We start from the raw sequence: 57,671 nt of genomic DNA, 5'->3' as shown, positions 1-57,671 counted from the left end.
AGATGGCGAGCACGCGGACGTTACGCACCTTGCCGGCGGTCTGCAGGTCGTTGGTGACCTGCTGGCAGAGCTCGCGGGTGGGGACGACGATCAGCGCCTGGGGGGCGTCGGTCAGCTTCTCGGGCTGGGCCCGGCCCGCCTCGACGTCCGCGAGGACGGTGACGCGCTCCAGCAGCGGCAGGCCGAAACCGAGCGTCTTGCCGGTGCCGGTCTTGGCCTGCCCGATGACATCGGAGCCGGAGAGCGCTACGGGGAGCGTCATCTCCTGGATGGGGAAGGGGGACGTGATGCCGACGGCCTCAAGGGCTTCGGCCGTCTCGGAAAGGATCCCGAGGTCTCGGAACGTAGTCAGGGTGCTGCCTCTTCTGTGAAACGCGGTCCGAGGCGAACGAAGGGGGTCGTACCGTGCCGGGGTTGGTCATCCGGCCGTGGATGGGCCGGGTGGCGCGGGACCACTGCCGTCGCTCGAGCGCTCGTGCCGCTGAGGGGGCCCCTCATCTGCGGTCGTACGTGTCGTACGCACCGCGTGGAGGGCTGTCGGGTCGGAGCCGATCGGGCCACCGACCGGGCATCCTCATTCAATTTCGCGCAACGAGCAGTTGCAAAATGCTCAGTAAGCGCAATACCACTGTACCCCGGATTCGCGCATCTGTGTTGGGCGAATTCATCGGAACGGTGTGACGTCAGTCGGCGGCCGGACCCTTCCACCCCCCGGCGGGCGGGCTATTCTGCGGTTCATGGAGACGCCTGACAACGCCACTGAAGCCCCCGCATCCACCAGAATCGCCGACCAGGACTGGGCCACCGCGTCCGCCGAGCCGCAGTACCGGGCTGCCGTCGTCGACCTGCTGGGAGCACTCGCCTACGGGGAACTGGCGGCCTTCGAGCGGCTCGCCGAGGACGCGAAACTCGCACCGACCCTGGCCGACAAGGCGGAGCTGGCGAAGATGGCGTCCGCGGAATTCCACCACTTCGAGCGGCTCACGGACCGGCTGACCGCGATCGAGGTGGAGCCGACCGGCGCCATGGAGCCGTTCGCCAAGGCCCTCGACGACTTCCACCGCCAGACCGCGCCGTCGGACTGGCTGGAGGGCCTGGTCAAGGCCTACGTCGGCGACTCGATCGCCAGTGACTTCTACCGCGAGGTCGCGGCCCGGCTCGACTCGGACACCCGCTCCCTCGTCCTCGCCGTGCTCGACGACACGGGGCACGGCAACTTCGCGGTCGAGAAGGTGCGCGCCGCGATCGAGGCGGACCCGAGGCTCGGCGGCCGGCTCGCGCTGTGGGCGCGCCGGCTGATGGGCGAGGCGCTCTCGCAGGCGCAGCGGGTGGTGGCCGACCGCGACGCGCTGTCGACGATGCTGGTGGGCGGGGTGGCTGACGGATTCGACCTGGCCGAGGTCGGCCGGATGTTCTCCCGGATCACCGAGGCGCACACCAAGCGGATGGCCGCCCTGGGGCTGGCCGCCTAGGGGCCTGTCGCCGAGGTCAGGCCGCCGCCGACCGGATCGGCCGGCGGCTGCGCGGCCTCAGCAGCAGGGACAGCGTCACCGCGGAGATCAGCACCGAGCCCACCAGCGTGGCCGCCGCGTGGCCCGGGCCCAGCACCGAGTGGGTGAGGCCGGCGCCGAACAGCGCTCCCAGCGCACCGGTGCCGAGCACGGCGCGGCGGGACGGGAGGCGGGGCGACAGGGTGCGCAGGGCCGCCCAGGCCAGGGCGAGTCCCAGCACGACGGAGCCCAGGGTTTCCAAGATCACAGACGATCACCTCGCAGGTGGGAGGGCGGGCAAATCGGTCGTAGGCCGTACTACCCCCGGGCGCCGCGAGGCAACCCTCCCGGGGACAGGCTTCGCTCAGCCGACGCACAGGAACGACGGCGGGACGAGCAGGGGTCCGGTGCGGCGGTCCGCCCCGCGCACGACGAAAAGCGGCCCGGCGGGGAGAATCCCCACCGGGCCGCTTCCGCGGTCTGTGCGTCCGGGCGTGCTGCTACAGCGCGCCGAACCCCACCCGTCGTGTGCTGGGCTCGCCGATCTCCACGTAGGCGATCCGGTCGGCCGGCACCAGGACCTTGCGGCCCTTCTCGTCCGTGAGGCTGAGCAGCTGCGCCTTGCCGGCAAGAGCCTCGGAAACCGCGCTCTCGACCTCTTCGGCGGAAAGCCCGCTCTCCAGAACGATCTCCCGGGGCGTGTGCTGCACCCCGATCTTGACCTCCACGGCTATGTCCCTCCGACGGTCAGTCCCTGCGCGGTGAACCGCGCCGTACGCAGCACACATTAGCCCGCTGAGGGGACCGGGCAGGGCGCTGCGGGAAACGCCCGCAGCGAACACCGGAGCCGGCCGCCCCGCTCAGTGCTGATCGAGGCCGTGCAGGGGGAAGCCCGCGATACCCCGCCAGGCCAGCGAGGTGAGGAGCTGCACCGCCGTGTCGCGCGGGATGGCGGAGCGGCTGGAGAGCCAGTAGCGGGCGACCACCTGGGACACCCCGCCCAGCCCGACCGCGAGCAGCATGGACTCGTCCTTGGACAGCCCCGTGTCACCCGCGATCACGTCCGAGATCGCCTCGGCGCACTGGAGCGAGACCCGGTCGACCCGCTCGCGTACAGCGGGCTCATTGGTCAGGTCCGACTCGAAGACCAGCCGGAACGCGCCGCCCTCGTCCTCGACGTACGCGAAGTAGGCGTCCATCGTCGCGGCCACGCGCAGCTTGTTGTCGGTCGTCGACGCCAGCGCCGTGCGCACCGCGAGGAGCAGCGACTCGCAGTGCTGGTCGAGCAGGGCCAGATAGAGCTCCAGCTTGCCCGGGAAGTGCTGGTAGAGCACCGGCTTGCTGACCCCGGCCCGCTCCGCGATGTCGTCCATCGCGGCGGAGTGGTACCCCTGCGCGACGAAGACCTCCTGCGCAGCACCCAGGAGCTGATTGCGTCGGGCGCGGCGGGGCAAACGAGTGCCCCGCGGGCGCGCCGCCTCGGTCTGCTCGATGGCTGTCACGCCGCCTCCCAAAATTGTGATCGGACCCAGCAGTTCCGTGCACGCTGCGCCATACCGACATCGTACTTTTGGGTAACCCTGGTATGCGCGGCGCGGACGCAGAATTTCACGGACCGGACGACTGCGGTAGCCACAGTTTCCGCACCCCCAGCCGCATAGCGGGGCGTATCAGCGGTAATCGTCCTCATCCTGTGGGACAACACGGGCCTGCTCCGCCGCATCCGCCTCGTTCGCGCGGTCGCGGTCGACGTCCGTCAGCGGTTCGTCGTCCTCCGGACGCAGATCCGCGTGCTGCTCGGCGGCGTCCGCGTCGGGTGCCTCATGGTCGGGATCGTCCGGCTGGACGTCCTCGAAGCTCTCCGGGTCACTGGGGTCGACCGTCATGGTGACTCCCTTCCTTGCCTCCGAGCCTAGGAGCTACCCCCCGAAGACGCCATGCGATCTGTGACGGCGAACACATGAACCACGGTGTGATCGTCTCGTAACATTGCCGCATGTCTTCGACCGAGCTGCCGGGAGTCCGTGCCGCCGCCGCAGCGGTGGCCCCCACGGTGAGCGCCGTCAGAGTCGCGGAGGGGGAGAGGCTTCGCTCCGTCACGCTGCCCGGGCTGACGCTGACCGTCCGTTCGCGGCCGCCGGAGCGGACCGGGCTGCCGCCCGCGCTCTTCGTGCACGGACTCGGCGGCTCCTCGCAGAACTGGTCGGCGCTGATGCCGCTGCTCCAGGACGTGCTGGACAGCGAGGCGGTCGACCTGCCGGGCTTCGGGGACTCCCCGCCGCCGGACGACGGCAACTACTCGGTCACCGGCCACGCCCGCGCGGTGATCCGCTTCCTCGACGCCGGGGAGCGCGGCCCCGTGCACCTGTTCGGCAACTCGCTGGGCGGCGCGGTGGCGACCAGGGTCGCGGCGGTCCGCCCCGACCTGGTGCGCACCCTCACCCTGATCTCGCCCGCGCTCCCCGAACTCCGGGTGCAGCTGTCGGCCGCCCCGACGGCACTGCTCGCCGTTCCGGGAGTCGTGTCCCTGTTCGCCCGGATGACCCGGGACTGGAGCGCGGAACAACGCACCCGCGGAGTCATGGCACTCTGTTACGGCGATCCGGCACGTGTCTCCGCCGACGCCTTCCGTCACGCGGTGGCCGAAATGGAGCGGCGGCTGGCGCTGCCGTACTTCTGGGACGCGATGGCGCGCTCGGCACGTGGCATCGTCGACGCGTACACACTGGGCGGGCAGCACGGGCTGTGGCGCCAGGCCGAGCGGGTGCTCGCACCCGTCCAGCTCGTGTACGGCGGACGGGACCGGCTCGTCTCGTACCGGATGGCACGCAGGGCGTCCGCGGCCTTCCGCGATGCGCGACTGCTGACACTGCCCGACGCCGGGCACGTGGCGATGATGGAGTACCCGGAGGCGGTCGCCCAGGCGTTCCGGGAACTGCTCGACGAATGCGGCGGGAGCTGATCCGGGGCGTGGGACGACACAGCCGAAAGGGCCCTGCGCCCAGGGCGCCCGAGAGCGGGCCCTCCGAGGCGAACGCGGAAGCGGGGCGCGAGGACGCCCTGCCCGCAGCCGGCAACGGCCGGCGCAGACGGCCGGGCGAAGCGGCTCCCGGCACCGACGGCCACACCCCGTTCCAGGGCATCCCCCAGGTGCGCGGCGGCCATCCCGAACAGCGTGAACCCGGCGGCGGCTGGGGCACCGGGTCCCTCGGGCGCTACGGCGACCGCCCGGCCCCGCCGCACGGCACGGGACCGGGCCGCATCGGCGGCCAGGCCGCCCGGACCCAGGCGCCCGGACGGCCGCAGAACCCGCAGGGGCCGCGGAGTCCTCAGGCGTCGCGGAACGCGCAGGAGGCCGCTGCCGGGCCGCTGATACCGGGGCCGCGGCGCGAGTTCGTCGAGGCCTTCGACAGCCCGCCCGCCCCGCCCGCGCCCCGCCGTCCGGCCGCGACCCCTTCCGGTCCGGCCGATCCGTACCGCTCCGTCACCGACTGGGACGAGCACCCGCCGGACGCGGACGACCGCGCGGCGGCTCCCGGCGACGAGGCCAAGAGCACCAAGGGCGGCAAGGGCCGCACGTTCACCGGTATCGCCGCGGCCGCCGTGACGACCGTGCTCGCGGTGGTCGTAGCGGGCCAGGTGGCCCACGACAACGGCAGCCGGTCCGCCGCCGCGCAGCCCGCGGGCGTGGACCGGGACGGCGAGAGCGACGCCTCGCGCTCGGACGTACGGACGACGCCCAGGCCCGAGGTGGCGGTCAAGCCTCTTTCGTACGAGCAGAAAATGGCCAAGGCGTATCCGCTGGCTGCGAAGCTCACCGCATCGGGGAAGTTCCGGACGGTCGCCGGGACGGCGAAGGCTCCGGGCAAGGGACAGAAGTACCGGTACCGGATCGATGTCGAGGACGGGCTCGGACTGGACTCGGCGCTCTTCGCCCAGGCGGTCCAGAAAACTCTGAACGACGACCGGAGCTGGGCCCACGACGGCGATATGACCTTCGAACGGATTTCCACCGGGACGCCGGATTTCGTGATCACGCTGGCCAGCCCGGGGACCACGGGTGAATGGTGCGAGAAGTCGGGGCTGGACACGATGGAGGACAACGTCTCCTGTGACTCCGCCGCCACCGAGCGCGTGATGATCAACGCCTACCGCTGGGCCCAGGGTTCGTCCACCTTCGGGCCGGACAAGCTCTTCGCCTACCGCCAGATGCTGATCAACCACGAGGTCGGCCACCGGTTGGGGCACAACCATGTGAGCTGCGGCACGAAGGGTGCCCTCGCTCCGGTGATGCAGCAGCAGACCAAGTCGCTCGACCTCAACGGCATCAAGTGCCTCCCCAACGCCTGGGTGTACCCGAAGGGTTGAGTTCCGTGAGGGGTGCTGCCGGGGCCGGCCCGGCACCCCCGCCACGACCGGCCGGGATGGCGCCCTCCGAAGGTTCCGTCCGAATGGCGAGACGACCGTCTCATATCGCGTTGACATCGGGCAGGCCGTCGCCCATTTTTCTCGGCATGTCACGCACCCCCGTCGCCACCGATCGCGCAGCCATCGAGCTCGCGCTCATCGGCGTGACCGGGCACAGCGTCGCCGACATCGACTGTTGCTGACGCCTGCCCGCGCGCACGTCGGCCCCCCGTCCGAGCCCTGATGGCCCGGACCGCCCTTCCCCGACTGCCGCGCCCGGGCGTACTCCGTCCGCAGGCGCGGCAGTTCCCGTGTTCCGGTCACCTTCACCTGTCCCGACCGGTCGTGTGCACACCTCTCCCGTCGTCGCCTGCGCGGAATCACTTTCTGTTTCCCTCATCCAGGCAGTACTCCGAGAGGTCATCCTCCGATGTTCGGCGGCGCGGTGCTCACCGAGTCCCTCTTCGGGATCCCCGGCGTCGGCCGCGAACTCGTCGAGGCCGTCAAGCAGGTGGACCTCCCGGTCGTCGTCGGTCTGGTGCTCGTCACCGGATTCTTCGTCGTCCTCGCCAATGCCGTCGCGGACGTCCTCCAGGCGATGGCCGACCGACGGGTGGTGCTGTCATGAGTCCGGTCGAGGTCACCGATCTCTCGATCTCGTTCGGCGACGTGCACGCGGTGCGCGGACTGTCCTTCTCGCTGGAGGCGGGCGGCGCGCTCGGCGTCGTCGGCGAGTCCGGCTCGGGCAAGAGCGCCTCCGCGTACGCCCTGCTCGGGCTGCACCGGGGGACCGGGGCGAAGGTCGGCGGCTCGATACGGGTCGCCGGCGTGGACGTCCGGGCGGCCGGTGACGCCGAACTGCGCGCGCTGCGCGGGGCGAAGGCCGCGATGGTGTTCCAGGACCCGCTGTCCTCGCTGGACCCCTACTACGCGGTCGGCGACCAGATCGCCCAGGTGTACCGGGTCCACCACCGCGTCACCCGGCGGGCGGCGCGGGCCCGGGCCGTGGAGGTGCTGGACCGGGTCGGGATCCCCGACGCGGTACGCCGCTCCCGGTCCCGGCCGCACGAGTTCTCCGGCGGGATGCGCCAGCGGGCGCTGATCGCGATGGCGCTCGCCTGCGAACCGGAACTGCTGATCGCCGACGAGCCGACGACCGCGCTCGACGTCACCGTCCAGGCCCAGATCCTCGACCTGCTGCACGATCTGCGCCGCGAGACGGGCATGGGGCTGCTCCTGGTCACCCATGACGTGGGCGTGGCGGCCGAGTCGGTCGACGACGTGCTCGTGCGGTCGGGCCTCGCCGTGGAACGCGGACCGGTGGCCGAGGTGCTCGGCGCGCCCCGCGAGCCGTACACGAAGGCGCTGCTGGCGGCGGTGCCGAGGATCGCTCCGGCGGCGCGGACGGCGGAGCCGGTGGCCGAGGCCCCGAGGCTCGTGCCCGTGGCGCGGACGGCGGAGCCGGAGAGGACCGGCGCGGAGGCCGAGGTGCTGATCGAGGCCGCGGACGTACGCCAGGTCTCCGGCCGCGGGAAGTCCGCCCCGGCCGCGGTCGACGGGGTCTCGCTCACGGTCCGCCGCGGCGAGACGCTCGGCATCGTCGGCGAGAGCGGCAGCGGCAAGACCACCCTCGGACGGATGCTCGTCGGTCTGCTGGAACCCACATCCGGCCGGATCGGCCGGGCGGCACGCGTGCAGATGGTCTTCCAGGACCCGGTCTCCTCGCTCAACCCGCGCCGTTCCGTCGGCGAGTCGGTCGCCGACCCGCTGCGGGCGCGCGGGGAGCGCGACGAGAGCGCGATCAGGGCGCGCGTACGGGATCTGCTGAGGCGTGTCGGGCTCGACCCGGAGCAGTACGGCCGCTATCCGCACGAGTTCAGCGGCGGACAGCGCCAACGGGTCGGGATCGCGCGGGCCCTGGCCGCCGAGCCGGAGCTCATCGTCTGCGACGAGGCGGTCTCCGCGCTCGACGTGACGACCCAGGCCCAGGTGACCGCCCTGCTGGCGGAGCTCCAGCAGGAACTGGGACTCGCCCTCGTCCTCATCGCCCACGACCTCGCCGTGGTACGGCAGGTCAGCGACCGTGTCGCCGTCATGCGGCGGGGCCGGATCGTCGAGGAGGGACCGGTGGAGCGGGTCTACGGCGACCCCGCGGATCCGTACACGAAGCAGTTGCTGGCGGCCGTTCCCGCCCTCGATCCGGCGCTCGCGGCGGTACGCCGCGCAGCCCGCAAGGAGCTGGCCGCAGCCTGACCCTGTGTCACCGACTGCCTCTATAGCGCGACAGAACGCTACCGGGGCGGGAAAGTTACGACGGTTCACCCCTTTCGGTGGTGCGACGGACAACCGTCCGTCGCGCCACCGGCGTATCCGCTTACGGTCGTCCCGCTGCGAGTCGCCGATCCAACGGCGGCCGCTCACAAGGGAGATCGGGGGTGTGCTCGTGCGGATCGGACTGCTCACCGACGGTGGTTATCCGTATGCGTCCGGTGAGTCCAGACTCTGGTGCGACCGTCTGGTGCGCGGGATCGCGCAGCACGAGTTCGATCTCTTCGCGCTCAGCCGCAGCGCCGAGCAGGAGGCGCAGGGCTGGGTCCAGCTCCCGCCCCAGGTCAGCCGGGTGCGGACCGCGCCCCTGTGGACCGCCGACGAGGACGCCCTCGGCCTCCACGCCCCCCGGGGGCTGATCCCGCGCCTGCTGACCGGTGGGGGCGCGCGGACGTACGGGCGGCGCGAACGCCGCCGCTTCATCACCCACTTCACGGCGCTCGCCAACGCGGTGTGCGTGGGGGGCGCCTCCGGAGGCGCGCGGGAGGACGGGGACGCGGGCCCGCGGTCCGCCGACCCGCGGCTCGGGGGCGCGCAGTTCACCGAGGGCCTCTACGGACTCGCCGAACTGGCCTGCGAGCACGGTGGGCTCCCCGCCGCCCTGCGCTCCGAGACCGCGGTACGGATCCTGGAGGCCGCCTGCCGCGCACCCGGCACCGGACGCACCGTCCAGACCGCCACCGTTCCCGATCTCCTCGCCTTCGCGGCCGAGCTCGACCGGGCGCTGCGCCCGCTCTCCCTGGACTGGTACGACGAGGAGAGCCTCGGCGCCGTCGACCTCTGCCACGCCGCGTCCGGCGGCGCCGCCGCGCTGCCGGGACTGCTGGCCAAGCGCTTCTTCGGGGTGCCGCTGCTCGTCACCGAGCACGCCGTGCAGTTGCGCGCGCACTACCTCGCGGACTCCGGTACGCCGGTGAGTGCGCCGGTACGCGCGCTGCTCGCGAACTTCCACGGGCAGCTCGCCACCGAGGTGTACCGGCAGGCCGCGCTCATCACCCCGGGCAACACCCATGCCCGCCGCTGGCAGGAGCGCTGCGGCGCCGAACCCGCCAAGGTGCGCACGGTCTACCCCGGCATGGAGTCCGGCCGCTTCGCGGTGCTCGGTGAGAGCGAGGACGACGGAGGCCCCGACACACTGGTCTGGGTCGGCCGGATCGAGCCGGCCAAGGACCTGATCGCCCTGCTGCACGCCTTCGCCGAGGTGCGCAGGGCCGAACCCGACGCCCGGCTGCGGATCATCGGCGCGGCGGCCCAGGGGCCGGAGGGCGCCTCCTATCTCGCCCACTGCCGGGCGCTCGCCGACCAGCTCTTCCCCGACGAGGCCGTGGACGCGCACGCCGTCGGTGACAGCCCCGTCTCCTTCGAGGACATCGGCGGGGCCGAGGTCCCCGATCTCGCCCAGGCGTACGCGGCGGGCGGCGTGGTGGTGCTCTCCAGCGTGGTCGAGGGCTTCCCGATCAGCCTGGTCGAGGCGATGTTCTGCGGCCGGGCGACGGTGTCTACGGACGTCGGCGCGGTCGTCGAGGTCATCGGCGGAACGGGGCTCGTGGTGCCGCCGCGCAACCCCCGGGCGCTCGCCGACGCCTGCGTGGCGCTGCTACGCGACCCCGAGCGCCGTGCGCGCCTGGGAGCCGCGGCGCGTGCCCGGGCGCTCGAACTCTTCACCGTCGAACAGAACCTCGCGGCATTTCGCGGCATTTACCTGGAGCTGATCTCGCAGGCGCCGGTACGCAGGGCGCCCGCACCGGCCACCGGTGGTCCCCGGCCCTTCGACACTCCGCCGGAGGCCCACGTCCTCGGCCTGTGGCCGGAGCCGGGCGACGAACCTGCTCCGGGTCCGGCCGGGCGGACGCCCAGCTGGGCCGTGCAGGGAGTCGGCGCGGGCGCGTGCGGCGCGGGGGACGGCGATGTGTGACCAGGAGGCGGCCGCGCCGGGCCGTACCGACCGACCGGGACCCGCCGGTGCGTCCGCCGCACCCGGCGACAAGCACGGAGGAACGACGATGGGCCGCCCGACCGAAGTGCCCGAGGCGCTCGGCACACCGACGACCAGCAGCAACGGGGACCACCGCACAGGGGCGGCGGCCTCCGGGACCCTGCTCGCGGACGTCTCCCAACCGGCCTGGGGGCCGTCCACCGCACCACCGGACGGGGCGGTGGACGGACCGGGGGACAGGACCGGGCCCGCGCCGCACCCGGAGCCCGGCCCCGCGCCCGACCCCGCTTCGGCCGCCACCCCCGCACCCCCCGCAGCCGACGACACCCCTTCCGCAGCCGACGACCCGACGCCCCCCGACGCCCCCGCACCGCACCCTGCCCCCCGCGCCCCCGAGCTCGCGTACACCGCTCCGGCGCGCAAGCTCTCCACCGGGCGGCGCGGGCCCGCCGATCCGGTGAAGTCCCTGATGTACCGGCACCGCGAACTCTGCGAGCGCGCCGTCGACCCCCTGGAGATCGCCGCCGGCCTTGAGGCCCACGGCGTCACCGACCGCACCGCCGCCCGCTATCGGCACCGCGACGTGTTCTCGCTCGCCGAGGAACTGTTCGCCCGGGTACCGGGTGTCGCCGGGGAGCCCGTCGGCGCGTCGTTCGCACCGGCGCGCGACATCGAGACGCGCGCCGCGTGGTCGCTGCGGGCCCTGCTGCCGGGCGCCGCCTGCCTCGCGACCTTCGTCGCGCTGCGGCTCACCGAAGGGGTGCTCGACGGCGGGGCGCGGCTCGCCATCGGTTCCGGCGGCGGTCTCCTCGCGTTCGTCGGGCTCGCACTCGCTCTGCGTACCGGACCCCTCTGCGCCGATGGACGGTCGTCGGGCGCCGCCGGTCTGTTCGGCTGCTGGCTGCTGGGCTACGTCCTGTACGGCGACGCGCTGCTCCACCAACTCCTCAGCGGCGGGCCCGAAGGCCCCTGGGACATCACTCCGGCTCCGCTGCTCGGCCTCGCCGTGGCGGTCGCTCCGGCGGCCTGGTGCGCCCACCTCTTCTCCGTACACGCGCACCGCAAACTCAACGGCAGTCGCGCACTGGAGGAGTTCGCCGCAGGAGTGCGCCCCCTGCTGTTCGCGGCCGTGGCCTTCTTCCTCTGCGCCCTCGGCGGGCTGCTGTACCTGGCCGGACTGGGGATCGGCGGGGGCGGCTCCCGGTCCGGGGCCGCCGCACTCGGAGTGCTGCTCCTGCTGGCGCGGCTCCTCACCGTCCACGGTTTCCCCGAACCGGCCGCCACCGGCCTTGCCGCCGCCTGTGCCGTCGAGGTCGCCGCCCCCGCACTCGTCCTGGCCGGCCGGCTGCCCGGCCTCGACGCCGTCGCCCGCCCCGTCGAAGCGCTCATCGAGGCGGCCGGCACCGGGGCCGTACCCGCCGTCGCCTGCGGCGCGGCCGCGCTCGGCCTGCTGACCACCGCCACCGTCGCTCTTTCCCGGGCATCCGCCCACACCGCCGCCTGACGCACCCCACAGCCCCCGCGGAGCCGACGCCGCGGGTCCCGTACCGCACCGTACGCAACTGCCCCAAGGAGACACCGGACATGACCCACCGATCCCCCGCACCGGCAGCCCGCCGTCGGCACTCAAGGGGCGCGCGATGAGGGTGCTGCTGCTCGGAGCCAACGGATTCCTCGGCCGGTTCGTGGCCGACCGGCTGCTCGCCGACCCGGCCGTCCACCTCACGGCGCTCGGCCGCGGCGACGACGCCGACGTACGGTTCGACCTGGCCGGCGGCAGCCCGGGAGCGCTCACCCGCTTCCTGGACGCCGTCCACCCCGGAGTCGTCGTCAACTGCGCCGGCGCCACCCGCGGCGGGGCCCGCGACCTGACCCGTCACAACACCGTCGCCGTCGCCACCGTCTGCGAGGCGATGCGGCGCAGCGGCTGCACAGCCCGCCTGGTCCAGGTCGGCTGCTCCTCGGAGTACGGGCCCTCGCAGCCCGGTTCGTCCACGGCGGAGGACGCCATCCCGCGCCCCGGCGGCCCGTACGGTGTCAGCAAGCTCGCCGCCACCGAACTCGTCCTCGGCTCCGGCCTCGACGCGGTCGTGCTGCGGGTCTTCTCGCCGGTCGGCCCCGGCACCCCGGCCGGCTCCCCGCTCGGCCGGCTCGCCGAGGCGATGCGCCGCGCCATGCAGTCCGGCGACGGTGAGCTGAAGCTCAGCGGCCTCGGCGTGCAGCGCGACTTCGTCGACGTGCGCGACGTCGCGCGCGCCGTGCACGCCGCCTCGCTCTCCGCCGCCCAGGGCGTCGTCAACATCGGCACCGGCCGGGCCGTGCGACTGCGCGACGCGGCGGCCGTCCTCGCCAAGGTCGCCGGGTACGGGGGCGCGCTCCACGAGCTGGACACGCCCCCCGCACGCCTGCCCATCGGCGCCCCCCGCACCTCCGCCGAATCGGTCATGGAGCACCTCTCGGTCACTCCCTCCCCTTACCCGGACGGCTGCGGTGCCTGGCAGCAGGCGGACGTCCGCACCGCCAGGGACCGGCTCGGCTGGCGCCCCCGGATCAATCTGGAGGAGTCCCTCGCCGACATCTGGATGGAGGCGGCATGCCGTATCTGACCAGTACAGGCACCGCCCGCCGGACCAGTGGCGCCGACCAGCTCGGCTTCGGCGTGCCCGGCTGTGCGCACCCGCTGCTCGCCCCGGCCGAATGGGCCGAACTGGCCCGCCCCGGCACCCCGCTGCACTGGGCCGTCCTCGACATCGACGACGGCCCCGGCATCCGCCCCGACCCGCACTGTCTGGAAGCCGCGGGCCGGCTCCGCAACGCCCGCGCGCGGGCGGTCAGCGGCGAGGAGCCGCTCGACTCCGTGCGGGCCTCGGCCGGACGGCTGCTCGGCCGGCTCGACCTGGCGCACGGCAGCCGGCCCTTCGGCGACCTGGTCGCCGACGCGCAGTCCTACCTTGACTGGTACCGCGTCGAAGGCTTCTACCTCGACCGCTGTCCTGCCGGGCGCCAGGACCTCCCCGCCGTCCGCCGTCTCACCGCCACCCTCTCCACCCTCCTGGCGGACAGCGACAGCGCGCAGCACGGCGGACACCTCGTGCTCGGCCACGACACCCATCCCCACCCGGGCTACGCGGAGGCCGCCGACCAGCTGGTCACCTTCCGTGGAGCGTGGACCGACTACCGCTGGTCCCAGGTGGCGGAGTGGACCGCCTCCTACCCGCCCGGCCGGTTCGCCCACTTCGTCCACGGTGTCCCGCGCACCCATCTGGAGGAGGCGATGCGCATCGCCCGCTGGCAGGGCGCCGGGACGATCTTCTTCACGGACCGCACCAGGGAGGCCGATCCCGGAAACGGACGGGGGCAAAGTTATCCATTTGCGACACTGCCCAGGTACTGGGACGAAATTGTCTCGCGGATCGGACCTGCTATCTCGGAATGAGAGGGGGCGTGGCAGTGTTACGGCAAGAACAACCGTACGTAGCCGAAGTACGTAGAAACCGACCACCTGCATTGTTGAGGTTCCTGTGTCGCTGCCACCCCTGGTCGAGCCAGCTGCTGAGCTCACCGTCGACGAGGTCCGCAGGTACTCCCGCCACCTGATCATCCCGGATGTCGGGATGGACGGGCAGAAGCGGCTGAAGAACGCGAAGGTGCTCTGTGTGGGCGCCGGCGGTCTCGGCTCGCCGGCTCTGATGTACCTGGCCGCCGCCGGTGTCGGAACGCTCGGCATCGTGGAGTTCGACGAGGTCGACGAGTCGAACCTGCAACGCCAGATCATCCACAGCCAGGCCGACATCGGCAAGTCCAAGGCCGTGTCGGCCAAGGAAAGCGTGCAGGGGATCAACCCCCTAGTGAACGTGATCCTTCACGAGGAACGGCTCGAAGCCGAGAACGTGATGGAGATCTTCGCCCAGTACGACCTGATCGTGGACGGCACGGACAACTTCGCCACCCGCTATCTCGTCAACGACGCCGCTGTCCTGCTGAACAAGCCGTACGTCTGGGGCTCGATCTACCGGTTCGACGGCCAGGCGTCCGTCTTCTGGTCCGAGCACGGTCCCTGCTACCGCTGCCTCTACCCGGAGCCGCCGCCCCCCGGCATGGTTCCCTCCTGCGCCGAGGGCGGTGTCCTGGGCGTGCTGTGCGCGTCCATCGGCTCCATCCAGGTCAACGAGGCCATCAAGCTGCTCGCCGGCATCGGCGACCCGCTCGTCGGCCGGCTGATGATCTACGACGCGCTGGAGATGCAGTACCGCCAGGTCAAGGTCCGCAAGGACCCCGACTGCGCGGTCTGCGGCGAGAACCCGACCGTCACCGAGCTCATCGACTACGAGGCCTTCTGCGGCGTCGTGTCCGAGGAGGCCCAGGAGGCGGCGCTCGGCTCCACGATCACTCCCAAGCAGCTCAAGGAGTGGATCGACGCGGACGAGAAGATCGAGATCATCGACGTCCGTGAGCCGAACGAGTACGAGATCGTCTCGATCCCCGGCGCGAAGCTGATCCCGAAGAACGAGTTCCTGATGGGCAACGCCCTCCAGGACCTCCCGCAGGACAAGCGCATCGTGCTGCACTGCAAGACCGGTGTCCGCAGTGCCGAGGTCCTCGCGGTCCTCAAGTCGGCGGGCTTCGCCGACTCGGTGCACGTGGGCGGCGGCGTGATCGGCTGGGTCAACCAGATCGAGCCCGAGAAGCCGGTGTACTAAAGGCTGAACGCGAAGAAGGGGCCGGTCCGCATCATGCGGACCGGCCCCTTCGGCGTATGCGGGCCCGCGCTACGAACAGGTCTTGCCGTCGGCCGGCACCTTCCCGTCCAGGAAGTACGCGTCCACGGTCGACGTCACACAGCTGTTTCCGCCGTAGGCGCCGTGCCCCTCGCCCTTGTTGGTGAGCAGGACGCCGACGCCCTCGCCCAGCTCGTCCGCCATCTTCCGCGCACCCTCGTACGGCGTGGCCGGGTCGCCTGTCGTGCCCACGACCAGGATCGGACCGGCACCCGGGGCGCTCGCCTCCGGCGTTTCGTGCTCGCCCGCCACCGGCCAGTCGGCGCACCAGCCCGCGGTGTCCCAGGCCAGGAACGGGCCGAAGACCGGCGACAGCTTCCCGAACTCGGGCAGCAGCGCCTTCGCTTCGGCCGCCGTCGGCCTGGCCTTGGTGTCCGCGCAGGAGATGGCACGCTGCGAGTGGTTCTGGGTGTCGTAGTGGCCGTTCTCGTCACGGCCGTTGTACGAGTCGGCGAGCTGCAGCAGCATGGAACCGCTGCCGCTCTCCGCCTCGTCCAGGGCCTGGGTGAGCACCGGCCAGTTGTCCTTGGAGTAGAGCGGCAGCACGATGCCGGTGATCGCCAGCGACTCGTTGAGCTCGCGTCCCGTACCGGTCGGCAGCGGCTTGGCGTCGATCCGCTTCAGCAGGGCGGCGATGCGCCGGGTGCCCGTCTTCGGATCCTGGCCGCGGTCCTTGAGGTAGTTCTCCAGCGCCCGCTGGAAGCCGGTCGTCTGGTTACGGGCGTGGCCCGTGGTGTCCGCGGTCGGGTCGACGACGGCGTCGAAGACGGTCCGCCCGACGTGCTTCGGGAAGAGGTGGGCGTAGGTGCCGCCCAGCTCGGTGCCGTACGAGAAGCCGAAGTACGTCAGCTTCCTGTCGCCGAGGACCTCGCGGATCAGGTCCATGTCCCGGGCGGCGTTCGTCGTGCCGACGAACGGCAGGACCTTGCCCGAGCGGCTCTCGCAGCCGGCGCCGAAACCGGCGCCGTCCTTCATGAACGCCGCCTCCTCCGCCGCCGTGTCCGGTGTCATGTCGACCTTGCGGTAGGCGCTCTCCTGCTCCTGGTCCGTGCGGCACCGCACCCCGGCGCTCTCGGCCACCCCGCGCGGATCGAACCCCACGAGGTCGTAGCGGGTGTTGAGCGACCCGTACGAACCGGCGGCGCGCGGCAGGGTGGAGACCCCCGAGCCGCCCGGCCCGCCGAAGTTGAACAGCATCGAGCCGAGCCGACGGTCCTTGTCCCGGGCCTCCTTGCGGACCAGCGCGATTCCGATCGTGTCGCCGTCCGGCTTCGCGTAGTCCAGCGGAACCGTGACCTTCGCGCACCGCCAGGACGAGCCCGGAGCGCTGCCGCCCTCGGGTGCCTCGCACCTCTTCCAGTCCAGGCGCTGCGAGGTGAGGGAGGCGGGCAGGGGCTTTCCGCTCGCGTCGGCCGAGGGGGCGGCGGACGGCGGGGCGGCCGAAGCCGTGGTGCCGTCGGCCGGAGTGCCCGGCTTGTCGTCCGCGGCGTCCTCGCATCCTGCGAGCACCCCCGTCAGCAGCAGCGCGGCGGCGGCCAGCGCCCCGGCCCGTACGTATGCGACCACGTGCAGTCCCTCCCCGTCGTGCCTGCCCGTCCGGCAGTTCGCCCATGGTAGGTGCGCGGACCCACGCCTAATCGCACACCGTTCCGGCGTCCGGCACCTTGCCGTCCAGCAGATAGCCGCCCACCGCCTTCTGCACACAAGAGCTGCCGCTGTTGTACGCGCCATGGCCCTCGCCCTTGTACGTCATCTCCACGCCGACGCCCTCGCCGAGCTCCTCGGCCATCGCCTTCGCGCCCGCGTACGGGGTCGCCGGGTCGCCCGTGTTGCCGATGACCAGGACGGGCGCCGCACCCTCCGCGCTGACGTCCGGGGTGTCCCAGGCGCCCGCCACCGGCCAGCCGGTGCACGCCATCAGACCCCAGCCGAGATAGTCGCCGAAGACCGGTGAGGCGTCGCGGAACGCGGGGAGCTTCTCCTTGGTCTCGTCGAGGGTGAACCGCTCCTTGGAGTCGGCGCAGTTGATGGCGGTGTTGGCCGCGGCCGAGTTGTCGTACCGGCCGTCCTCGGAGCGCCCGTTGAGGGAGTCGGCGAGGGCGAGGAGCAGTGCGCCGTTGCCGCCGTCGGCCTCGTCCACGCCCTGCTCCAGCAGGGGCCAGGTCTCCTTGGAGTAGAGCGCCGCCGCGATGCCGGTGGTGGCCTGCGTCTGCGTCAGCTTCCGGGAACCGATGCCCGGTACGGGCTTCTTCTCCAGCCGGTCGAGGAGGCCGGACACACCCTGCTCGACCTCCTCGGCGGTGGCACCGGGCAGCTTGCAGCCGTCGCCCCGGTCCGCGCAGTCCGCGGCGAAGTTGTCCAGCGCGAGCTGGAAGCCCTCGGCCTGGCCGAGGGAGGACTGCTCCGCGTCCTCGGTCGGGTCGACCACCGCGTCCAGGACCGACCGGCCCACGTTCTCGGGGAACAAGTGCGCGTAGACGCCGCCCAGTTCGGTGCCGTACGAGATGCCGAAGTAGTACAGCTTCTCGTCACCGAGTACCCGGCGCATCAGATCCATGTCGCGGGCCGCGTTCGTCGTCCCCACGAAGGGGAGTTCCTTGCCGGAGTTCTTCTCGCAGGCGGCCACGTACGTCTTCGTGTCCGCGGTGAACGCCTTCTCCTCCGCCGCGTCGTCCGGTGTGCCGTCGCCCTCGTACCGGGCGTCCAGCTGCGCGTCGTCCTCGCACTCCACCCCCGCGCTGCGGCCCACTCCGCGCGGGTCGAAGCTCACCAGGTCGTACCGGGTGCGGAGCTTGTCGTACTCCGTGCCGAACGCGGGCAGGGTGGCGACACCGGAGGCGCCGGGGCCGCCGAAGTTGAAGATGAGCGAACCGATCCGCTTCTTCGCGTCGATCGCCTTCGCACGGATCAGCGCGAGCTCGATGGTGTCGCCGTCCGGCTCCGCGTAGTCGAGCGGGACGTTCATGAACGAGCACTCCCAGACGGCCCCGCCGGGCAGCGGGGAGGGTGAGGAACCGCCGCCCTGGGCCTGGGAAGGGGCCGGGCACGGTGTCCACTTCAGCTGCTGGGAGGCGAGGTCGGCGGGGGTGGTCGTCGCCGCGGCCGCGGCGGCATGGGGAGAGCTCTCCTCGTCACCCCCGTCCGAACAGCCGGTGAGCGGAAGCAGCACGGTCACGGTGGCGGCGAGGGCCGCGGCGCGCAGGGCAGGGGAGGTCCTCATCGCTCCATCCTGCGGCGGCTCCCCGGGGGGTGCACGGGGCGCCGGTCCAAGCGGGTGGACGCCTGCGGGCCGCCGCGCCTAGGGCCTCTCGTTTGGATCATGCCGGGCTCGCGGGGTCCGGCACGCACATCTGCGGCGTTGTCGTCGGTCGCCCATGCTCCGCAGTGACTCCCTCCTCCGCCTTGCAGCTGCACGCACCGGACCCCGCTCCCTGATCCGACCCGACCCAAACGAAAGACCCTAGAGCTCGCCCTTGCGCGTCAGATGGTTGAAGGCGAGCCAGCCGGGAAGCACCGGCAGCCACAGCGTGAGCAGCCGGTACAGCAGCACCGCCGGCGCCGCGACCTCCTTCGGCAGGCCGACCGCGATCAGGCCGAGGGTCAGCGCACCCTCGACCGCGCCCATGCCGCCCGGGGTCGGCGCCGCCGAACCCAGCGCGTTGCCGGCGAGGAAGACCACCGCGATGCTCGCATAGCTCAGGTGCGGCGTGTCCGGACCGCTGAACGCCCGGACCGACGCGTCCAGACACATCACGAACACGCCGGTCAGCAGCAGCATCCCGCCGATGCCGGTGAGCAGCTTCTGCGGCCGCTGCACGACGTCGAGCATGCGCGGTACGACCCCGGCGAACAGCGACCGCACCCGCGTCACCACGAACTTGCGCAGGAACGGGATGGCCGTCACCACCAGCACCAGCACGGCGACCGTCAGCAGCCCCGCGATCACGGTCCTGGACGGGGTGAGCGAGGACGGCGTCTTCTCCGTACCGGTCAGATAGCCGAACGCGGCCAGCAGCAGGATGTGGCACCCCAGCCCGAACAGCTGCGAGGCGCCGACGCTCGCGACCGCCAGCCCCGGACGCACCCCGGCCCGCTGGAGGAACCGGGTGTTCAGCGCGACTCCGCCCACCGCGGCCGGGGCCACGATCTTCACGAACGAGCCGGCGACCTGCGCCAGCACCGTCTTGCCGAACGGAACCCGTTCGGGCACGAAGCCCAGGAGGCTCATCGCCGCCGCGATGTAACTGAGCGCCGAGAAACCGAGCGCTGCCGCCACCCAGCCCCACTCCGCCTGCTCGACCACCGCGCCGAAGTCGGCCTCGGTGACCTGCGAGATCAGGAAGTACGCGGCGATGGCACCGGCGATGAAGCTGAACAGGGTGCGCGGCTTGATGCGCTCCAGACGGACCGGCTCGACCGGCGCCTGCGGCCGGATCAGCAGCACCTCCTGGCGGATCCGGGACAGCAGATCCTCCTCGCGGGCCACGTCCATGGCGTCGTCCCTGGCCCGCTTCTCGGCCTGCTTCTCGGTGCGCTGCGACTTGCGGTCGCTCTTGCGCCCGGCGTCCTCCGGAGGCTCCGCATCCTGCGACCGGGCCCGCTTCGCCGCGTCCGACGCCTCCAGCACGGCCTCGCGCTCGCGCTGCGAACGCTCCCGGGCCAGCCGGCGCAGATGGGCGCGGGTGGAGCGGCTGAGCGCGATCGGCTGGAGCAGCGGCAGACAGTCCGCGACGGCGTCCGGCCCCAGCACCTCCAGCGCGGCCGCGACCGCCCGCTCGGGACCCACCCGCAGACCCGTGGTGGTGAGCAGCTGGGCGACGTCCATCCGCAGCACCAGATCACCGGCCGCGATCTCGCCGCCGCGCAGATCCGTGACGAACACCTTGCCGGAACGGTCCACCAGGATGGCGTCACCGGTGAGCCTGCGGTGCGCGATCCGCCGCGACTGGAGCGCCTGCACCTGACGCCAGGCGCCGCGCACCAGCTCGTCGGTGATCTCGGAGTCCTCCAGCGCGTCCAGGGAGCGCCCGCCGATGTGCTCGTACACCAGCATCACGGCGTCCGGACCGAGCTCGGAGGTGGCGATCAGCTTCGGGGCGTTGGCACCGGCGGCGATCGCCGCGTACGCGAGCAGCGCCTCCTGCTCCAGGGCCTGGCGCAGCGACTGGATGGAACGCCGCTGGGTGATGCCGCGCAGGGTGAGCCTGCGCCACACCCGGTAGAAGAAGCCCTGCGCCTGCTGTTCGCGGTCCACGACCGTCACATCGAGCGGCGGTCCGTCCTCCAGGGAGACCACATAGCGGCGCCCGCGGTCGCTCTGGTCGCCCGAGTCGGGCGCGTCCTCGGCCCGCATCGCGGTGACGGGCCGGAAGCCGACGTGGCGCAGACCGGCCATCAGGTGCTGGCCGGTCGGCCGGACGTTCGGCGAGCCGACCGCGTACAGCGTGCCGTACGCGACCGTCCAGCCGATCAGTACCGTGAGGATGATCGAGAGCGGGGTCGTGTACCCGCCCACCAGCATGGTGAAGGCGTCGAGCAGCAGCACCACCCACAGCACGACCCGCCACCGCGGCCGTCTCGCCATACCGACCGCCGTCATATAGGCGATCACCGGAGCGAGGTAGCCGTGTACGGGGTCGGTGAGCGCCTGACCGGGCTGCGGCTGGGTCAACGCGTCCTGGATGGTGCCGGGCGCGGAGTTGGACACCCACAGATCCGTGGCGAGCGTCACCCCGTGCGCGAGCACGGCGGCCAGCACGCCGTCCGCGATCCGTAGCCCGTCGCGTTTGATCAGGCGCTCGATGGCGAAGGCCACCGGGACGAGCAGCACGGCGATGCTGGAGACGAGACCGGCGACCTTGATGAGCAGATCGGGCGCCTGGCCGGTGCCCTTGTTGATGTCCTCCTCGAGGCCGGCCGTCGTGCCGTGGGCGAACGCCGCGACGGCGAACAGCACGACGATCGCGAGGACCCCGATGAGGAGCCGCAGCAGATCGGAGGGGCGGTGCACCCGGGCGGGGAGCAGGGGTTCGTCACCCGAGACACGGTCGGACAGGGCCGCCTCGGAGGTCGAGAGGGTCGAGCCGGCCGGGTGCTCCGCGGACGCCCGCGGGCCGGCGCCGGGCTCCTGTCCGCTCTCTTCGGGGCGCGGCTCGGCATCAGAGGCGTCGGCCGCCTTCGGTGGCTGCACGCCCTGCTCCTTCGTCGCCTCTGATTGGTCTTCGTCTTCTCGTATCACCGGTCACCGCCCGCATGATGGTGGCACGGCCTTCGGCCGGCGGGGGGCATCAGGGTGCGATGCGGCGCCGCGCGATGCGCAAGATACGCCCCGTCCCCCGCCCCCGCACCCTCCGTGTGCGACCGGACACGGAACGGGCCGGACTGTCGGTGGCGTACGGCAGGATGGGCCGGATGAGCGAACACCCGACGAGCGACGCGTTGCCGGAGTACGCGGAGCGCGTGCTCGACGTCGCCGAACTGATCCCGCCCGGCCGCGTCATGACCTACGGAGACATCGCGGAGTGGCTGGGGGACGGCGGACCGCGCCAGGTCGGCCGGGTCATGGCGCTGTACGGGTCCGCGGTGCCGTGGTGGCGCGTCGTGCGCGCCGACGGTGCGCTGCTGCCGGGCCACGAGCTGCGTGCGCTTGATCACTACCGCGAGGAGAACACCCCGCTGCGCGAGGCCCCGCGGTCCGCGGAGGGGCATGTCCCGCGTCTGGACATGCGGCGCGCACGCTGGGACGGCGGTGCGGGCGCGGAGGGCGACGACGGCGGGGGAGCTCACACCTGACAGCTTCGGCCATCCGGTGGCACATCGGGCGGAGCCGGGCCCGTACGACGTACAGGAAGCGTGCAGCGGGGGCCGTGCCGGGTCCTTCCGCCCGGCGGAATGTGACGGTGACCGGTCCTTCCGCCCGGCGGAACGCGACGACGCCGGGTCCTTCCGCCCGGCGGAACGTGACGATCCACGCAGTCGTCCCGCCCCAATCGGCGGTCCCGCCGGAGTAGCGTCGTCAGTTCGCGGCACGCGCCGCGCCCTCACCTCCAGCACCCCAGCACACCCACCAGGACCGGCGATCCCAACGTGAGCTCCTCCTCCACTGCCCGGAACAGTCCGCACCGTCAGGTACGGCAGGGGGTCCCCCCACGCCCGCAAGGGCGTAGGGGGAGGGCCACGGGCGCGTACCGGCTGGTGCGTACCCTGCCGGGCTCCGTGGATCCCCCTCTCCTTGACGCGGCGCAGCGAGCGGTGGTTGACCACGCCGGCGGCCCGCTCCTCGTCCTCGCGGGGCCCGGGACCGGCAAGACCACCACGCTCGTCGAAGCCGTCGCCGCCCGTGTCGCCCGGGGCGCGGACCCGGCCCGGATGCTGATTCTCACCTTCAGCCGCAAGGCCGCCGTCGAGCTGCGCGACCGGATGGCCGCCCGGCTCGGCGCCGTCCGAGGACCGCAGGCCACCACCTTCCACTCCTTCTGTTACGCCCTGGTGCGCGCCCATCAGGACGCCGACCTGTTCGCGGACCCGCTGCGGCTGCTCTCCGGACCGGAGCAGGACGTCACCGTCCGCGAACTGCTGGCGGGCCAGCTCGACCTGGAGAAGGAGGGCCACGACCACATCCGCTGGCCCGACGAACTGCGGGCCTGTCTGACGACGCGCGGTTTCGCCGACGAGGTGCGTGCCGTGCTCGCCCGCAGCCGTGAGCTGGGCCTCGGCCCGGACGCCCTCGCCGACTTCGCCCGGCGCACCGGCCGGCCCGACTGGGGTGCGGCCGCGGCCTTCCTCGCCGAGTACCTGGACGTGCTGGACGCCCAGGGGGTGCTGGACTACGCGGAGCTCGTCCACCGTGCCGTGCTGCTCGCGGAGCGCCCCGAGGTGTCGGGGCCGCTGGCCGGCAGTTACGACACGGTGTTCGTCGACGAGTACCAGGACACGGACCCGGCGCAGGTGCGGCTGCTGCACGCGCTGGCCGGGAACCGGGGGAGCACCCCGGGCGGCGGCGGGGGCCGGAACCTGATCGCCTTCGGCGACCCGGACCAGTCGATCTACGCCTTCCGCGGCGCCGACGTGAACGGCATCCTCGACTTCCCGGACGTGTTCCGGCGCGCGGACGGTGCCCCGGCCCCGGTCGGCGTCCTCACCACCTCACGCCGATCCGGCGAACGGCTGCTCGCCGCGACCCGTCTGCTCACCCGCCGGATGCCGCTCACCCGGCTGCCGTCGGCGAAGGTGCGCGCCCACCGGGAGCTCGGGGCGGTCCGAGAGGGCGGCGGCGTCGAGACGTACACCTACCCGACCGCGTCCACCGAGCTCGACAACATCGCGGACCTGCTGCGCCGGGCGCATCTGGAGGACGGGGTGCCGTGGCACGAGATGGCGGTCCTGGTCAGGGCGGGCGGGCGCACCATTCCCGCCGTGCGCCGGGCCCTGACCTCGGCCGGTGTGCCCCTGGAGGTCGACGGTGACGACCTTCCCCTGCGCCACGAACCGGCGGTGGCCCCGCTGCTGACGGCCCTGCGCACGGTGGCCACGGCGGCGCTGCGCCGGGGCGCGGACGAGGTCGCGGCGGTGCCGGAGACTCCGGCACCGGCGGACACGGGCACCTCGGCCGAGGACGCGGCGGAACCCGAGACACCCGCCCCGCCCCCCGCCCCCTGGCTCGACACCGAGACGGCGCTCACCCTCCTCGCCTCACCCCTCGGCTCCATGGACGCGGCCGACCTGCGCCGGCTCGGCCGGGCCCTGCGTGACGAGGAGCGCGCCGCAGGCAACCGCGTGCCCGCGCCCTCCGGTGAACTCCTCGCCCGCGCGCTCGCCGAACCGGAACGGCTCGTGACACACGACCCGGCGTACGCCCGCGGTGCCCAGCGCCTCGGCGCGCTGCTGCGCACGGCGCGTGAGCTCCTCGAAGCCGGCGGGACCGCCGAGGAGGCCCTGTGGGCGCTGTGGTCCGGCACCCCCTGGCCGGCCAGGCTGGAACGCGCCGCCCTGCGCGGCGGCGCGGGCGGCCGTAACGCCGACCGCGACCTGGACGCCGTCTGCGCCCTCTTCGACACCGCGGCCCGCGCGGAGGAGCGCACCGGGGGCCGGGGCGCGCTCAACTTCCTGGAGGAGGTCGACGCCCAGGACATCGCCGCCGACACCCTCTCCCGGCGCTCCGTGCGGCCCGACGCCGTACGGCTGATGACCGCGCACCGGTCCAAGGGCCTGGAATGGCGCCTGGTCGTCGTCGCCGGAGTGCAGGAAGGCCTCTGGCCCGACCTGCGGCGCCGCGGCTCGCTGCTCGAAGCGGACCGGATCGGCCGCGACGGCCTCGCCGAACCCCTCACTCCGGGCGCCCTCCTCGCCGAGGAACGCCGGCTCTTCTACGTGGCGGCGACGCGCGCCCGCGAACGCCTGATCGTCACCGCGGTCAAGGCGCCCGCCGACGACGGCGACCAGCCGTCCCGCTTCCTCACCGAGCTCGGCGTCGAACCCCGCGACATCACCGGCCGCCCGCGCCGGCCCCTCGCCGTCGCCGCCCTCGTGGCCGAGCTGCGCGCCACCACCGTCGACCCCGGCGCCTCCGACGCGCTGCGCGAGGAGGCCGCCCACCGCCTCGCCCGTCTCGCGGCCCTGAGCGACGACGAGGGACAGCCGCTCGTACCGTCGGCCCACCCCTACCGGTGGTGGGGCCTGTACGAGCCGACCCGCTCCGCCGTCCCGCTCCGCGACCGGGACCACCCCGTCGCCCTGTCCGGCAGCGCGCTCGACCAACTGGCCAACACCTGCGCGCTCCAGTGGTTCCTGGGCCGCGAGGTGAAGGCCGACGCCCCGGCGACCGCGGCCCAGGGCTTCGGCAACGTCGTCCACGTCCTGGCCGACGAGGTGGCCTCCGGGCGGACGCCCGCCGATCTGGCCGTCCTCATGGAGCGGCTCGACTCGGTCTGGGACGGGCTGGTCTTCGACGCGCCCTGGAAGTCGCAGCAGGAGAAGCAGCAGGCCCGCGTCGCCCTCGAACGCTTCCTGCGCTGGCATGTCATGGACCGCACCGGCCGCACCCCGGCCGCCAGTGAGCACGACTTCGACGTGACGCTGGAGGCGGGGGAGTACGAGGTGCGCATCCGGGGCTCCATGGACCGCGTCGAACGCGACGTTGACGGCCGGGCCTACGTCGTCGACTTCAAGACCGGCAAGCAGTCCCCGACGAAGGACGAGGTGGCCCGCCACCCACAGCTCGCCGTGTACCAGCTGGCGGTCCGGGCGGGCGCGGTCGACGAGGTCTTCGACGGCACGCGCCCCGAATCCGGCGGCGCCGAACTCGTACAGCTTCGCCAGCCCGCCCCCAAGAAGGAGGGCGGCGACGCCGTCCCCAAGGTGCAGGCCCAGGAGCCGCCCGACACCGAGTGGGTCTCCGATCTCCTGGCGACCGCCGCCGGCCGGGTCCTGGACGAACGGTTCACCCCGTCGACCGGACAGCACTGCTCCCACTGCACCTTCAAGGCCTCGTGCAGTGCGCAGCCGGAGGGCCGGCACGTCCTGGAGTGAGCGGGATCCGCCGTCGCGGCCGTCAGGGCTTGCGGGCCATCACCCCGTACACACTGACGTCGGCGTCGGTGACGTCGTTGATGCCCTGGTAGCGCGTCCGGTCCAGCGTGTCCAGACCCGCCACGAACTCCGGATCCGGGTCCTGGGACTCGGGCAGGTCGACGACATCCTCGGGCCGCCAGCGGTGTACCGGGACGACGCCGGGTTCGAGCATCTCCAGCCCGTTGTCCGTCACGAACCGCTCGACCTGCGCGTGCGTGCGGCGGACCATCGCGAACCCGCGCTCCTTGAACGACTTCGTGATCCGGCCGACCTGGTCGGGGTTGAGGTCCGAGCTGAGATTGCTCAGTACGAGGTAGCTGCCGGGCGCCAGGGCGTCGAGGAGCTGCTCGACGATCGGGTAGGCCGCCTCGTCCTCGATGAAATGGAGGACGGCGGCGAGGACGAGGGCGACGGGCCGGTCGAGGTCGAGGGTGCGGCGGGCCGCTTCGAGGATCTTGGCGGGGTCGCGCAGGTCCGCCTCGATGTAGTCGGTGTGGCCCTCGGGTCCGCTGGTGAGCAGGGCCTGCGCGTGGACGAGGACGACCGGGTCGTTGTCGGCGTACACCACGCGCGCGTCGGGGGCGATCGCCTGGGCGATCTGGTGCACGTTCTGCTGCGTCGGCAGCCCGGTCCCGACGTCCAGGAACTGCCGGACGCCGGCCTGCGCGGCGAGTGTGACGGCCCGCCGCATGAAGTCCCGGTTGTGCCGCACGGTGAGGTACCCGCGGGGATTGGCGGCCAGGGCAGCGGCCGCGGCCTCGCGGTCCGCCGGGTAGTTGTCCTTGCCGCCGAGGAAGACGTCGTAGACCCGCGCCGGGTGCGCCTTCGTCGTGTCGATGCGTGCCCTGAGCTCTGCGGCGTCAGGGGCGGGTGCGTCGGCGCTCATATGACCGTCCTCGTAAGGCTGTTGATGCGACAAGCAGTCAATTTAGACGGTCCTTCGCGGCCCGCGCCCCACCGGGACAACGGATACGCGGTCCCGCCGGCCGCCCCTTCACGGCTTCGTGGGTTGTCGGTGCGGCCGGTTAGCCTCTGTGGAGTGTCCTCACGTATCACCGATCCCGAGCAGCTCAAGGAGCTTCTCGGGATCCCCTTCACCCCGGAGCAGACGGCGTGCATCGTCGCGCCGCCCGCCCCGCAGGTGATCGTCGCCGGAGCCGGGTCGGGAAAGACCACGGTGATGGCGGCCCGCGTGGTGTGGCTGGTCGGGACCGGTCAGGTCGCCCCCGAGCAGGTCCTCGGGCTCACGTTCACGAACAAGGCGGCCGGCGAGCTCGCCGAGCGCGTCCGTAAGGCCCTGGTCGCCGCCGGGGTCACCGATCCGGACGTGATCGATCCGGACAACCCCCCGGGCGAACCCGGCATCTCCACGTACCACGCCTTCGCCGGCCGGCTCCTCACCGAACACGGGCTGCGGATAGGACTCGAACCCACCACGCGCCTCCTCGCCGACGCCACCCGCTACCAGCTCGCCGCCCGCGTGCTCCGCGAGGCACCCGGCCCGTACCCGGCCCTGACCAGGTCGTTCCCCACCCTGGTCAGCGATCTGCTGGCGTTGGACGCCGAGCTCGCCGAACATCTCGTACGTCCGGAACAGCTCGCGGCGTACGACACCGAGCTGCTCCGCACCCTGGAGACGGCCAAGCTCAGCAACGCGGAACTGCGCAGGATCCCCGAGACCTCCGAGGCCCGCCGCGAGCTGCTCTCGCTGACCCGGCGCTACCGGGAGGCCAAGCGCAGCCGCGACCTCCTCGACTTCGGTGACCAGATCGCCCTCTCCGCCCAGCTCGCCCTCACCCGCCCCGAGGTCGGCGCGATCCTGCGCGAGGAGTACCGGGTCGTCCTGCTCGACGAGTACCAGGACACCTCCGTCGCCCAGCGCCTCCTGCTCTCCGCCCTCTTCGGCAGCGGCCCCGACGGCATCGCCTCCGGACACGCCGTCACCGCGGTGGGCGACCCCTGCCAGGCCATCTACGGCTGGCGCGGCGCCTCCGTCGCCAACCTCGACGACTTCCCGAGCCACTTCCCGCACGCCGACGGCACCCCCGCCGCCCGCTACTCCCTCAGTGAGAACCGCCGCAGCGGCGGCCGTCTCCTGCACCTCGCCAACGGGCTCGCCGCCCCCCTGCGCGCCATGCACGAGGGCGTCGAGGCGCTGCGCCCCGCCCCGGGCGCCGAGCGCGACGGCCTGGTCCGCTGCGCGCTGCTGCGCACCCACGCCGAGGAGCTCGACTGGCTCGCCGACTCCATCGCCCACCTCGTGCGCACCGGCAAGGCCCCCGGCGAGATCGCCGTCCTGTGCCGCACCGCGGGCGACTTCCCCGAGATCCAGGCCGCGCTCGTCGACCGGGACATCCCGGTCGAGGTCGTCGGCCTCTCCGGACTGCTCCACCTCCCCGAGGTCGCCGACCTCGTGGCCGTCTGCGAGGTCCTCCAGGACCCGGGGGCCAACGCCTCCCTGGTCCGGCTGCTCACCGGCCCCCGCTGGCGGATCGGCCCCCGCGACCTGGCCCTGCTCGGCCGCCGCGCCCGCCTCCTCGTCCACCGCGCCTCCCACACCGACGACGACTTCGACCCCGACCGCCGGCTCGCCGAGGCCGTCGAGGGCATCGACCCGGCCGAGGTGATCTCCCTCGCGGACGCCCTGGACACCTTCCTCGACTCCGGCGGCGAACAGGACGACCGGCTGCCGTTCTCCGCCGAGGCCCGGATCCGCTTCGCCCGCCTCGCCACCGAGCTGCGCGACCTGCGCCGCTCGCTGTCCGACCCGCTGATGGACGTCCTGCACCGGGTCCTCGCCACCACCGGCCTGGAGGTCGAGCTCTCCGCCTCGCCCCAGGCCCTGGCGGCCCGCCGCCGCGAGACCCTCGCCAACTTCCTCGACGTCGCCGCCCGGTTCGCCGCCGTCGACGGGGAGGCCACGCTCCTCGCCTTCCTCGGCTTCCTGCGCACCGCCGTGCAGTACGAAAAGGGCCTGGACAACGCGCTGCCCGGCGGCGAGAACACCGTCAAGGTCCTCACCGCCCACAAGTCCAAGGGCCTGGAGTGGGACGTCGTCGCCGTGCCCGGCCTGGTCACCGGCCAGTTCCCCAGCGGCCAGTCCCGGGACGCCTGGACCTCCCAGTCCCAGGTCCTCCCGCACGCCCTGCGCGGCGACACGGCCACGCTGCCCGTCCTCCACTCCCTCGACGCCAAGGGGCTCAAGGACTTCAAGGCGGAGATGAAGGAGCACCAGCACACCGAGGAGCTCCGCCTCGGCTACGTCACCTTCACCCGGCCCCGCACCCTGCTGCTCGGCTCCGGCCACTGGTGGGGCCCGAGCCAGAAGAAGCCGCGCGGCCCCTCGGCGTTCCTGGACGCGCTGTACGAGCACTGCGCGGCCGGCTACGGCGAGATCGAGGCCTGGGCGGACGAGCCCGCCGAGGGCGAGGAGAACCCGGCCCTCGGCGAGGCCACGGCCGACCACGCCTGGCCGCTGCCGCTGGACACCGCCGCGCTGACCCGTCGCCGGGCCGCCGCGGACACGGTGATGGCCCACCTGGAAACGCTGGCCACGGCGGGCCCGGTGCCCGATGTGTACGCGGCGACGGAGCCGTCCCCGCCGGACGATCCCGCCTTCGACGAGGTCTTCCCGGACGACGAGCTGTTCCCCGAGGACGACCCCTTCCTGGACGACGCACCCTTCCCCGATGACGACGACGTGCCCCGGGCCCCCGACTCCCCGCACGTCCCGGCGGCCCGCGCCCCCGAGCACCTCCCCGCGCGCCTCACCCCCGAGGAGTCCCGGACCCTCGCCTCCTGGGACCGCGACCTCGACGCCCTCGCCGGGGAGCTGCGCCGGGCCCGCGCCACCGTGCGCGACGTGATCGTGCCCGCCTCGCTCTCGGCCACCCAGCTGCTGCGCCTCGCCGACGACCCCGACGGCTTCGCCCGGGAACTGGCCCGCCCCATGCCCCGCCCCCCGCAGCCCGCCGCCCGCCGGGGCACCCGCTTCCACGCCTGGGTCGAGTCCCGCTTCGAGGAGCTGCCGCTGCCCATGCTCGGCCCCGACGAGCTGCCCGGCGGTGAGGAGAGCGACGCCGACATCGCCGACGAGCGCGATCTCGCCGAGCTCAAGGAGGCCTTCGAGCGCACCCCGTACGCCCGCCGCACCCCCTACCGCGTCGAGACGCCGTTCCAGATCACCCTGGCCGGCCGGGTGATCCGGGGTCGCATCGACGCGGTGTACCGCACGGGGGACACGTACGAGATCGTCGACTGGAAGACCAGCCGCACCAACACCGCCGACCCCCTCCAGCTCGCCGTCTACCGCCTCGCCTGGGCCGAACTGCACGGGCTGCCGCTCACCGACGTGACGGCCACCTTCCTCTTCGTGCGCAGCGGCGAGAGCGTCCGCCCCACCCGCCTCCCGGGCCGCCCGGAACTGGAGCGGATCCTCCTGGACGAGCCACCTCCTACGGACGGATAAGCTGAAGGTCATGAGCGACACCCCGGACAGCGCCGTCCGTACGTACACCGAGCAGCACCGCGCAGCCTTCCTCGACGACCTCGCCGAGTGGCTGCGCATCCCGTCCGTATCCGCGCAGCCGGAACACGACGGGGACGTACGCCGCAGCGCCGCCTGGCTGGCCGCCAAGCTGAAGGAGACCGGCTTCCCGGTCACCGAGATCTGGGAGACCGACGGCGCACCCGCCGTCTTCGCCGAGTGGCCGTCCGACGACCCGGACGCACCCACGGTCCTCGTCTACGGGCACCACGACGTGCAGCCCGCCGCCCGCGAGGACGGCTGGGACACCGACCCGTTCGAACCGGTGATCCGTGACGGCCGGATGTACGGGCGCGGCGCGGCCGACGACAAGGGGCAGGTGTTCTTCCACACCCTCGGCGTCCGGGCCCATCTGGCCACCACCGGCCGCACGACCCCGGCGGTCCACCTCAAGCTCCTCGTCGAGGGCGAGGAGGAGTCCGGCTCGCCGCACTTCCGCGCCCTCGTGGAGCAGCGGGCCGACCGCCTCGGTGCGGACGCCGTAATCGTCTCCGACACCGGCATGTGGGACGAGACGACTCCGACCGTCTGCACCGGCATGCGCGGCCTCGCCGAGTGCGAGATCGAGCTGCACGGGCCGGCGCAGGACATCCACTCCGGATCGTTCGGCGGCGCCGTCCCCAACCCCGCGACGGAGATCGCCCGGCTGGTCGCGGCGCTCCACGACGCCGACGGCCGGGTCGCCGTACCCGGTTTCTACGACGGCGTTGCCGAACTCACCGACACCGAACGCGCACTCTTCGCCGCACTGCCCTTCGACGAGGCCACCTGGCTGCGTACCGCCAAGTCGCAGGCGGCCTCCGGCGAGGCCGGGTACTCCACGCTGGAACGCATCTGGGCCCGCCCCACCGCCGAGGTCAACGGCATCGGCGGCGGCTACCAGGGTGCCGGAAGCAAGACGGTCATCCCGTCCTCCGCCCTGGTCAAGATCAGCTTCCGCCTGGTCGACGGCCAGGACCCGGACCGCGTCCAGAAGGCGGTCCGGGCCTGGGCCGAGGACCGCATCCCGGCCGGCGTCCGCCACCGGATCGACTTCCTCCCGGCCACCCGCCCCTGCCTCACGCCTCTGGACCACCCCGCGCTGCAGGCCGTGGCCCGCGCGATGGGACGGGCCTTCGGCCAGAAGATCCTCTTCACCCGCGAAGGAGGCTCGGGACCCGCCGCCGACCTCAGGGACGTGCTCGGCGCCCCCGTCCTCTTCCTGGGCATCTCCGTACCGTCCGACGGCTGGCACGCCCCCAACGAGAAGGTCGAACTCGACCTGCTGTTCAAGGGTGTGGAGACCACCGCCCACCTCTGGGGCGAACTGGCAGCCGCACTCCGCTGAATCCTCTGAACACCCGATCCATCCCGGGGGAGTAGGAAGCACCTGTGAGCACCTTCGACAACGCCACCACGGACCGGCCCATCGGTCTGACCGCGCCGAGCGGCATCGACCGCGCGGCGCACCACCGCCTCGACGAGGCCTGGCTGTCCGCCGCGTGGAGCCACCCGACGACCCGGGTCTTCGTCGTCTCCGGCGGGCAGGTGCTGATCGACGACACCGCCGACGGCACCGAACTCGTGATGACCCCCGCCTTCGAGGCACCGGTCACCGAGACCCACCGCTACTTCCTCGGCACCGATGACGACGGGGTCAGCTACTTCGCCCTCCAGAAGGACACGCTGCCGGGCCGCATGGACCAGTCGGCGCGCCCGGCGGGCCTGCGCGAGGCGGGCCTGCTCCTCGGCGCCCGCGACGCCGGGCTGATGGTGCACGCGGTGGCGCTGGAGAACTGGCAGCGGCTGCACCGCTTCTGCTCGCGCTGCGGTGAACGTACGGTCATCGCGGCGGCCGGCCACATCCGCCGCTGCCAGGCCTGCGGCGCCGAGCACTATCCGCGTACCGACCCCGCGGTCATCATGCTCGTCACCGACGACCAGGACCGCGCACTGCTGGGCCGCCAGGTCCACTGGCCCGAGGGCCGGTTCTCCACCCTGGCCGGATTCGTCGAGCCGGGCGAGTCCATCGAGCAGTCCGTGGCCCGCGAGGTGTTCGAGGAAGCGGGCATCACGGTCGGCGAGGTCGAGTACATCGCCAGCCAGCCCTGGCCCTTCCCCTCCAGCCTGATGCTCGGCTTCATGGCTCGGGCCACGACCTTCGACATCAACGTCGACGGCGAGGAGATCGAGGAGGCCCGCTGGTTCTCGCGCGAGGAGCTGACGGCCGCCTTCGAGTCGGGCGAGATCCTGCCGCCGTTCGGCATCTCGATCGCCGCCCGCCTGATCGAGATCTGGTACGGCAAGCCGCTCCCGAAGCCGGTCCGCGCGAGCTGACCCGGCGGGGCCGCCGGCTCAGTCGAGCAGCGCGGCCGTGAACGTCTCGCGGTGGGCGGACAGCCAGGCCTGCACCCGGTCCCAGCGCTGCCACCCGCCGCGCTCGGCCAGCACGCGGAGGTAGACGGGATCACCGTCGGCCACGCGGCGGGCGACGAACGCCCGGCAGACTTCCGTGGCCCGTTCGATCATGCCGGGCAGTGCGGCACGGTCCTCGGGCGTGAGGCCGTAGCCGTCGGCGAGGATCCGCAGCCGCGCGGACGCGTCCAGCCCGGCGGGATACAGGGCGGACGCGGACTCCGGATCAAGAATCGGCACCCAGTAGCGGGCAGCCATGGCGACGTCCCAGAGCGGACGGCCGGGAGCCGCCAGGTCGAAATCGATCAGGGCGGCGGCACGGCCGTCGCGGAAGACGACGTTCTCCGGGCACACGTCGTTGTGGCATACCACCGTTCCGCCCTCAGGGTCGGCGAGGTCCCGGGGCCACGCGACGTCCGGGTCGACCGCGATGCCCGCCGAGGCCTCGTGCAGGCGGCGCAGCAGGACCCCCACCGACTCGAGCGCGGTCGCCGTCATCGCCCAGGACGGGAACGGCGGCAGCGCCACATCACCGGTAACGAACGTCAGCCGCTCACGGCCGTCAGCGGTGAGGCCCACGGGAGTCGGGGCCGCGCCGAAGCCGGACTCCTCCAGCGCGAGGAGATGGGCATGGAGGGCGTGTGCGTGGTGCGGCGCCGGACGCTCCACCCACGCACCCCGGCGGAATACCGCCCCCGCGTTCGCCGTGCCGCCGGCCAGCTTCTCGCCGGCCACCTCGTCCTCGGTCGTCATGCCGATCACGCTATCGCCGGGCCGGTCCCGCGCGGGCGGACAACGCGAAGGCCTCCATGCCGCCCCGCGCGGGCGGACATGCGAAGACCCCCGAACCGGCGCCGGGCCGGTCGGGGGTCGTGTGCGTCAGTGGGTCAGGCGCCCAGCGCCTGCTTCACCTGGGCGAGGCTCGGGTTCGTCAGGGTCGAGCCGTCGGGGAAGAGCACGGTCGGGACCGTCTGGTTTCCGCCATTCGCCTTCTCGACGAAGGCCGCCGACTCCGGGTCCTGCTCGATGTTGATCTCGGTGTACGCGATGCCCTCGCGGTCCATCTGGCCCTTGAGCCGACGGCAGTAGCCGCACCACGTGGTGCTGTACATCGTCACAGTGCCCGGCATGTCTTCGCGCTCCTCTGTCTCATCGGCCGCGGCAATCCCGCCACGTCCCGCCCCATCGCGTGCGCGTCTCGTCCGTCACACGTGAATCGGGGGACATGCGTTGCCGCACGGAAGGAGAACGCACGTGACCTGGCCACCATTCCCGGACCCGCCCCCGATTAGTACGACGGACGGAGCTGCCCTGTGGACAACTTCCGCGGCCGCCCCTTCCGACCTGGCAGCATGGCGGGGTGACATCAGCAACGCATTCCACCCTCTTCCCCCAGGTCCCCGACACCGCCGACGCCGTCCTCGACGGGCTCGACCCCGAGCAGCGCGAGGTCGCCGAGGCCCTGCAGGGCCCGGTGTGCGTGCTGGCCGGAGCCGGTACGGGCAAGACGCGGGCCATCACGCACCGCATCGCGTACGGGGTGCGCGCGGGGATACTCCAGCCGACGAGTGTGCTTGCCGTCACGTTCACCAACCGCGCCGCCGGTGAGATGCGCGGGCGCCTGCGCCAGCTCGGCGCGGGCGGGGTGCAGGCACGGACCTTCCACTCCGCGGCGCTGCGTCAGCTCCAGTACTTCTGGCCGAAAGCAGTCGGTGGTGATCTGCCCCGGCTGGTGGAGCGCAAGGTCCAGCTGGTCGCCGAGGCGGCGGCCCGCTGCCGCATCCGGCTCGACCGCAACGAGCTGCGCGATGTCACGAGCGAGATCGAGTGGGCCAAGGTCACCCAGACCGTGCCCGCCGACTATCCGGCCGTGGTCGCCAAGTCCCAGCGCGACGCCCCACGCGATCCCGCCGAGATCTCCCAGGTCTACGCGATGTACGAACAGCTGAAGCGCGACCGCACGGTGATCGACTTCGAGGACGTGCTGCTCCTCACCGTCGGCATCCTCCAGGACCGGCACGACATCGCCGACCACGTGCGGCGTCAGTACCAGCACTTCGTCGTCGACGAGTACCAGGACGTGAGCCCGCTCCAGCAGCGGCTCCTCGACCTCTGGCTCGGCGACCGGGACAACCTCTGCGTCGTCGGCGACGCCAGCCAGACGATCTACTCCTTCACCGGAGCCACCCCCGACCACCTGCTCAACTTCCGCACCCGCCACCCCCGGGCCACCGTGGTCAAGCTCGTCCGCGACTACCGCTCCACACCCCAGGTCGTCCATCTGGCCAACGGGCTGCTCTCGCAGGCCCGCGGCCGGGCCGCCGAGCACCGGCTCGAACTGGTCTCGCAGCGCGAGCCCGGCCCCGAACCCGCCTACCTGGAGTACGCGGACGAGCCCGCCGAGGCCGAGGGCACCGCACGCCGTATCCGGGATCTGATCGCCGCCGGTGTCCCGGCCGGTGAGATCGCCGTGCTCTACCGGGTCAACTCCCAGTCCGAGGTCTACGAGCAGGCCCTCGCGGACGCGGGCGTGCCGTACCAGCTCCGGGGCGCGGAGCGGTTCTTCGACCGTCCGGAGGTGCGGGAGGCGGGCGTCGCCCTGCGCGGAGCGGCCCGGGCGGGGGGCAACGACTCCCTGCTGGACGATGCGGAGGGGCTGCCCTCCGAGGTGCGGGCGGTGCTCTCCACCAAGGGGTGGAGCAGCGAACCGCCCACCGGTTCGGGAGCGGTGCGCGACCGCTGGGAGTCGCTGGCCGCCCTCGTCAGGCTGGCCGAGGACTTCGAACAGGCCAGGCCGGGCGCGACACTGTCCGACCTGGTCGCCGAACTGGACGAGCGGGCCGCCGCCCAGCACGCCCCCACCGTCCAGGGAGTCACCTTGGCCTCGCTGCACTCGGCGAAGGGCCTTGAGTGGGACGCCGTGTTCCTGGTCGGGCTGACCGAGGGCATGATGCCGATCACCTACGCGAAGACGGACGAGCAGATCGAGGAGGAGCGCCGGCTGCTCTACGTCGGCGTCACCCGCGCCCGTTTCCATCTCTCGCTGTCGTGGTCGCTGGCCCGCTCACCCGGTGGCCGGGCCGGCCGCAGGCCGAGCCGGTTCCTGAACGGGCTGCGCCCCGGTTCGGCGGCGCTCGGCGGCCGGGCGACGGCAGGCGGCAGCGGCGGGATCGAGCGCCCGGCCGTGGCCCGCCGCAAGCGGCGCGGGCCCGCACTGTGCAGGGTCTGCGGCAAGACGCTGACGGATGCCGGCGAGATGAAGCTGATGCGCTGCGACGACTGCCCGTCCGACATGGACGAAGCGCTCTACGAGCGGTTGCGCGACTGGCGTGCGGCGCGAGCGCAGGACATCGGCCAGCCCGCGTACTGCGTGTTCACCGACAAGACACTGATGGCCATCGCCGAGGCGGTGCCAGGCACCGAGGGCGAACTGGCCGGGATCTCCGGGGTCGGCGCGCGGAAGCTGGGCCGGTTCGGTGCCGCGGTCCTGGACATTTGCGCAGGTGGGGACGGGATTGAGGAGCCCGGGGCGGCCGACGAGGAGATGTGAGAAAAACTCGTCGAAAAAATAGTTTGCGCCCGCCCCAGTCATCACCATAGGTTCTTAACCACGGGAACAGCGACTTCTCTGAAGCCCTGACCCTGTGCTGTACTTATCCGAATACGTAGGACCGGTTCGGCCGGTCCCCAGAGACGCCGAGAGGAGGCGATTGAAGTGATCAGCATCATCGAGACCAACAAAATGACCGATCTCTCGGTCGTCTCCGCCTGCTCGCTCGGCCTCGCCTGCTCTTCGGATTCCTCGCTTCGTGGCACCGGTATGTCCGGCATTTCCGCCGTCAGCCCGCTGCCTCTGGCCGGCCTTCCTGTGCGGGAGCGCAATGAGCGACCGGCTCTGGCACCGGCAGCAGCAGTAGCGAAGGGACAGGCCCAGGCCTATGCCTTTGCGGCCGTCGGTGCGGGAGCGGAAGCCGGAGCCAAGAAGACGACGCACCACCACACGATGTGGGCCTTCCGTGGGCCTGAACCCTGGAGTGATCCAGTCTGATCGACGATCGGACCGGCGCCTTCAGGGCCGCGGAACCCCACTCGGGATCCGCGGCCCTTTTGTTTTGTCCGAACGGACGAGACAGCGCGAAGGAGCCTCGGGACAAGCAAGACCTGGTACCAGCCGCCCCCGGCCAACAGGCCGGAAACGACCAGACGAGGACACCACCACCGTGCAACTCGAAGCGCACGCCCCGTCCGTACCGCCTTCCGACACGATCCCCCCGCCCGGCCTCACGGAGGACTCCACCTTGATCCCCCTCACCGCGCTCACCGCGCTCGACGACGCCATCGAGAACCTCGGCGTGCCCGTCCCCTGCCGTTCCTACGACCCCGAGGTCTTCTTCGCCGAGTCGCCGGCCGACGTCGAGTACGCCAAGTCCCTCTGCCGCACCTGTCCGCTCGTCGAGGCCTGCCTCGCCGGCGCCAAGGAGCGCCGCGAGCCGTGGGGCGTCTGGGGTGGCGAGCTCTTCATCCAGGGCGTCGTCGTCGCTCGCAAGCGGCCGCGTGGCCGTCCCCGCAAGAACCCGGTCGCGGCGTGACCGCCGACCTGGGGGTCATGGCCCCCAAGCCCATGAAACGCATCGGAACCATCGACCGTCCCCTGACCCACGACCCCCGAAACCAGGCACCAATGACCATCCCCACGAGGGAGCCCGTCGGCTCCGCGACCCCGGACGTCACCATCATCGGCGCGAACGACTCGCGTCAGAACAGGACCCGCGAGATGCAACTCATCCCAGAAGCCCTGGCTCGTGCGCATATGCACGACCGCCTGCGGGAATCCGCCGCGGAGCGTCAGGCCGTGCGCCTGATCACCGCGCGGCGGATGCAGCGCCGGGCCGAGCGCGCCTCGATGCGCGCCCGCCGTGCGCTGGCCATGGCGGTCATGCACTGAACCCAGCAGTACCGCACGCCGGCAGTATCCGCCGGGGGCAGCCGCTCTCTGTTCCCCGGCAAGCAGGACCCATATCCGTACCCCTGTCGCGGGGCCGGTCCACACGGACCGGCCCCGCGGCCGTGCTCCGGCCGGTGCCGCTGATGGCACCGGCGCCGCGCCGGATCCTCACTGGGGAGTTATCGTCACGAGGTGGACGAGGAGACGCATCGCTCCGGACCGGGCGGCACCGCCGACGTCGTGTGCGCCCTGTGCGGCGCCCGCGCCGGGAGCGAGAACGCACCGCCGACCTGGCTCTGTTCCGTGGAGAACGGCAGTCGTCACTACTTCTGCGACGACTGCGCCCGCACCCACATCCGGGCCATCGAGGGCCGCCTCGACTCCGCCTGGTGGTGACGCCGATGGTGTCCCTCCCCGGCGGGCAGGCGGGACTCCTGGAACACGCGCTAGGTGTACTGCCCTGTGATGTCCGCGGGAGCCGCGGCGCCGTCCATCGCCTCGTCCTCCGCCGTCACTTCACACGCCGTCGGTCCGTCCTCGGGGGATGCCTCCTCGGCCGGCGACGCCTGCTCCTCTTCCTCCACCGGAAGGAACCCCGGGAGCCAGGAATCCAGTTCCTCCCGCAGCCGGACCGTGGCGCCGAGCTGGCACAGCACCCCGATCGTGCTCAGCGTCACCCGGTGTATCAGCAGGTAGGCGGGCGGCAGGTTCAGTTGCTTTCCCAGCTGATGAGCGGGGGACCGCGGGTCCGCTATACGGGCGGCCTGGTTGCGCATCCAGGACCGGCTGAAGGTGAACTCGTCCACCTCGGCCGGTTCGATGATCGGAAGGAGGTAGTCGAGGACGGCGTCCGGTGCGAGGTCGATCGAGTCCTTGACGAATCCTTCCTCACGGAGCAGTTCGTACACGGAGTCCGCATCTCCCTGGAGCGTCAGCCGCAAGGAGTCCCCGATGGTCTGCGGCAGTCCTCCCGGCAGCCGGTCCACCGTGCCGAAGTCCAGTACCCCCAGGCGCCACCGTTCCGTGCCGGCCTCCGCGGCACCGTCGTCCTCACCGGCTTCGCCGTCCGTCGCGAACGCGGGGTCCGCGGGCAGCAGCCGGAAATTTCCGGGGTGCGGGTCCGCGTGCAGCAGCCCGGTGCGTGCGGGCCCGGAGAACAGGAACCTGGCCAGCAGCTGTCCGGCCCGGTCCCGTTGTTCCGGGGTTCCGGCGGCGATCACATCGGCCAGCGGCACACCGCCGATCCATTCGGTGACCAGCACCTGATCGGCCTGGTGGACCACCCCGGGGACCACCACATCGGGGTCGTCCGCGAACTCCTCGGCGTGTGCCCGCTGCGACTGCGCCTCCTGCTCGTAGTCCAGTTCCTCCGACACCCGGTCCCGCAGCTCCGTGATCAGCGGCTTGATGTCCATGCCGGGAACCAGCGGGCCGAGCAGCCGGGCGAACCGGCTGAGTTGGGTCAGGTCCGAGAGGAGCGCCTCGCCCGCGCCCGGGTACTGCACCTTCACCGCGACGTCCCGGCCGTCGTGCCACACCGCCCGGTGCACCTGCCCGATCGAGGCGGCCGCCGACGGCTTGTCCTCGAACTCCAGGAACAGCTCACGCCAGTCCTCGCCGAGCCGCTCCGCCAGCACCGCGTGGACCGTGGCGATCGGCAGGGGAGGGGCGGCTTCCTGGAGCTTCGTCAGGGCCGCACGGTAGGGACCCGCGACCTCTTCCGGGAGAGCGGACTCGAAGACGGACAGGGCCTGCCCGAGCTTCATGGCCCCGCCCTTCAGCTCGCCGAGCACCTTGAAGAGCTGATCGGCGGTGCGCTGCTGCACTTCGCGGGCCACCAGTTCCGCGGACTTTCCGCCGATGCGCTTTCCCAGCCCCCACGTGGCACGGCCGGCGAACCCCAACGGCAGCGCGGCCAGCTTGGCGGTTCGGGTGACCGCCTTCCGGGGAAGATCAGACATATGCCCCTCCAAATCCCAGACTGCCGCGCTGCGTGCGGCGGTTACCCGGCCATTGTGTCGTGCGCCGTGCCGGCCCCGGAGGTGCGCACCCCCTCAGTGTGCCCACCCGCTCCGCAGGAACAGCCGACGTGTGCCCCGATCTGCTCCGACCGCCAGTCCAACAGCGGCAGTGCCGCCTCCCAGCGGGCCCCGGTACTGGCCGGCAGTTCGCCGTCGAGGAAGGCCAGCGCGTGGGACGCCGCAAGTCCCGCCACCGCTGTCGCCAGACCCAGATCGCAGGCCTGCACGGCGGTCCGCCGCCCCGACTGCCACTGAGCCAGCATCCGCGGCCACTGCTGGTCCCTGTCGCGCCGGTTCAGATCGAGGCAACCCGCACAGGCGGTGCCTCCCGGCAGCACCAGCGGTCCGACGAACCCGGTTGCCTCGATGACTCCGGCATAGAGATGGGGTGTGCCCGAGGCGATCCACGGCTCGGCGGTACGCGGATCGGGGACGTAGCCGGTCAGGCCGTCGCGAGGGGCGACGACGATCAGGGACAGGCCGGGTTCCCCACCGGCGCGTCCGGCCTCAGGCGGCACGCTCCGGGGTGCAGGACCGGGGGAGGAGCGGCGGACCAACTGTCGCGCCGCCGAGTCCCGGCGCTCGCCGACCGCAGAGGCCGGCAGGCCTCCGGGCGACACATCGCACGGTTCGGCGCATCCGCCGTCCAGGACCTCCACCCGACCCACCCCCGACCCGGAAAGCACTGCCGCGATCGCCGCTCCGACCCGGCCGGCTCCTCGCACCTGGACACGCATGGAGCGGCGGGCCGCCAGCCGCCGCAGCCCTCCGCCCGGTTCGGGATGGACCACGGAGAGTGACGCCAGGTCTGGCCGGTGACGTTCCAGCACGTCTGCCCGGTTCCGTAGCGCGTCGGCTTCCGGGCCGCCCGCCCGGACATCGTCGACGAGTCCCGCGTCCATCAACCGCGCCACGACTGTGTCCACTTGATGGTCGCTCAGGTCCAGCGCCCTGGCCTCTGCGCGCAGCAGGGACATCCCGCGCGTACCGTCGAGCAGTTCCAGGAAACAGCCGGTCGCGATATCCATCGGGCCGACCTTGACCGCATGTGCGGGCGTCACTCCGAATTGCACGGTGCCGCTGCCGCGCCATGCGCGGCGCAGTGCGGGCTTCAACATCGGATGCACGGCTTCCCCCGGTCTGTGTGGCTGTGTGAGATCCATTGCCAGAATGGGGTGCGCCGCGGAACCGTGCGAAAAGTTATCCACAGGCGGGGGGTATTAGTCGTTCAAATGGTGCAAGCCATGGGACGCATCATGTGCGAACCGTCCCGGAGGCGGGACTTCCCCCACTGACAGCGGGTAACGTCGTGGCGTGCCCGCCGACCCGTCACCCGGCTTCGCCGGGGAGACTTCCGCGCGCGGCGCCGGAACCCACCGGCGCAGTGCGGCCGACCATCCGCCCCGTGCCTCGGCGACGAGCGCGGTCGAGGTTCGCAGGAGCAACCGTCGTAGCAGAACGGTCTCCGCGTACCGGGAGGGCGACCGGACCATCGTGCTGATTCCCGCCCGGATGTCGGAGGCCGAGGAGCAGCGCTGGGTGAGCGTGATGCTCGACAAGCTCGCCGCCCAAGAGAACAAACGGATCCTCGGCGACAGTGAGCTCGCGGAGCGGGCGGAGCGTCTGTCCGCCCAGTATTTCCAGGGCAGGGCCCGGCCCGTCTCGGTCCGGTGGGTGACGAACCAGAACACCCGCTGGGGTTCGTGCACCCCGGCCGAGGGCAGCATCCGGCTCTCGCACCGTCTGCAGGGCATGCCGGAGTACGTCGTCGACTACGTGCTCGTCCACGAGTTGGCCCATCTCCTGGTGCCCGGGCACGGACCGCGGTTCTGGCGGCTTCTCGACGCCTACCCCCGTACCGAGCGGGCCCGGGGCTATCTCGAAGGAGTGGTGGCTGCCGACCGGCTGCCGCACCTGCCTGCCGCACGCGGTGAGTGACGCCTGCCGTACGCGTGGAGTGACGCCCCGCCGCGCGCGGTGAGTGACGTTCGCGATTTTGTACCGGGTCTGTACCGGCTTGGCCCAATGCCTGAGTTTGCGGTTAGCCTGACGCGACGCATTCACCTTCCGGATGGGGGACGGTCGTTACGCATGGCCAGGGAATTCCAACGCGGCCACAAGGCCAAGATCAGCGATCTCACGCCGGGGACGGACCTGTACGTAGGTGTGCAGATCGCCGGCCCGGGACTGACCTTTGACATCAGCTGCTTCGGCCTCGATGCCAATGAGCAGCTCTCCGACGACCGTTATTTCATCTTCTTCAATCAGCCGAAATCGCCCGAGGAGTCCATTCAGCTCCTCGGCACGCAGGCCGGTGACACGGAGTCGTTCCGCGTCACTCTGGACCGCATTCCGGCGAACATCCACAAGCTGTCCTTCACCGCGACGCTGGACGGTGCCGGACAGATGTCGCAGGTCGGTCCGGGGTACATCCGGATCGTCGCGGGTGGCGAGGAAGTCGTCAGGTACGCCTTCACGGGCTCGGAGTTCACCACCGAGCGCGCGGTGATGCTGGGTGACTTCTACCTCAAGGACGTCTGGCGGTTCGCCGCTGTCGGCCAGGGCTTCGACGGCGGCCTCGACGCGCTGCTGAAGAACTTCGGCGGCGAGGTCGCCGAGGAGGCCCCCGCCGCCCCCCAGCCGCAGTCCGCAGCCCCGTCGTTCGCCCCGCCCGCACAGGCGTCGGCCCCCGCGCCGTCCTTCGGCGCGCCGGCCGCACCGCAGGCCCCGCAGCCCGCGCCGTCCTTCGGCGCACCGGCGGCTCAGGCGCCTGCTCCCACGCCGCAGCAGCAGATGCACGCCGCGCCGACCATAGCGGCGCCGCTGGCTCCGCAGGGCGGCAGTGTGCCGCCGCCCGCACCCGCTCCTTACGGGCAGCCGGGGCAGCCGCCCCAGCAGCCGCAGTTCGGGCAGGTCCCGGCGCAGGCGCCCGCGCCGTTCGGACAGCAGGCCCCCGCGCCCTACGGGCAGCCCGCTCCGGCTCCGTACGGACAGCAGCCGCCGGGCGTCCCGCAGGGCGTGCCCCAAGGAGTGCCGCAGGCCGGGGCCGGCCTGCTGGCCGCGCTCCAGCCGTACAAGGAGACCGCCACCGGCCAGCGCTGGACCCCGCAGAACCAGCAGCTGATGCGCGTCGACCTCACCATGGGCGGAGCCGGAGTACTGGCCCGGCAGGGCAGCATGGTGATGTATCAGGGCAAGGTCGACTTCGGCTACAAGGGCGCAGGCTTCGCGGGCCGGATGGTCGGCAATGCCACCGGCCAGGAAATGCAGCTGATGCGCTGTACCGGCCGGGGACAGGTCTTCCTCGCCGAGGACGGCTCCCATCTGCACGCCATCGAGCTCCAGGGTGATGGCATCTGCGTCTCGGCGGAGAGCGTCCTCGCCTTCGACGAGTCGCTGCAGTACGAGGTCCGCCGGATCGAAGGCCATGGCATTCCCGGCGGCGCCCTGTTCACCATGCAGTTCCAGGGCACCGGCACCATCGTCGTCAAGACCCACGGTGTCCCCGTCGTCCTGCCGGTCACCCCGACCACCTTCGCCGACTGCAATGCCGTCGTGGCGTGGTCGGCCGCGTCCCAGGTGATCATCTCCAGCCAGGTCCGGCTGCGCCGCAACGCCTATCCCGGACACAGCGGGGAGACCGTGAACCTCCAGTTCCGGGGCGCTCCCGGCAACTTCATCGTCGTCCAGCCCTACGAGGTCTGAGGGAGCCCGTCATGAATCAGCAACTCGCGGGCTACGCCCCGACCCCCGTCACGGCCCGGATGGAGAACCACGGCCATTCGATGCTGAAGGTCGCCATGGCGACCGGCCAGGACCTGTACGCGCGCACCGGTTCGATGGTGGCGTACGAGGGCTTCATCCAGTACGAGCCCAACCCGCCGGCCGTCCGCCAGATCGCCTCGCAGTGGATCACCGGTGAGGGCGCGCCCCTGATGAAGTGCGCCGGTGACGGGCTTCTCTACCTCGCCGACTACGGCGCCGATGTGGTTGTCATCAATCTCAACAACGACTCCCTCTCGGTGAACGGCACCAACGTGCTCGCCTTCGACGGTCACCTCACCTGGGGCGTCGAAAGGGTCAAGGGGCTGGCCAAGTTCGCCGGCCAGGGCCTGTGGAACGTCTGCATCTCCGGCACCGGCTGGGTCGCGATCACCTCGCGCGGCACGCCGATCGTCGTCGACTGCGGACGCGGCGAGGACGAGACGTACGTCGACCCGGACGCCCTCGTGGCGTGGTCCCCGAACCTCAAGGTGAAGGGCAAGCGCAGCTTCAAGGCCTCCTCGCTCATCGGGCGGGGCAGCGGCGAGGCGTTCCAGATGGCCTTCTCCGGCCAGGGGATCGTCGTCGTGCAGCCGAGCGAGGACAGTACCGACCGCCTGCGGGTCCGGAACTGACGGGGAGGGAGAACACACCATGCAGAGTCCGCTTTTCAGCTATACGGAACAGCAGTCCCAGGAGCGGTACACGGTCCAGAACCCGCAGCTCCTGCGGGTCTCGCTGACCGGCCACGACGACGTCCTCGCCCGCAAGGGGGCCATGGTCGCGTACCAGGGTCTGATGGAGTTCGACGGCGAGTACCAGTCGCACGGACAGCGCCGCGCCCGCGCCAGCACGGGTGAGGGCCTCGACCTGATGCGCTGCTCCGGGCAGGGCACGGTCTACCTCGCCAACCTCGCGCAGTACGTCCACGTGGTGGACGTCGACCGCGACGGTCTGACGGTGGACAGCTCCTACGTCCTGGCGCTCGACTCGTCCCTCCACACCGAGGTCATCGCGGTGGACAGCCAGTACGGCATCTCGGGCACCGGCAAATACCAGCTCAACATCTCCGGCACCGGCAAGGTCGCGCTGATGACCTCCGGTCAGCCGCTGATGATGCAGGTGACGCCTGACAAGTACGTCAACGCGGACGCCGACGCGATCGTCGCCTGGTCCAGCTCCCTGCGGGTGCAGATGCAGGCCCAGACGCACTCCTCGGGTGTCTTCCGCCGGCGTGGCAACACCGGCGAGGGCTGGGAGCTCAGCTTCCTCGGCCAGGGCTTCGCCCTGGTGCAGCCGAGTGAGGTGCTGCCGCCGCAGAGTGCGCAGATCGGCCAGGGACTGGGTGCCCAGTACGGCATGGGGCAGCATGGATCCCACGCCCAGAACCAGAACAACGCCTGGAACTGAGCCGGACCACCCGCCTTTGTGTACGAGGGGTGAGACGGGCCCGGCACCATGACGGGTAAGGGGCGGCCTCTCTGGAGGCCGCCCCTTACCCGTACCGCCCGCTCCCGGTTACCGGCCGGCGTCCAGAGCGGCGCGCGTGCGTTCCAGCAGGCGGACGACCGAGGAGTCGGCGACCTCGGCGACCTCGTCGTAACGGAACCAGCGCAGATCGAGGGACTCCTCGCTGATCCGTTCCGCCGCGCCCGACGGCGCCAGCGCCGCGTACTGGACGTCCAGGTGCCAGTGACACGGTGCGGGGATCGGATGACGGTCCAGGACCACAGGTCCACCCGCCAGCAGGGTCAGCCCGGCGATGCCGGACTCCTCCGTCGCCTCACGCAGCGCGGCGGCGGCCACGGTGGCGTCGCCGGGCTCGCAGTGGCCACCCATCTGCAACCACATCCGCAGCTTCCGGTGCAGCGTGAGCAGCACCCTGCCGCCCTCCGGATCGACGACCAGGGCGCTGGCCGTCAGATGTCCGGTGCCGCAGGCCTTCCACATGCCGTCGGGATGCAGCGCCAAGTGGTCCAGATATGCCTGGCGCAGCTCCTCCTGGGCGGCGTCCGCGCCGGTGCCGTAGCCCTTCAGTACGCGGACGGCGTCGTCGTGCAGGCTCACTTGTCGGTGTCGTCCTTGCTGTCGTCGCCCTCGGACCCGGTGCCCTCGGTCCCGCTGCCGCCGTCGGCCACGTCGGTGCCAGGAGCGGGATTCTGCGGCCCGTTCGCCGCCTCGCCGAGCATCTTGTCCAGCTCGGAGAAGTCCAGCTGCTCGTGGTGGACGAATCCGTCCGGATCGTCCAGGTCGTGGGCGGTGGGCAGCATGTCGGGGTGCTCCCACAGCGCGTCGCGGCCGTCGAGCCCCCGCGCGTCCGTGAGCGAGGCCCACAGCCGCGAGGCATCACGCAGCCGGCGCGGACGCAGCTGGAGACCGATGAGCGTGGCGAACGTCTGCTCGGCGGGACCGCCGGAGGCGCGGCGCCTTCGCATCGTCTCGCGCAGCGCGTCGGCGGAGGTCAGCCGGGACTTCGCGGCCTCGTGGACCACGGCGTCCACCCAGCCCTCGACGAGCGCGAGCGCCGTCTCCAGACGGGCCAGGGCGGCCTTCTGCTCCGGGGTGTCCTCCGGCTGGAACATGCCCTGCTGAAGGGCGTCCTGCAGCTGCTCCGGGTTCGACGGGTCGAACTGGCCGACCACGTCTTCCAGCTTGCTGGTGTCGACCTTGATACCGCGCGCATAGCCTTCGACCGCACCGAACAGATGCGAGCGCAGCCACGGAACATGGGCGAAGAGCCGCTGGTGAGCGGACTCGCGCAGGGCCAGGTACAGCCGCACCTCGTCCTGCGGCACGCTCAGGTCCTTGCCGAACCGCTCCACGTTCAGCGGAAGGAGCGCGGCCTTTCCGGCCGGTCCGAGCGGCAGCCCGATGTCGGTGGAACCGACCACCTCGCCGGCGAGCACCCCGACGGCCTGTCCGATCTGCTGGCCGAACATCGCACCGCCCATCGACCGCATCATGCCGATCAGCGGGCCCGCCATCGCCTGCATCTCCTCGGGCAGCACATCACCCATGGCGAGGCCGACACGCTCGGCCACCGGGTCGACCAGCTTCTGCCAGGCGGGGAGGGAGGCCTCCACCCATTCGGCACGGCTCCACGCCACGGTCGAGACGGAACCGGAGGGCAGCGACGTCACGCCGTCCAGCCAGAGGTCCGCCAGGCGCAGTGCCTCGTCGACCGCTGCACGCTCGGACGGGCCGACGCTCGCGTCCTTGGTGCCGTCGGGAGTGCCCTGCGAGACCGTCTGGCGGGCGATCTGCTTGGCCATGTCCCAGTTCACGGGACCGCCCTCGTAGCTCAGCATCTGGCCGAGCTGCTGGAAGGCGGCGCCCAGGTCGTTCGGGTTCATGGAGCCGAACATGGCGGCGAAGGGGTTGTCACCGCCCGCGCCGGGGCCGAAACCGAACGGGTTCGCCGGACCGCCCGAGCCCTGCCCACCTCCGGTGGGGTCGTTCTTCTTGCCCTTGTCGCCGTCGTCCGGCTCCTCCGGCGGAACGCCGAATCCGAATGGGGTGTCACTCACGGGTTTCCTCGGCTCGTAGGGCCGCCGGCTCGAACCGACGGCGACTGCCCGACATCACCATCCAGCGTAGACACCAAGTCCACTCAGGGCCTCAGTGCTCCGCCTGCTCCCGGCCTGCGGCAGGATGGACGCCACCTGGTACGTACGCGTCATTCGGGTACGTACTGAAGACAACCGCTGGAGACGCCCGGTGAGTTCCCCAGATCCGCAGGTTCGCGCAGCGCGAAACCTGGCTGACCCTTCGCCTGAGAACAAGCCTGAGAACAAGCCTGAGAACAAGCCTGAGAACAAGTTCGAGAACACGTCCGAGAACAAGGCTGAGGACAAGCCTGAGAACACGGCCGAGGACAGAACCCAGAGCGAGCCCGTCCGCAGCCGCTCCAGAAGCCGCGGCCCCGTCGTGGCCGTCACCGGAGCCGCGACGGGTGTCGGTGAGCTGCTCACGGCACGACTGGCGGCCTCCGAGGAGATCAAGCAGGTCATCGCCATCGACGAGCGCCGCGGCGAGGTGTCCGAGGCGACGTGGCACGTTCTCGACGTGCGCGACCCGGCGATCGCGGAGAAGCTGCGCGGCGCCGACGTGGTGGTCCACCTGGCGCTCGATCTCGACCTGGAGACCGATCCCGCCGCCCGTACCGCGTACAACGTGCGCGGCACCCAGACCGTGCTGACCGCGGCCGCGGCCGTCGGCGTCCACCGGGTCGTGCTGTGCACCTCGGCGATGGTCTACGGCGCGCTGCCCGACAACGACGTCCCGCTCGCCGAGGACGCCGAGCTGCGCGCCACGGCCGAGGCGACCGGCGTCGGCGACCTGCTGGAGATCGAACGGCTCGGCCGCCGCGCGCCCCGCGCCCACCCCGGGCTCCAGGTCACCGTGGTCCGTCCCACCGTGCTCGTCGGCGGTACGGACACGGCCCTGACCCGGTACTTCGAGTCGCCGCGCCTTTTGGTCGTCGCCGGGTCGCGCCCCACCTGGCAGTTCTGCCACGTCGACGACCTGGTCACGGCGCTGGAGTACGCCGCGCTGGAGAAGATCGACGGAGAGTTCGCGGTCGGCTGCGACGGCTGGCTCGAACAGGCGGAGGTCGAGGAGCTCAGCGGAGTCCGCCGGATGGAACTTCCGTCGGCCGTCGCACTCGGGGCCGCCGCCCGGCTGCACCGGATCGGTCTGACCCCGTCTCCTGCGGGCGACCTGGCGTACACGATGCATCCCTGGGTGGTGAGTGTGAGCAGGCTCCACGATGCGGGCTGGCGCCCGAGCTGGACGAACGAGGAGGTGCTCGCCGCACTCCTCGAAGAGGTCGAGGGACGTCACACCGTGGCCGGTCGCCGGCTCGGCCGCAAGGACGCGACCGCGGCCGGAGCCGCCGGTGCGACCGTGGCGCTGCTCGGCACCGCGGCCCTGGTACGCCGTGCCCGCAAGGCCCGCCGCCGCTTCTAGTGCTCCCCGCCGGCACCGCGCGCCGGGAAGGGCGCCGAAAGGGCGCCGGAGGAGCAGCGGAAGGGCGGCGCCGGAAGGGGACCGGGCCGCGTCCGGCGTCGCACTGGGTGGCGGGAGCCCGGCGCCTGTAGGAGGCTCCAAGGCCGCCGGCGCCCCGCCGGGTGAAAGCCGCATTCCGCGATGCCGTGGCGGTACGGCACGATGGCTGTCATGGCACCCACGTACGATCACCCCGGCGAGCAGGCCGCACAGGACCCCATCCGGCTGCTGGAGATCCGCGACACACCGCTGTCCGTGGACGAGGTCTTCCGCGCCGTCGGCGACGAGGCGGCGGGCGGCACCGCGCTCTTCGTCGGCACCGTGCGCAATCACGACAACGGCCAGGACGTCGGGGCGCTGGGCTATTCGTGTCACCCCTCGGCGCAGGACGAGATGCGCCGGGTGGCGGAGAAGGTCGTCGCCGGGTTCCCGGTCCGGGCGCTGGCCGCCGTCCACCGGGTGGGTGAACTGGCGGTGGGCGATCTCGCGGTGGTGGTGGCCGTCTCCTGCCCGCACCGCGCAGAGGCCTTCGAGGCCTGCCGCAAGCTCATCGACGACCTCAAGCACGAGGTTCCGATCTGGAAGCACCAGCAGTTCTCCGACGGTACGGAGGAGTGGGTCGGCGCCTGCTGAGACGGCTGCTGTGACGGCTGCTGAGCTCAAACCGCCCGGCGGGCTTCCACCCCGATTTGCGTAACCCCACCCCTGCCATGAGCGTTGGTCCTGCGGATGGTTAATCTGCTGATCGTTCCGTTGCGGTCGCTCATGGGGCAGGGAGGTCGTCATGGCAGCACTCGCCTGGTTGTTGATTCCGCTTTTTGCTGCGCTCGGTGCTGCGATATGGGGAAGCTGGGCTGCCCGTAATCGCACGACCGGCGATGTCACCGAGCTCGCCGGCTATGCCCGGTTCCGTGAGGCGATGGAGCGCTCGCACTCCGCTTCGGAGCCGGTCGAGCAGATATCGAACGTCTGACGCCGCACCGGTCGTACGCAGTCGCCAACCCGCTGACCGGTAGCCTCCGGTTCCGCCGCCCGGCCTCCTCGCCACGCCCGGCCGCGGCCCTCGTACGGACCGGCCCCGACGGTGCACTGACAGGCCCTTCCCGTACTGTCGTTCCATGCCACGCCGCACCGCGACGATGCTCGCCTCCACCCTGATCCTGATCGCGCTGCTCTGCGCAGGCGTGCTGATCAAAGTGCCGTACTCGGAGATGTCCCCCGGGCCGACCGTGAACACGCTCGGCAAGGTCGGCGGGGAGCCCGTTCTGCAGATCACCGGGCACAAGACGTACGAGACGTCCGGCAATCTCAACATGACGACAGTCAGGGTCACCGGCGCCGACTACAACATGAACCTCATCGAGGCCGTCTACGGATGGCTGGGCCACGACAGTGTGGTCGTCCCGCACGACACGCTCTACCCGGACGGAAAGACCGAGGAGCAGTCGACGCAGGAGAACGCCGAGGAGTTCAGCCAGTCCCAGGAGAGCGCCAAGGTCGCGGCCCTCACCGAGCTGGGCATCCCGGTGTCCTCGCGGGTCGTCGTCTCCACGGTCCTCAAGGACAGTCCCTCACAGGGGGAGCTGCACGCGGGCGACGTGATCAAGGCGGTCGACGGTACGGCGGTCGAGCAGCCCGAGGACGTGGCGAAGCTCGTCACCAAGCACAAGCCCGGCCAGGACGTCACCTTCACGGTCATCCCGGCCAAGACCGCGGCGGCGGCCGAGAAGGCCGGCAAGGAGCCCGAGGGCACCGAGAAGATCACCATCACCACGGAGAAGGCCCCCAAGGAGAACCGGGCGATCGTCGGCATCCAGGCGGGGACGGACCACACCTTCCCGTTCGAGATCGACATCAAGCTCGCCGATGTGGGCGGTCCGAGCGCCGGTCTGATGTTCTCCCTCGGCATCGTCGACAAGCTGACCCCGGGGCAGCTGACGGGCGGCAAGTTCATCGCGGGCACCGGGACGATCGACGACAAGGGCAAGGTCGGACCGATCGGCGGGATCAACATGAAGCTCGTCGGCGCACGCGACGCGGGCGCACGCTACTTCCTGACCCCCGACGACAACTGCGAGGCGGCCGCCTCCGACACCCCGGACGGACTCACGCTGGTCAGGGTCAAGACCATCGACGACGCCAAGAAGTCGCTGGAGAAGATCCGCACCGGGGACGCGGCCGGACTGCCGAGCTGCTCGACAGGCTGACCGCCTCCCCACCGGTGCGGGACGGCCGGGTCAGGACTCGAAGGTCGCGGCCAGCGCCTCGGCCAGCCCCGGTACCAGGCCGGCGCCGGTCAGCACGTCGTTCGGCGAGTCCTTCTCCCGCAGGCGTACGGCCGACTCGCGGGCGCCGTCCCGCAGGACCGCCACGGTCATCCGCACCTCCTGCCGGTCGGGGTGCTTGGCGACCCACTTGGTCAGCTGGGCATCGTTGAGACCTTCCGGTACGGAGGTCTCGGCGGACGGCGGCAGCATCAGCCGCTCGACCGTCATCGCGCACCCGACGACCGCGTCGGGCCAGGCGATCGTGGCGAGGAACTCGTCCAGTGCGGTACCTGCGGGAAGCTCCTCCTGCTCGATAGGGGTGAGTGCGGCGGCCTTCGAGCCGTCGTCGAGGCCGAGCTGAGCGGCGAGTCCGGGCTCCTGGACCCGCAGCCGTGCGGTGTCGACGAGGGCGAAGAGCCGGGCGGGCTGGTCCCAGCCGAGACCGGAGATGTACTCGTCGATTTCGAGCACGGCGACGGTGAGCGGGCTCGCGGCCATCGGAGGGCCTGAGGGGGAAACGTTGGGCATGGACAACATCCTGCCTCCTTCCGCCCCCGGAACGGGAACTAGGTAAAGCCTCAGTAAGTTGCATAGGTGGGCTCTACGATCGCTGGGCCCGCTCCACACGACCGCGAACTTCGAGGTGCGCACGTTGGCTTTCCAGATGCCGGACCGCGGCGGAGGCCCGACCGGGCCACGGATCAGAGTCGGCCGCCCGTCCCGGCGCGCCCGAACCCTGCTCATGACACTGGGCGTCCTGGCGGTCCTCGCCATGGCCTTCGTCATGTTCGCGGGGTTCTGGACGGACTGGCTCTGGTACAGGTCGGTCGCGTATTCATCCGTCTTCACCACCACCCTGTGGACCAAGATCGGCCTGTTCCTCGTCTTCGGACTGCTGATGGCCGTCGCCATCGGTGTGAACATCTGGCTCGCGCACCGGCTCCGGCCGCCGCTGAGCGCGATGTCGCTGGAACAGCAGAGCCTGGACCGCTACCGGATGAGTCTCGCCCCGTACAAGAAGTGGGTGCTGCTCGCGATCACCGCGCTCGTCGGTCTGATCGCCGGAGCATCCGCCTCCGGCCAGTGGCGTACCTGGCTGATGTACGTGAACGGGGTGTCGTTCGGTCAGAAGGACCCCCAGTTCCACCTGGACGTGTCCTTCTACGCCTTCGACCTGCCGTGGTACCGCTTCCTGCTGGGCTTCGGCTTCGCGGCCACGGTGCTCTCGCTGATCGCCGCCGCGCTGACCCACTACCTGTACGGCGGGCTGCGCATCACCAGCCCCGGCGCACGGGCGACGGGGGCGGCCACCGGCCATCTCTCGGTGCTGCTCGGCATCTTCGTCGCGCTGAAGGCCGTGGCGTACTGGCTCGACCGCTACGGGCTGGCCGTGAAGTCGAGCGACTTCAAGGCCACGGACAATTGGACGGGCCTGCGGTACGTCGACGCGAACGCCTATCTGCCGGCGAAGACCATCCTGTTCTGCATCGCCGCGATCTGTGCCGTGCTCTTCTTCGCGACGCTCTGGCGCCGCACCTGGCAGCTTCCGGTGATCGGGTTCGGGCTGATGGTCCTCTCCGCGATCCTGATCGGCGGGCTCTACCCGGCGATCGTGCAGAAGTTCCAGGTCCAGCCGAACGAGCAGGCCAAGGAAGCCCCGTTCATCCAGAAGAACATCAAGGCCACGCGTGACGCCTACGACATCGATGACGCGAAGGTCACCGACTACGCGGGCAAGTCCACGACGGACGACGACGCGAAGCTCCGCGCCAGCGCGGACGCCGCGGCCAGTTACCGGGTGATGGACCCCAACGTTGTCTCCCCGGCCTTCCAGCAGCTCCAGCAGAAGAGGAACTACTACCAGTTCCCCAAGACGCTGGACGTCGACCGCTACAAGGACGAGGCCGGCAAGGAGCAGGACACGGTCATCGGTCTGCGCGAGCTCAACCTCCAGGGCATCCCCAAGCGCAACTGGATCAACGACCACTTCACCTACACCCACGGCTACGGCGCGATCGCCGCCCGGGGCACCACCACCGGTACCAACCCGAAGGGGTCTCCCGACTTCACGGAGTCCGGCCTGCCGACCACCGGAGAGCTGGGCAAGTACCAGCAGGAGATCTACTACGGCGAGAAGACCGAGCAGTACTCCATCGTCGGCGGGCCCCAGAAGGAGCTCGACTACGAGGACGACGGCGAGAAGACCACCAGCTACAAGGGCAAGAGCGGCGTCAGTCTCTCCAACGCCTTCAACCGCGCCGCGTACGCGGTGGCCTTCAGCGAGCCGCAGATCCTGTACTCGGGAGCCATCGGCGAAGGTTCGCGGATCCTCTACAACCGCACGCCGAAGGAGCGCGTCGAGGCGGTCGCCCCGTGGCTGACCATCGACGGCGACGCCTACCCGGCCGTGGTCGGCGGGAAGATCCAGTGGGTCGTCGACGCGTACACCACGACGAACGGCTACCCGTACGCCTCGCGCACGACGCTCGGTGACACCACGGCCGACTCGCTGACCACCAACCAGCGCGCGGTCGTCGCCCAGCAGAATCAGGTCAACTACATCCGCAACTCGGTGAAGGCCACCGTCGACGCGTACGACGGCAAGGTCACGCTGTACGAGTGGGACACCGAGGACCCGGTCCTCAAGACCTGGCGCAAGGCGTTCCCCGGAACCGTGAAGTCCAAGGCGGACATTCCGCAGGACCTCATGGACCACCTGCGCTACCCGCAGGACCTGTTCAAGGTGCAGCGCGAGCTGCTCACCCGCTACCACGTCACGAGCCCCGCGCAGTTCTACAGCGGCAGTGACGCCTGGCAGGTCCCGGATGATCCGACCAACAAGGAGTCCGGTGCCGTTCCGCCGTACTACCTGAGCATAAAGATGCCGGATCAGGCGGCTCAGAAGTTCTCGCTGACGACGACGTTCACCCCCAAGGGACGACCCGACCTCGGGGCGTTCATGGCGGTGGACGCCGATGCTGCCAGCAAGGACTACGGCACGATAAGGCTGCTGAGAGTCACCACCACGGTGAAGGGCCCGGGCCAGGTACAGAGTGAGCTCAACGGCAACGACGACGTCGCCGAGTTCGTGAGAAACCTCAAGGGCACCGACTCCGACATCGAGTACGGCAACCTGCTCACGGTGCCGCTCGAAGGGGGCTTCCTCTACATCGAGCCGGTGTACACGCGCGGTGGCACGCAGAACTACCCGCTGCTGCGCAAGGTCGCCGCCTCGTACGGATCGAAGATCGTCTTCGAGAACAGCCTCGGTGAGGCGCTCAACGCGGTCTTCGGTGTGGACGGCTCCGATACGACCGAGCCACCGGCGGATACGACCGAGCCACCGGGCGACACCACCGAGCCGCCGGCCACCGGTGACGCCGCGCTGAAGAAGGCGATCGCCGATGCGCAGAAGGCCTACACGGCAGGCGAGACGGCCCTGAAGGAGCAGGACTGGACCGCCTACGGCAAGGCCCAGGAGGAGCTGCAGGACGCGCTGGAGCGGGCAGCTGCCGCCCAGCCCAAGTCCGGCAGTGCGAGCTCGACGGATGACCCGAAGAAGCCTGCGGCGTCGGCGAGTGCCGACAGCGGAGGCTGAGTAACTCGGTAAAGCTTCATCCCCGCGTCGTGGTACGGTTTGAACACAACGACGCGGGGTGGAGCAGCTCGGTAGCTCGCTGGGCTCATAACCCAGAGGTCGCAGGTTCAAATCCTGTCCCCGCTACTGAAAGACGAAGGCCCGGATCCTCCAGGGGATCCGGGCCTTCGTCATGTCGTGGTGACTTTATTGTGCAGTCTGCGTGAAGTGCGGTTCGTGGGGCGTTAGTTGGGCACGAGCGTGTTTGACTTGTCTCTCTGTGGGCATGTCGACAAAACGCTGTAGTGACCTCACTGGCCGCGATTTACCAGGTGTACGCGGGTTGCAGGTGGTGCGACGATGGTATTTATGGGGGACAGGGCAACTCTGTTGGAGACAGGGCGGTTTGTGCAGCAGCGCGTCCATCCGGCGGAAAAAGTGGCGGATGTGGCATTCGCCGCTGCCGCCGCGCAGTACAACGACCACATCGAGACCGCCGAGACTGCGGAGTGTGCCGCGACCGTCGACAGTGCAGAGACCGCAGAGACCGCCGACGGCGTGGAGAACGCCGAGAGTGCGGAGACCGCGGCGAGCGCGGACAACGCCGAGAGCGAGGCACGCCACCGCCGTGCCGCCGATGCCGGGGACACCGTTTCGATGAGCGTTCTCGGCGCGCTGCTGCTGCGCCGGGGAGACCTGAGCGGAGCCGAGGCGTACCTGCGCGGGGCCACCGCGGACGGCGACCGCGCAGCGGCCAACAACCTGGGCGTCCTGCTGCACCAGCGTGGGTACGCGGACGAGGCGGCCGGCTGGTGGCGCATCGCAGCCGTCGCCGGTTCCGCCGCGGCGGCGCACGCCCTCGGGCGCCACTACCGCGAGCGCGGAGACGAGCCCGGGGCCGAGTACTGGCTGCGCCAGTCCGCCGAGCAGGGCCACGCGCTGGGGGCGTACGCCCTGGCCGACCTGCTGGAACACCGCAGCGACGTGGGCGCTGAGCGCTGGCTGCGCGCCGCGGCCGAGCAGGGACACCGTGAGGCGGCGTACCGGCTGGCACGCATGCTGGAGCGCAACGCGACGGAGGACGCGCACGACGCGTTCGGCCGCCCCGGCCTGGGTCCCCGTACCGGACCCGAGTCCGAGGCGGGTGCCGGCGTGCGCCGGTCCGTCGTGCGCAAGGACGACAGCCCGGTCGCCGGCCCCGACGCCGGACGGATGGGCGAGGCCGAGCAGTGGTACCGGCAGTCCGCCGCACGCGGACACCGCCGTGCGGCGCTTCACCTCGGCGCCATCCTCGAACAGCGCGGCGACCTCAAGGAGGCCGGCCGCTGGTACCTCATCTCCGCCAAGGCGGGCGAGGCCCGGGCCGCCTGCGCGCTCGGCTTCCTGCTGCGCGACGCGGGCGACCAGGAGAGCGCCGCCGTGTGGTGGCTCCGGGCCGCCCAGGACGGCGACGGCAACGCCGCCAACGCGCTCGGCGCCCTGCACGCTGCCCGGGGCGAGCAGCAGACCGCCGAGCGCTGGTACCGCGCGGCGATGGACGCGGGCGACGTCAACGGCGCGTACAACCTCGGGCTGCTCTGCGCGGCCCAGGACCGTACTCCGCAGGCCGAGCAGTGGTACCGGCGCGCCGCCTACGCGGGCCACCGCGAGGCAGCCAACGCCCTGGCCGTGCTCCTGCTCCAGGCGGGCGACGCGACCGGTGCGGAGCCCTGGTTCTCCAAGGCGGCCGAGGCCGGCAGCGTGGACGCGGCCTTCAACCTCGGCATCCTGCACGCCGGGCGCGACGAGGACCGTACGGCCCTGCTCTGGTACGAGCGCGCCGCGGCGGCCGGCCACACCGAGGCCGCCCTCCAGGTCGGCATGGCGCTGCTGCACCACGGCCAGGAGCGCGAGGCCGAACGGCATCTGCGCTGCGCGGCGGGCGGCGGCAGCGCGGAGGCGGCCTTCCGGCTGGCCGGGCTGCTGGACGCGCGCCAGCCACCGCCCGGCCCTCCCGCGCTCGGCGAGCCCATGCCGGACAAGACCGAGTGCGAGGAGTGGTACGAGCGCGCCGCCGAGCAGGGACACCGCCGCGCCCAGGTCCGTGTCGGCATGCTGGCCGCGGCCCGGGGGGACGTGGAGAGCGCCGCCCGCTGGTACCGCGAGGCGGCCGAGGCGGGCAGCCGCAACGGGGCCTTCAACCTCGGACTGCTGCTGGCCCGCGAGGGCAGTGAGCGCGAGGCCGCGCTGTGGTGGAGCCGTGCCGCGGGCGACGGCCACGGGCGGGCCGCGCTGCGCCTCGCCCTGCTGGCCGCGCGCCGCGGTGAGCTCACCGAAGGGCAGCGGTGGTGCGCCCGCGCCGTCGAGCTGGGGCCGGCGGAGGTCGCGGAGCGCGCGGGACGCCTGCGTGAGGCGCTGCACCAGGAACTGACCGCGTAGCGGCGCGCCGGGCCCCCCGATGTCCCCCGCCCGGGCCCCCTCGATGCCCCCGGAGAGGGCCTGGGAAAGAGATTTGCGCTGGTCCAGGGCGTGACGTAGAGTTGCAATCACAACGACGCGGGGTGGAGCAGCTCGGTAGCTCGCTGGGCTCATAACCCAGAGGTCGCAGGTTCAAATCCTGTCCCCGCTACTGAAGACAGAGGGCCGGATCCTTTCGAGGATCCGGCCCTCTGTGCATGCAGCGCAGGGTTCGGCCCGGCTCAGGGCTTGTGGCCCACCGCCTCGCCGTACATCGCCCGGTCCACGGCCTTGTCCTCCGGTACCGGGTCCCCGGTCGAGACCCCCGAGTCGGCGTACGCCTTCTGCAGCCGGTCCGTCGTGCCCTTCCTGATCTCCCAGTCCATCCGCATCGAGGGTGTCGATCGCAGGGTGGCTTCGTCGGTCTTCATGAGCCCGGCCAGTTCGGCGACGAAGGCGGGGTCGGACTTGTAGTCGCCCGCGAAGTAGGTGTTCACCGTGCGGATGTAGGCCCGGAGGAAGGCGACGCCCGCGTCCGGGTCCTTGTTCAGCAGGTTCGGACCGAACAGCAGCCCGCCGAGCGGCTCGCCGACGGGCTGGCCGCCGAGGAAGGCGTACTTCTTGTCGCCGTCCACCTTCCGCCAGATCGGGTCGAGCAGCCAGGCGGAGTCCACGCCACCGTTCTGCAGGGCGGTGAGCACGTCCGCGGAGCCGAGCTGCTGGAAGCTGATCCTGTCGAGCCCGCCGCCGTGCTTCTTCAGCGACGTGTCCATCGGATACGCGATCACGGAGCCCTTGCCGATCATCGTGCCGAGCTTTCGCCCGGCCATGTCCACGTGATCGGCGCTCTCGCCCTCCTTGAGGCGTACCCACAGGCCGCTCTTGGAGGTCGGGTCCGGGGAGAAGTTGCCCGCCACCCACTTGATGGCGAAGCCGCCGTTGATGCCGTTCATCACCGCGGCCTCGGGCGCGGCCCACTGCGCGTCGACGTCGCCCTTGGCGAGCAGCGGCAGGGCGTCCGGGGTGGGCAGCACCTTCAGGGAGACGTCAAGACCCTCCTTGGCGAACTCACCCTTGGCGACCGCGACCTGGAGAGGTGCGACGTACTCCGCGCTCAGGGTCCCGGTGGCGACGGTGATCTTCCGTTTCTTCGCGAGCGGCTGCGGCGCCGGTGCGCCCTTGACGCAGCGGGCGGGCTTGCGGTCGGG

General features: G+C 71.5%; 47 protein-coding genes, 2 tRNA genes and 1 pseudogene (2 of these 50 running past the window's edge). 33 read left to right on the top strand and 17 right to left on the bottom strand.

Going from position 1 to position 57,671, the window contains the following annotated elements; translation table 11 throughout:
- Positions 1 to 262, bottom strand: partial view of a DEAD/DEAH box helicase gene (locus OG959_RS11755; RefSeq protein WP_326658093.1) — the start only. The gene continues 1,667 nt to the left of window position 1, outside the view; the window shows 262 of its 1,929 coding nt (coding positions 1–262); the start codon lies at positions 260 to 262; its stop codon lies off the left edge, out of view.
- A 475-nt stretch (positions 263 to 737) separates the two neighbouring features.
- Between OG959_RS11755 and OG959_RS11750 the strand changes: the two genes are divergently transcribed.
- Positions 738 to 1,472 (top strand): ferritin-like fold-containing protein, encoded by a 735-nt coding sequence (locus OG959_RS11750; protein ID WP_219572781.1) that lies wholly within the window; start codon positions 738 to 740, stop codon positions 1,470 to 1,472.
- A gap of 16 nt (positions 1,473 to 1,488) precedes the next feature.
- Here OG959_RS11750 and OG959_RS11745 read toward each other — a convergent pair whose 3' ends face one another.
- The 4 genes from OG959_RS11745 to OG959_RS11730 form a co-directional block, all read right to left on the bottom strand.
- Positions 1,489 to 1,758 (bottom strand): hypothetical protein, encoded by a 270-nt coding sequence (locus OG959_RS11745; RefSeq protein WP_326658092.1) that lies wholly within the window; start codon positions 1,756 to 1,758, stop codon positions 1,489 to 1,491.
- Between the two features lie 232 nt (positions 1,759 to 1,990).
- Positions 1,991 to 2,218, bottom strand: a complete 228-nt coding sequence (locus OG959_RS11740; protein ID WP_024490505.1) for a DUF3107 domain-containing protein — start codon at positions 2,216 to 2,218, stop codon at positions 1,991 to 1,993.
- A gap of 132 nt (positions 2,219 to 2,350) precedes the next feature.
- A complete protein-coding gene (locus OG959_RS11735) occupies positions 2,351 to 2,992 on the bottom strand; it encodes a TetR/AcrR family transcriptional regulator (protein ID WP_136329491.1) in 642 nt (213 codons plus the stop codon).
- A 168-nt stretch (positions 2,993 to 3,160) separates the two neighbouring features.
- The gene (locus OG959_RS11730; protein WP_326658091.1) at positions 3,161 to 3,376 is read right to left on the bottom strand and encodes a hypothetical protein; all 216 of its coding nucleotides are present in this window, start codon (positions 3,374 to 3,376) and stop codon (positions 3,161 to 3,163) included.
- Between the two features lie 110 nt (positions 3,377 to 3,486).
- Here OG959_RS11730 and OG959_RS11725 point away from each other — a divergent pair, with 110 nt between their 5' ends.
- From OG959_RS11725 to moeZ, 10 genes and pseudogenes are all read left to right on the top strand, one after another.
- Positions 3,487 to 4,452 carry an alpha/beta fold hydrolase gene (locus OG959_RS11725; protein ID WP_326658090.1) on the top strand — a complete coding sequence of 322 codons (966 nt, stop codon included), beginning with the start codon at positions 3,487 to 3,489 and terminating at the stop codon, positions 4,450 to 4,452.
- Positions 4,437 to 5,858 (top strand): DUF3152 domain-containing protein, encoded by a 1,422-nt coding sequence (locus OG959_RS11720; protein WP_326658089.1) that lies wholly within the window; start codon positions 4,437 to 4,439, stop codon positions 5,856 to 5,858. Before OG959_RS11725 ends, OG959_RS11720 begins: the two co-directional genes overlap by 16 nt.
- A gap of 146 nt (positions 5,859 to 6,004) precedes the next feature.
- On the top strand, positions 6,005 to 6,100 hold the full coding sequence (locus OG959_RS11715) for an Ms4533A family Cys-rich leader peptide (protein ID WP_326658088.1): 96 nt from the start codon (positions 6,005 to 6,007) through the stop codon (positions 6,098 to 6,100).
- 227 nt (positions 6,101 to 6,327) lie between these two features.
- Positions 6,328 to 6,525: pseudogene (locus OG959_RS11710) on the top strand (ABC transporter permease subunit); the annotation flags it as partial.
- Positions 6,522 to 8,150, top strand: coding sequence for an ABC transporter ATP-binding protein (locus tag OG959_RS11705; RefSeq protein WP_326658087.1), 1,629 nt, complete (start codon positions 6,522 to 6,524; stop codon positions 8,148 to 8,150). The pseudogene OG959_RS11710 and the gene OG959_RS11705, both read left to right, overlap by 4 nt.
- A 190-nt stretch (positions 8,151 to 8,340) precedes the next feature.
- Entirely contained in the window at positions 8,341 to 10,140 is a 1,800-nt protein-coding gene (locus OG959_RS11700; protein ID WP_326666338.1) for a glycosyltransferase, read from the top strand.
- Positions 10,141 to 10,228: 88 nt separating this feature from the next.
- Complete coding sequence (locus tag OG959_RS11695; RefSeq protein WP_326658086.1) at positions 10,229 to 11,665, top strand: hypothetical protein; 1,437 nt, start codon at positions 10,229 to 10,231, stop codon at positions 11,663 to 11,665.
- Positions 11,666 to 11,801: 136 nt separating this feature from the next.
- On the top strand, positions 11,802 to 12,767 hold the full coding sequence (locus OG959_RS11690) for an NAD-dependent epimerase/dehydratase family protein (RefSeq protein ID WP_148020598.1): 966 nt from the start codon (positions 11,802 to 11,804) through the stop codon (positions 12,765 to 12,767).
- Complete coding sequence (locus tag OG959_RS11685) at positions 12,755 to 13,597, top strand: spherulation-specific family 4 protein (protein ID WP_326658085.1); 843 nt, start codon at positions 12,755 to 12,757, stop codon at positions 13,595 to 13,597. Before OG959_RS11690 ends, OG959_RS11685 begins: the two co-directional genes overlap by 13 nt.
- An 85-nt stretch (positions 13,598 to 13,682) precedes the next feature.
- A complete protein-coding gene (gene moeZ, locus OG959_RS11680) occupies positions 13,683 to 14,861 on the top strand; it encodes an adenylyltransferase/sulfurtransferase MoeZ (RefSeq protein WP_148020600.1) in 1,179 nt (392 codons plus the stop codon).
- Positions 14,862 to 14,930: 69 nt separating this feature from the next.
- On the opposite strand, the gene OG959_RS11675 is transcribed toward moeZ, so the two are convergent.
- From OG959_RS11675 to OG959_RS11665, 3 genes are all read right to left on the bottom strand, one after another.
- Positions 14,931 to 16,505: an alpha/beta hydrolase gene (locus OG959_RS11675; protein WP_326658084.1), complete on the bottom strand. Its 1,575-nt coding sequence runs from the start codon at positions 16,503 to 16,505 to the stop codon at positions 14,931 to 14,933.
- Between the two features lie 67 nt (positions 16,506 to 16,572).
- Entirely contained in the window at positions 16,573 to 18,159 is a 1,587-nt protein-coding gene (locus OG959_RS11670; protein ID WP_326658083.1) for an alpha/beta hydrolase, read from the bottom strand.
- A 240-nt stretch (positions 18,160 to 18,399) separates the two neighbouring features.
- Positions 18,400 to 21,129 (bottom strand): lysylphosphatidylglycerol synthase domain-containing protein, encoded by a 2,730-nt coding sequence (locus OG959_RS11665; RefSeq protein WP_326658082.1) that lies wholly within the window; start codon positions 21,127 to 21,129, stop codon positions 18,400 to 18,402.
- Positions 21,130 to 21,350: 221 nt separating this feature from the next.
- On the opposite strand from OG959_RS11665, the gene OG959_RS11660 reads away from it, so the two are divergent.
- Both OG959_RS11660 and OG959_RS11655 read left to right on the top strand, forming a co-directional pair.
- Complete coding sequence (locus OG959_RS11660) at positions 21,351 to 21,731, top strand: MGMT family protein (protein ID WP_442805560.1); 381 nt, start codon at positions 21,351 to 21,353, stop codon at positions 21,729 to 21,731.
- 294 nt (positions 21,732 to 22,025) lie between these two features.
- Entirely contained in the window at positions 22,026 to 25,466 is a 3,441-nt protein-coding gene (locus OG959_RS11655; RefSeq protein WP_442805559.1) for an ATP-dependent helicase, read from the top strand.
- A 22-nt stretch (positions 25,467 to 25,488) separates the two neighbouring features.
- Here the strand turns inward: OG959_RS11655 and OG959_RS11650 are convergent, their stop codons facing one another.
- Positions 25,489 to 26,394: an SAM-dependent methyltransferase gene (locus OG959_RS11650; RefSeq protein ID WP_326658080.1), complete on the bottom strand. Its 906-nt coding sequence runs from the start codon at positions 26,392 to 26,394 to the stop codon at positions 25,489 to 25,491.
- Between the two features lie 153 nt (positions 26,395 to 26,547).
- Between OG959_RS11650 and OG959_RS11645 the strand changes: the two genes are divergently transcribed.
- From OG959_RS11645 to nudC, 3 genes are read left to right on the top strand one after another with little or no spacing between them, the layout of a single operon-like run.
- Positions 26,548 to 29,976, top strand: coding sequence for an ATP-dependent DNA helicase (locus tag OG959_RS11645; protein ID WP_326658079.1), 3,429 nt, complete (start codon positions 26,548 to 26,550; stop codon positions 29,974 to 29,976).
- A gap of 10 nt (positions 29,977 to 29,986) precedes the next feature.
- Positions 29,987 to 31,381: a dipeptidase gene (locus OG959_RS11640; RefSeq protein WP_326658078.1), complete on the top strand. Its 1,395-nt coding sequence runs from the start codon at positions 29,987 to 29,989 to the stop codon at positions 31,379 to 31,381.
- Between the two features lie 44 nt (positions 31,382 to 31,425).
- Positions 31,426 to 32,370 carry an NAD(+) diphosphatase gene (gene nudC / locus OG959_RS11635; RefSeq protein ID WP_219572277.1) on the top strand — a complete coding sequence of 315 codons (945 nt, stop codon included), beginning with the start codon at positions 31,426 to 31,428 and terminating at the stop codon, positions 32,368 to 32,370.
- An 18-nt stretch (positions 32,371 to 32,388) separates the two neighbouring features.
- On the opposite strand, the gene OG959_RS11630 is transcribed toward nudC, so the two are convergent.
- Positions 32,389 to 33,201, bottom strand: coding sequence for a phosphotransferase (locus tag OG959_RS11630; RefSeq protein ID WP_326658077.1), 813 nt, complete (start codon positions 33,199 to 33,201; stop codon positions 32,389 to 32,391).
- A gap of 134 nt (positions 33,202 to 33,335) precedes the next feature.
- Positions 33,336 to 33,578 carry a mycoredoxin gene (locus OG959_RS11625; protein ID WP_148020608.1) on the bottom strand — a complete coding sequence of 81 codons (243 nt, stop codon included), beginning with the start codon at positions 33,576 to 33,578 and terminating at the stop codon, positions 33,336 to 33,338.
- 230 nt (positions 33,579 to 33,808) lie between these two features.
- Here OG959_RS11625 and OG959_RS11620 point away from each other — a divergent pair, with 230 nt between their 5' ends.
- From OG959_RS11620 to OG959_RS11600, 5 genes are all read left to right on the top strand, one after another.
- On the top strand, positions 33,809 to 35,998 hold the full coding sequence (locus tag OG959_RS11620) for an ATP-dependent DNA helicase UvrD2 (RefSeq protein ID WP_326658076.1): 2,190 nt from the start codon (positions 33,809 to 33,811) through the stop codon (positions 35,996 to 35,998).
- Positions 35,999 to 36,163: 165 nt separating this feature from the next.
- Positions 36,164 to 36,496 (top strand): hypothetical protein, encoded by a 333-nt coding sequence (locus OG959_RS11615; protein WP_148020610.1) that lies wholly within the window; start codon positions 36,164 to 36,166, stop codon positions 36,494 to 36,496.
- Between the two features lie 172 nt (positions 36,497 to 36,668).
- Positions 36,669 to 37,037, top strand: a complete 369-nt coding sequence (locus OG959_RS11610) for a WhiB family transcriptional regulator (protein ID WP_093549938.1) — start codon at positions 36,669 to 36,671, stop codon at positions 37,035 to 37,037.
- Between the two features lie 32 nt (positions 37,038 to 37,069).
- Positions 37,070 to 37,393 carry a hypothetical protein gene (locus OG959_RS11605; RefSeq protein ID WP_148022160.1) on the top strand — a complete coding sequence of 108 codons (324 nt, stop codon included), beginning with the start codon at positions 37,070 to 37,072 and terminating at the stop codon, positions 37,391 to 37,393.
- Between the two features lie 192 nt (positions 37,394 to 37,585).
- Positions 37,586 to 37,789 carry a hypothetical protein gene (locus tag OG959_RS11600; protein ID WP_326658075.1) on the top strand — a complete coding sequence of 68 codons (204 nt, stop codon included), beginning with the start codon at positions 37,586 to 37,588 and terminating at the stop codon, positions 37,787 to 37,789.
- A gap of 50 nt (positions 37,790 to 37,839) precedes the next feature.
- Here OG959_RS11600 and OG959_RS11595 read toward each other — a convergent pair whose 3' ends face one another.
- Together OG959_RS11595 and OG959_RS11590 are read right to left on the bottom strand one after the other, a co-directional pair.
- Positions 37,840 to 39,354, bottom strand: a complete 1,515-nt coding sequence (locus OG959_RS11595) for an ABC1 kinase family protein (RefSeq protein WP_326658074.1) — start codon at positions 39,352 to 39,354, stop codon at positions 37,840 to 37,842.
- Positions 39,355 to 39,395: 41 nt separating this feature from the next.
- Entirely contained in the window at positions 39,396 to 40,541 is a 1,146-nt protein-coding gene (locus OG959_RS11590; RefSeq protein ID WP_326658073.1) for a ThiF family adenylyltransferase, read from the bottom strand.
- Between the two features lie 187 nt (positions 40,542 to 40,728).
- Here OG959_RS11590 and OG959_RS11585 point away from each other — a divergent pair, with 187 nt between their 5' ends.
- The 4 genes from OG959_RS11585 to OG959_RS11570 all read left to right on the top strand — a co-directional run bounded on the left by OG959_RS11585 (position 40,729) and on the right by OG959_RS11570 (position 44,586).
- Positions 40,729 to 41,352 carry a M48 metallopeptidase family protein gene (locus tag OG959_RS11585; protein WP_326658072.1) on the top strand — a complete coding sequence of 208 codons (624 nt, stop codon included), beginning with the start codon at positions 40,729 to 40,731 and terminating at the stop codon, positions 41,350 to 41,352.
- A gap of 153 nt (positions 41,353 to 41,505) precedes the next feature.
- A complete protein-coding gene (locus OG959_RS11580) occupies positions 41,506 to 43,119 on the top strand; it encodes a TerD family protein (RefSeq protein WP_326658071.1) in 1,614 nt (537 codons plus the stop codon).
- A gap of 11 nt (positions 43,120 to 43,130) precedes the next feature.
- Entirely contained in the window at positions 43,131 to 43,811 is a 681-nt protein-coding gene (locus OG959_RS11575) for an AIM24 family protein (protein ID WP_148020615.1), read from the top strand.
- A gap of 19 nt (positions 43,812 to 43,830) precedes the next feature.
- Positions 43,831 to 44,586 carry an AIM24 family protein gene (locus OG959_RS11570; protein WP_326658070.1) on the top strand — a complete coding sequence of 252 codons (756 nt, stop codon included), beginning with the start codon at positions 43,831 to 43,833 and terminating at the stop codon, positions 44,584 to 44,586.
- A 108-nt stretch (positions 44,587 to 44,694) separates the two neighbouring features.
- Here the strand turns inward: OG959_RS11570 and OG959_RS11565 are convergent, their stop codons facing one another.
- Both OG959_RS11565 and OG959_RS11560 read right to left on the bottom strand, forming a co-directional pair.
- On the bottom strand, positions 44,695 to 45,243 hold the full coding sequence (locus tag OG959_RS11565; RefSeq protein ID WP_326658069.1) for an NUDIX hydrolase: 549 nt from the start codon (positions 45,241 to 45,243) through the stop codon (positions 44,695 to 44,697).
- The gene (locus OG959_RS11560; RefSeq protein WP_326658068.1) at positions 45,240 to 46,703 is read right to left on the bottom strand and encodes a zinc-dependent metalloprotease; all 1,464 of its coding nucleotides are present in this window, start codon (positions 46,701 to 46,703) and stop codon (positions 45,240 to 45,242) included. The genes OG959_RS11565 and OG959_RS11560 overlap by 4 nt, the downstream gene beginning before the upstream one ends.
- A gap of 190 nt (positions 46,704 to 46,893) precedes the next feature.
- Here OG959_RS11560 and OG959_RS11555 point away from each other — a divergent pair, with 190 nt between their 5' ends.
- From OG959_RS11555 to OG959_RS11540, 4 genes are all read left to right on the top strand, one after another.
- Positions 46,894 to 48,144, top strand: a complete 1,251-nt coding sequence (locus tag OG959_RS11555) for an NAD-dependent epimerase/dehydratase family protein (RefSeq protein ID WP_326658067.1) — start codon at positions 46,894 to 46,896, stop codon at positions 48,142 to 48,144.
- Between the two features lie 210 nt (positions 48,145 to 48,354).
- Positions 48,355 to 48,816 carry a molybdenum cofactor biosynthesis protein MoaE gene (locus tag OG959_RS11550; RefSeq protein WP_326658066.1) on the top strand — a complete coding sequence of 154 codons (462 nt, stop codon included), beginning with the start codon at positions 48,355 to 48,357 and terminating at the stop codon, positions 48,814 to 48,816.
- A gap of 151 nt (positions 48,817 to 48,967) precedes the next feature.
- A complete protein-coding gene (locus OG959_RS11545) occupies positions 48,968 to 49,156 on the top strand; it encodes a hypothetical protein (protein ID WP_148020620.1) in 189 nt (62 codons plus the stop codon).
- A 145-nt stretch (positions 49,157 to 49,301) separates the two neighbouring features.
- Positions 49,302 to 50,390, top strand: coding sequence for a YlbL family protein (locus tag OG959_RS11540; RefSeq protein WP_326658065.1), 1,089 nt, complete (start codon positions 49,302 to 49,304; stop codon positions 50,388 to 50,390).
- A gap of 30 nt (positions 50,391 to 50,420) precedes the next feature.
- On the opposite strand, the gene OG959_RS11535 is transcribed toward OG959_RS11540, so the two are convergent.
- On the bottom strand, positions 50,421 to 50,987 hold the full coding sequence (locus tag OG959_RS11535; RefSeq protein ID WP_236062997.1) for a PPA1309 family protein: 567 nt from the start codon (positions 50,985 to 50,987) through the stop codon (positions 50,421 to 50,423).
- Between the two features lie 127 nt (positions 50,988 to 51,114).
- Here OG959_RS11535 and OG959_RS11530 point away from each other — a divergent pair, with 127 nt between their 5' ends.
- The 4 genes from OG959_RS11530 to OG959_RS11515 all read left to right on the top strand — a co-directional run bounded on the left by OG959_RS11530 (position 51,115) and on the right by OG959_RS11515 (position 56,635).
- Entirely contained in the window at positions 51,115 to 54,048 is a 2,934-nt protein-coding gene (locus OG959_RS11530) for a UPF0182 family membrane protein (RefSeq protein WP_326666333.1), read from the top strand.
- Between the two features lie 52 nt (positions 54,049 to 54,100).
- Positions 54,101 to 54,174 (top strand) — tRNA-Met (locus tag OG959_RS11525).
- Positions 54,175 to 54,387: 213 nt separating this feature from the next.
- Positions 54,388 to 56,445 carry a tetratricopeptide repeat protein gene (locus OG959_RS11520; protein ID WP_326658064.1) on the top strand — a complete coding sequence of 686 codons (2,058 nt, stop codon included), beginning with the start codon at positions 54,388 to 54,390 and terminating at the stop codon, positions 56,443 to 56,445.
- Positions 56,446 to 56,561: 116 nt separating this feature from the next.
- Positions 56,562 to 56,635, top strand: a tRNA-Met gene (locus OG959_RS11515).
- A 70-nt stretch (positions 56,636 to 56,705) separates the two neighbouring features.
- Here the strand turns inward: OG959_RS11515 and OG959_RS11510 are convergent.
- A protein-coding gene (locus OG959_RS11510) for an ABC transporter substrate-binding protein (protein WP_326658063.1) crosses the window boundary here: on the bottom strand, positions 56,706 to 57,671 show its 3' portion. Its footprint extends 180 nt past the window's final position; 966 of the gene's 1,146 nt are visible here — the last part of the coding sequence; its start codon lies off the right edge, out of view — the gene reads right to left on this strand; its stop codon occupies positions 56,706 to 56,708.

Origin of the sequence: Streptomyces sp. NBC_00385 (assembly GCF_035917155.1) — a bacterium.
GTDB lineage: Bacteria > Actinomycetota > Actinomycetes > Streptomycetales > Streptomycetaceae > Streptomyces > Streptomyces poriferorum.
The sequence above is the reverse complement of the archived record's forward strand: the minus strand, read 5'-3'. Positions and strand labels throughout refer to the sequence as shown.

What these genes read in the sequence shown, in the direction of transcription:
- OG959_RS11750 (WP_219572781.1), top strand. Translation starts at nt 738, where the DNA reads ATGGAGACGCCTGACAACGCCACTGAAGCCCCCGCATCCACCAGAATC.
- OG959_RS11540 (WP_326658065.1), top strand. Translation starts at nt 49,302, where the DNA reads ATGCCACGCCGCACCGCGACGATGCTCGCCTCCACCCTGATCCTGATC.
- OG959_RS11570 (WP_326658070.1), top strand. Translation starts at nt 43,831, where the DNA reads ATGCAGAGTCCGCTTTTCAGCTATACGGAACAGCAGTCCCAGGAGCGG.
- OG959_RS11530 (WP_326666333.1), top strand. Translation starts at nt 51,115, where the DNA reads ATGCCGGACCGCGGCGGAGGCCCGACCGGGCCACGGATCAGAGTCGGC.
- OG959_RS11550 (WP_326658066.1), top strand. Translation starts at nt 48,355, where the DNA reads ATGGCACCCACGTACGATCACCCCGGCGAGCAGGCCGCACAGGACCCC.
- OG959_RS11650 (WP_326658080.1), bottom strand. Translation starts at nt 26,394, where the DNA reads ATGAGCGCCGACGCACCCGCCCCTGACGCCGCAGAGCTCAGGGCACGC.
- OG959_RS11670 (WP_326658083.1), bottom strand. Translation starts at nt 18,159, where the DNA reads ATGAGGACCTCCCCTGCCCTGCGCGCCGCGGCCCTCGCCGCCACCGTG.
- OG959_RS11685 (WP_326658085.1), top strand. Translation starts at nt 12,755, where the DNA reads ATGCCGTATCTGACCAGTACAGGCACCGCCCGCCGGACCAGTGGCGCC.
- OG959_RS11605 (WP_148022160.1), top strand. Translation starts at nt 37,070, where the DNA reads ATGAAACGCATCGGAACCATCGACCGTCCCCTGACCCACGACCCCCGA.
- OG959_RS11725 (WP_326658090.1), top strand. Translation starts at nt 3,487, where the DNA reads ATGTCTTCGACCGAGCTGCCGGGAGTCCGTGCCGCCGCCGCAGCGGTG.
- OG959_RS11595 (WP_326658074.1), bottom strand. Translation starts at nt 39,354, where the DNA reads ATGTCTGATCTTCCCCGGAAGGCGGTCACCCGAACCGCCAAGCTGGCC.
- OG959_RS11715 (WP_326658088.1), top strand. Translation starts at nt 6,005, where the DNA reads ATGTCACGCACCCCCGTCGCCACCGATCGCGCAGCCATCGAGCTCGCG.
- OG959_RS11705 (WP_326658087.1), top strand. Translation starts at nt 6,522, where the DNA reads ATGAGTCCGGTCGAGGTCACCGATCTCTCGATCTCGTTCGGCGACGTG.
- OG959_RS11625 (WP_148020608.1), bottom strand. Translation starts at nt 33,578, where the DNA reads ATGCCGGGCACTGTGACGATGTACAGCACCACGTGGTGCGGCTACTGC.
- OG959_RS11580 (WP_326658071.1), top strand. Translation starts at nt 41,506, where the DNA reads ATGGCCAGGGAATTCCAACGCGGCCACAAGGCCAAGATCAGCGATCTC.
- OG959_RS11660 (WP_442805560.1), top strand. Translation starts at nt 21,351, where the DNA reads ATGAGCGAACACCCGACGAGCGACGCGTTGCCGGAGTACGCGGAGCGC.
- OG959_RS11695 (WP_326658086.1), top strand. Translation starts at nt 10,229, where the DNA reads ATGGGCCGCCCGACCGAAGTGCCCGAGGCGCTCGGCACACCGACGACC.
- OG959_RS11730 (WP_326658091.1), bottom strand. Translation starts at nt 3,376, where the DNA reads ATGACGGTCGACCCCAGTGACCCGGAGAGCTTCGAGGACGTCCAGCCG.
- OG959_RS11535 (WP_236062997.1), bottom strand. Translation starts at nt 50,987, where the DNA reads ATGTTGTCCATGCCCAACGTTTCCCCCTCAGGCCCTCCGATGGCCGCG.
- OG959_RS11520 (WP_326658064.1), top strand. Translation starts at nt 54,388, where the DNA reads ATGGTATTTATGGGGGACAGGGCAACTCTGTTGGAGACAGGGCGGTTT.
- OG959_RS11640 (WP_326658078.1), top strand. Translation starts at nt 29,987, where the DNA reads ATGAGCGACACCCCGGACAGCGCCGTCCGTACGTACACCGAGCAGCAC.
- OG959_RS11720 (WP_326658089.1), top strand. Translation starts at nt 4,437, where the DNA reads ATGCGGCGGGAGCTGATCCGGGGCGTGGGACGACACAGCCGAAAGGGC.
- OG959_RS11630 (WP_326658077.1), bottom strand. Translation starts at nt 33,201, where the DNA reads ATGACGACCGAGGACGAGGTGGCCGGCGAGAAGCTGGCCGGCGGCACG.
- OG959_RS11575 (WP_148020615.1), top strand. Translation starts at nt 43,131, where the DNA reads ATGAATCAGCAACTCGCGGGCTACGCCCCGACCCCCGTCACGGCCCGG.
- OG959_RS11545 (WP_148020620.1), top strand. Translation starts at nt 48,968, where the DNA reads ATGGCAGCACTCGCCTGGTTGTTGATTCCGCTTTTTGCTGCGCTCGGT.
- OG959_RS11690 (WP_148020598.1), top strand. Translation starts at nt 11,802, where the DNA reads ATGAGGGTGCTGCTGCTCGGAGCCAACGGATTCCTCGGCCGGTTCGTG.